At 71.0% G+C, this 57,671-nt stretch carries 54 protein-coding genes, 1 tRNA gene and 2 pseudogenes (2 of these 57 running past the window's edge); 46 read left to right on the forward strand and 11 right to left on the reverse strand.

All coding sequences use genetic code 11. The features are described 5' to 3' along the window. Window positions 1–1,825: the 5' portion of an isoleucine--tRNA ligase gene (ileS, locus tag ACWCPW_RS26095; protein ID WP_449764015.1), read on the reverse strand. 1,325 nt of this gene lie to the left of the window's left edge; 1,825 of the gene's 3,150 nt are visible here — the first part of the coding sequence; the start codon lies at window positions 1,823–1,825; its stop codon lies off the left edge, out of view. A gap of 628 nt (window positions 1,826–2,453) precedes the next feature. On the opposite strand from ileS, the gene ACWCPW_RS26100 reads away from it, so the two are divergent. The 5 genes and pseudogenes from ACWCPW_RS26100 (at window position 2,454) to ACWCPW_RS26120 (ending at window position 7,151) form a co-directional block, all read left to right on the forward strand. Continuing rightward, entirely contained in the window at window positions 2,454–2,903 is a 450-nt protein-coding gene (locus ACWCPW_RS26100; RefSeq protein ID WP_395862449.1) for a TraR/DksA family transcriptional regulator, read from the forward strand. 43 nt (window positions 2,904–2,946) lie between these two features. After that, window positions 2,947–3,552 (forward strand): annotated as a pseudogene (gene lspA, locus ACWCPW_RS26105) (signal peptidase II); the annotation flags it as partial. Between the two features lie 266 nt (window positions 3,553–3,818). Next, window positions 3,819–4,763, forward strand: coding sequence for an RluA family pseudouridine synthase (locus ACWCPW_RS26110; RefSeq protein WP_449764016.1), 945 nt, complete (start codon window positions 3,819–3,821; stop codon window positions 4,761–4,763). A 119-nt stretch (window positions 4,764–4,882) separates the two neighbouring features. Then, complete coding sequence (locus tag ACWCPW_RS26115; RefSeq protein WP_449764017.1) at window positions 4,883–6,472, forward strand: Na+/H+ antiporter; 1,590 nt, start codon at window positions 4,883–4,885, stop codon at window positions 6,470–6,472. A gap of 79 nt (window positions 6,473–6,551) precedes the next feature. Next, window positions 6,552–7,151, forward strand: a complete 600-nt coding sequence (locus tag ACWCPW_RS26120; protein ID WP_449764018.1) for a dienelactone hydrolase family protein — start codon at window positions 6,552–6,554, stop codon at window positions 7,149–7,151. Here ACWCPW_RS26120 and ACWCPW_RS26125 read toward each other — a convergent pair. Next, window positions 7,055–8,299, reverse strand: coding sequence for a mechanosensitive ion channel family protein (locus tag ACWCPW_RS26125; protein ID WP_449764062.1), 1,245 nt, complete (start codon window positions 8,297–8,299; stop codon window positions 7,055–7,057). The genes ACWCPW_RS26120 and ACWCPW_RS26125 overlap by 97 nt on opposite strands. Before the next feature lie 159 nt (window positions 8,300–8,458). On the opposite strand from ACWCPW_RS26125, the gene ACWCPW_RS26130 reads away from it, so the two are divergent. From ACWCPW_RS26130 to ACWCPW_RS26145, 4 genes are all read left to right on the forward strand, one after another. Then, on the forward strand, window positions 8,459–9,097 hold the full coding sequence (locus tag ACWCPW_RS26130) for a hypothetical protein (protein ID WP_449764019.1): 639 nt from the start codon (window positions 8,459–8,461) through the stop codon (window positions 9,095–9,097). Window positions 9,098–9,184: 87 nt separating this feature from the next. Beyond that, entirely contained in the window at window positions 9,185–10,213 is a 1,029-nt protein-coding gene (locus ACWCPW_RS26135; protein WP_395862458.1) for an ABC transporter ATP-binding protein, read from the forward strand. Window positions 10,214–10,227: 14 nt separating this feature from the next. Beyond that, on the forward strand, window positions 10,228–11,031 hold the full coding sequence (locus tag ACWCPW_RS26140; protein ID WP_449764020.1) for an ABC transporter permease: 804 nt from the start codon (window positions 10,228–10,230) through the stop codon (window positions 11,029–11,031). Window positions 11,032–11,118: 87 nt separating this feature from the next. Next, window positions 11,119–11,886: a hypothetical protein gene (locus ACWCPW_RS26145; RefSeq protein WP_449764021.1), complete on the forward strand. Its 768-nt coding sequence runs from the start codon at window positions 11,119–11,121 to the stop codon at window positions 11,884–11,886. Between the two features lie 70 nt (window positions 11,887–11,956). Here the strand turns inward: ACWCPW_RS26145 and ybaK are convergent, their stop codons facing one another. Genes ybaK through ACWCPW_RS26160 form a run of 3 tightly spaced genes read right to left on the reverse strand, consistent with a single transcriptional unit; the run spans window position 11,957 to window position 14,691 of the window. Beyond that, window positions 11,957–12,454, reverse strand: a complete 498-nt coding sequence (gene ybaK / locus ACWCPW_RS26150) for a Cys-tRNA(Pro) deacylase (protein WP_449764022.1) — start codon at window positions 12,452–12,454, stop codon at window positions 11,957–11,959. 20 nt (window positions 12,455–12,474) lie between these two features. Continuing rightward, window positions 12,475–13,161 carry an LON peptidase substrate-binding domain-containing protein gene (locus ACWCPW_RS26155; protein ID WP_449764023.1) on the reverse strand — a complete coding sequence of 229 codons (687 nt, stop codon included), beginning with the start codon at window positions 13,159–13,161 and terminating at the stop codon, window positions 12,475–12,477. A gap of 39 nt (window positions 13,162–13,200) precedes the next feature. Beyond that, window positions 13,201–14,691, reverse strand: coding sequence for an oxidoreductase (locus ACWCPW_RS26160; protein WP_449764024.1), 1,491 nt, complete (start codon window positions 14,689–14,691; stop codon window positions 13,201–13,203). Window positions 14,692–14,798: 107 nt separating this feature from the next. Here ACWCPW_RS26160 and hisD point away from each other — a divergent pair, with 107 nt between their 5' ends. The 12 genes from hisD to ACWCPW_RS26220 all read left to right on the forward strand — a co-directional run bounded on the left by hisD (window position 14,799) and on the right by ACWCPW_RS26220 (window position 24,566). After that, window positions 14,799–16,154: a histidinol dehydrogenase gene (gene hisD / locus ACWCPW_RS26165; protein WP_449764025.1), complete on the forward strand. Its 1,356-nt coding sequence runs from the start codon at window positions 14,799–14,801 to the stop codon at window positions 16,152–16,154. Continuing rightward, window positions 16,151–17,248 carry a histidinol-phosphate transaminase gene (locus ACWCPW_RS26170; protein ID WP_449764026.1) on the forward strand — a complete coding sequence of 366 codons (1,098 nt, stop codon included), beginning with the start codon at window positions 16,151–16,153 and terminating at the stop codon, window positions 17,246–17,248. The genes hisD and ACWCPW_RS26170 overlap by 4 nt, the downstream gene beginning before the upstream one ends. Window positions 17,249–17,269: 21 nt before the next feature. After that, window positions 17,270–17,866 (forward strand): imidazoleglycerol-phosphate dehydratase HisB, encoded by a 597-nt coding sequence (gene hisB / locus ACWCPW_RS26175; RefSeq protein ID WP_406295720.1) that lies wholly within the window; start codon window positions 17,270–17,272, stop codon window positions 17,864–17,866. After that, a complete protein-coding gene (locus tag ACWCPW_RS26180; protein ID WP_395862810.1) occupies window positions 17,863–18,018 on the forward strand; it encodes a hypothetical protein in 156 nt (51 codons plus the stop codon). The genes hisB and ACWCPW_RS26180 overlap by 4 nt, the downstream gene beginning before the upstream one ends. A gap of 4 nt (window positions 18,019–18,022) precedes the next feature. Beyond that, window positions 18,023–18,661 carry an imidazole glycerol phosphate synthase subunit HisH gene (hisH, locus tag ACWCPW_RS26185; protein ID WP_449764027.1) on the forward strand — a complete coding sequence of 213 codons (639 nt, stop codon included), beginning with the start codon at window positions 18,023–18,025 and terminating at the stop codon, window positions 18,659–18,661. An 89-nt stretch (window positions 18,662–18,750) separates the two neighbouring features. Next, the gene (gene priA / locus ACWCPW_RS26190; protein ID WP_449764028.1) at window positions 18,751–19,485 is read left to right on the forward strand and encodes a bifunctional 1-(5-phosphoribosyl)-5-((5-phosphoribosylamino)methylideneamino)imidazole-4-carboxamide isomerase/phosphoribosylanthranilate isomerase PriA; all 735 of its coding nucleotides are present in this window, start codon (window positions 18,751–18,753) and stop codon (window positions 19,483–19,485) included. Beyond that, entirely contained in the window at window positions 19,482–19,910 is a 429-nt protein-coding gene (locus tag ACWCPW_RS26195) for a RidA family protein (protein WP_449764029.1), read from the forward strand. The genes priA and ACWCPW_RS26195 overlap by 4 nt, the downstream gene beginning before the upstream one ends. Further along, window positions 19,907–20,668 (forward strand): imidazole glycerol phosphate synthase subunit HisF, encoded by a 762-nt coding sequence (gene hisF, locus ACWCPW_RS26200; protein WP_449764030.1) that lies wholly within the window; start codon window positions 19,907–19,909, stop codon window positions 20,666–20,668. The genes ACWCPW_RS26195 and hisF overlap by 4 nt, the downstream gene beginning before the upstream one ends. Before the next feature lie 120 nt (window positions 20,669–20,788). Continuing rightward, window positions 20,789–21,355: a helix-turn-helix domain-containing protein gene (locus ACWCPW_RS26205; RefSeq protein ID WP_449764031.1), complete on the forward strand. Its 567-nt coding sequence runs from the start codon at window positions 20,789–20,791 to the stop codon at window positions 21,353–21,355. A gap of 97 nt (window positions 21,356–21,452) precedes the next feature. Continuing rightward, complete coding sequence (locus tag ACWCPW_RS26210; RefSeq protein WP_449764032.1) at window positions 21,453–22,682, forward strand: MFS transporter; 1,230 nt, start codon at window positions 21,453–21,455, stop codon at window positions 22,680–22,682. 142 nt (window positions 22,683–22,824) lie between these two features. Continuing rightward, on the forward strand, window positions 22,825–23,679 hold the full coding sequence (locus tag ACWCPW_RS26215) for a septum formation family protein (RefSeq protein WP_449764033.1): 855 nt from the start codon (window positions 22,825–22,827) through the stop codon (window positions 23,677–23,679). A gap of 35 nt (window positions 23,680–23,714) precedes the next feature. Then, on the forward strand, window positions 23,715–24,566 hold the full coding sequence (locus ACWCPW_RS26220) for a septum formation family protein (RefSeq protein ID WP_449764034.1): 852 nt from the start codon (window positions 23,715–23,717) through the stop codon (window positions 24,564–24,566). An 88-nt stretch (window positions 24,567–24,654) separates the two neighbouring features. Here ACWCPW_RS26220 and ACWCPW_RS26225 read toward each other — a convergent pair whose 3' ends face one another. Together ACWCPW_RS26225 and ACWCPW_RS26230 are read right to left on the reverse strand one after the other, a co-directional pair. Continuing rightward, entirely contained in the window at window positions 24,655–26,511 is a 1,857-nt protein-coding gene (locus tag ACWCPW_RS26225) for an ABC transporter ATP-binding protein (RefSeq protein WP_449764035.1), read from the reverse strand. Then, the gene (locus ACWCPW_RS26230) at window positions 26,508–28,325 is read right to left on the reverse strand and encodes an ABC transporter ATP-binding protein (protein WP_449764036.1); all 1,818 of its coding nucleotides are present in this window, start codon (window positions 28,323–28,325) and stop codon (window positions 26,508–26,510) included. Before ACWCPW_RS26230 ends, ACWCPW_RS26225 begins: the two co-directional genes overlap by 4 nt. Before the next feature lie 266 nt (window positions 28,326–28,591). Here ACWCPW_RS26230 and ACWCPW_RS26235 point away from each other — a divergent pair, with 266 nt between their 5' ends. The 20 genes from ACWCPW_RS26235 (at window position 28,592) to pyk (ending at window position 50,574) form a co-directional block, all read left to right on the forward strand. Beyond that, window positions 28,592–29,776 (forward strand): alpha/beta hydrolase, encoded by a 1,185-nt coding sequence (locus ACWCPW_RS26235; protein WP_449764037.1) that lies wholly within the window; start codon window positions 28,592–28,594, stop codon window positions 29,774–29,776. A gap of 138 nt (window positions 29,777–29,914) precedes the next feature. Continuing rightward, window positions 29,915–30,565 (forward strand): TIGR03085 family metal-binding protein, encoded by a 651-nt coding sequence (locus ACWCPW_RS26240; RefSeq protein WP_449764038.1) that lies wholly within the window; start codon window positions 29,915–29,917, stop codon window positions 30,563–30,565. Window positions 30,566–30,608: 43 nt separating this feature from the next. Then, the gene (gene hisI / locus ACWCPW_RS26245) at window positions 30,609–30,986 is read left to right on the forward strand and encodes a phosphoribosyl-AMP cyclohydrolase (protein WP_355537328.1); all 378 of its coding nucleotides are present in this window, start codon (window positions 30,609–30,611) and stop codon (window positions 30,984–30,986) included. 70 nt (window positions 30,987–31,056) lie between these two features. Next, window positions 31,057–32,601: an anthranilate synthase component I gene (locus ACWCPW_RS26250; RefSeq protein ID WP_449764039.1), complete on the forward strand. Its 1,545-nt coding sequence runs from the start codon at window positions 31,057–31,059 to the stop codon at window positions 32,599–32,601. A gap of 42 nt (window positions 32,602–32,643) precedes the next feature. Beyond that, window positions 32,644–33,348: a TIGR02234 family membrane protein gene (locus ACWCPW_RS26255; RefSeq protein ID WP_449764040.1), complete on the forward strand. Its 705-nt coding sequence runs from the start codon at window positions 32,644–32,646 to the stop codon at window positions 33,346–33,348. Between the two features lie 114 nt (window positions 33,349–33,462). Further along, window positions 33,463–33,672, forward strand: coding sequence for an HGxxPAAW family protein (locus ACWCPW_RS26260; RefSeq protein WP_395862501.1), 210 nt, complete (start codon window positions 33,463–33,465; stop codon window positions 33,670–33,672). Between the two features lie 313 nt (window positions 33,673–33,985). After that, on the forward strand, window positions 33,986–34,291 hold the full coding sequence (locus tag ACWCPW_RS26265; protein ID WP_406295695.1) for a CD225/dispanin family protein: 306 nt from the start codon (window positions 33,986–33,988) through the stop codon (window positions 34,289–34,291). Between the two features lie 28 nt (window positions 34,292–34,319). After that, window positions 34,320–34,751: a DUF2752 domain-containing protein gene (locus ACWCPW_RS26270; RefSeq protein WP_449764041.1), complete on the forward strand. Its 432-nt coding sequence runs from the start codon at window positions 34,320–34,322 to the stop codon at window positions 34,749–34,751. 177 nt (window positions 34,752–34,928) lie between these two features. Next, window positions 34,929–35,738 carry an indole-3-glycerol phosphate synthase TrpC gene (gene trpC, locus ACWCPW_RS26275; RefSeq protein WP_449764042.1) on the forward strand — a complete coding sequence of 270 codons (810 nt, stop codon included), beginning with the start codon at window positions 34,929–34,931 and terminating at the stop codon, window positions 35,736–35,738. Then, window positions 35,735–35,902, forward strand: a complete 168-nt coding sequence (gene trpM / locus ACWCPW_RS26280; RefSeq protein ID WP_402231989.1) for a tryptophan biosynthesis modulator TrpM — start codon at window positions 35,735–35,737, stop codon at window positions 35,900–35,902. The genes trpC and trpM overlap by 4 nt, the downstream gene beginning before the upstream one ends. Window positions 35,903–35,957: 55 nt before the next feature. Further along, a complete protein-coding gene (trpB, locus tag ACWCPW_RS26285; protein ID WP_449764043.1) occupies window positions 35,958–37,178 on the forward strand; it encodes a tryptophan synthase subunit beta in 1,221 nt (406 codons plus the stop codon). Next, window positions 37,175–37,990 carry a tryptophan synthase subunit alpha gene (gene trpA / locus ACWCPW_RS26290; RefSeq protein ID WP_449764044.1) on the forward strand — a complete coding sequence of 272 codons (816 nt, stop codon included), beginning with the start codon at window positions 37,175–37,177 and terminating at the stop codon, window positions 37,988–37,990. The genes trpB and trpA overlap by 4 nt, the downstream gene beginning before the upstream one ends. A 43-nt stretch (window positions 37,991–38,033) precedes the next feature. After that, complete coding sequence (locus tag ACWCPW_RS26295) at window positions 38,034–38,939, forward strand: DsbA family protein (protein ID WP_449764045.1); 906 nt, start codon at window positions 38,034–38,036, stop codon at window positions 38,937–38,939. 114 nt (window positions 38,940–39,053) lie between these two features. Next, complete coding sequence (locus tag ACWCPW_RS26300; protein WP_449764046.1) at window positions 39,054–39,731, forward strand: MauE/DoxX family redox-associated membrane protein; 678 nt, start codon at window positions 39,054–39,056, stop codon at window positions 39,729–39,731. Next, window positions 39,728–40,540, forward strand: coding sequence for a DsbA family protein (locus ACWCPW_RS26305; protein WP_449764047.1), 813 nt, complete (start codon window positions 39,728–39,730; stop codon window positions 40,538–40,540). The genes ACWCPW_RS26300 and ACWCPW_RS26305 overlap by 4 nt, the downstream gene beginning before the upstream one ends. Window positions 40,541–40,654: 114 nt before the next feature. Next, window positions 40,655–41,749 carry a prolipoprotein diacylglyceryl transferase gene (gene lgt, locus ACWCPW_RS26310; RefSeq protein WP_449764048.1) on the forward strand — a complete coding sequence of 365 codons (1,095 nt, stop codon included), beginning with the start codon at window positions 40,655–40,657 and terminating at the stop codon, window positions 41,747–41,749. A 147-nt stretch (window positions 41,750–41,896) separates the two neighbouring features. Continuing rightward, window positions 41,897–42,643 (forward strand): VIT1/CCC1 transporter family protein, encoded by a 747-nt coding sequence (locus tag ACWCPW_RS26315; RefSeq protein WP_449764049.1) that lies wholly within the window; start codon window positions 41,897–41,899, stop codon window positions 42,641–42,643. A gap of 314 nt (window positions 42,644–42,957) precedes the next feature. Further along, window positions 42,958–47,508, forward strand: coding sequence for a glutamate synthase large subunit (gene gltB, locus ACWCPW_RS26320; protein WP_449764050.1), 4,551 nt, complete (start codon window positions 42,958–42,960; stop codon window positions 47,506–47,508). Next, entirely contained in the window at window positions 47,501–48,961 is a 1,461-nt protein-coding gene (locus ACWCPW_RS26325; protein WP_449764051.1) for a glutamate synthase subunit beta, read from the forward strand. Before gltB ends, ACWCPW_RS26325 begins: the two co-directional genes overlap by 8 nt. Before the next feature lie 188 nt (window positions 48,962–49,149). Then, on the forward strand, window positions 49,150–50,574 hold the full coding sequence (pyk, locus tag ACWCPW_RS26330; protein WP_449764052.1) for a pyruvate kinase: 1,425 nt from the start codon (window positions 49,150–49,152) through the stop codon (window positions 50,572–50,574). 63 nt (window positions 50,575–50,637) lie between these two features. Here the strand turns inward: pyk and ACWCPW_RS26335 are convergent, their stop codons facing one another. From ACWCPW_RS26335 to ACWCPW_RS26350, 4 genes and pseudogenes are all read right to left on the reverse strand, one after another. Continuing rightward, window positions 50,638–51,393: a transcriptional regulator gene (locus ACWCPW_RS26335; RefSeq protein WP_449764053.1), complete on the reverse strand. Its 756-nt coding sequence runs from the start codon at window positions 51,391–51,393 to the stop codon at window positions 50,638–50,640. Between the two features lie 106 nt (window positions 51,394–51,499). Next, the gene (locus ACWCPW_RS26340; protein WP_449764065.1) at window positions 51,500–51,877 is read right to left on the reverse strand and encodes a hypothetical protein; all 378 of its coding nucleotides are present in this window, start codon (window positions 51,875–51,877) and stop codon (window positions 51,500–51,502) included. Between the two features lie 282 nt (window positions 51,878–52,159). Beyond that, window positions 52,160–52,261 (reverse strand): annotated as a pseudogene (locus ACWCPW_RS26345) (helix-turn-helix domain-containing protein); the annotation flags it as partial. Window positions 52,262–52,333: 72 nt separating this feature from the next. Then, a tRNA-Leu gene (locus ACWCPW_RS26350) sits at window positions 52,334–52,406 on the reverse strand. A 111-nt stretch (window positions 52,407–52,517) separates the two neighbouring features. Between ACWCPW_RS26350 and ACWCPW_RS26355 the strand changes: the two genes are divergently transcribed. The 5 genes from ACWCPW_RS26355 to ACWCPW_RS26375 all read left to right on the forward strand — a co-directional run. Continuing rightward, window positions 52,518–53,138 carry an ANTAR domain-containing response regulator gene (locus ACWCPW_RS26355; RefSeq protein ID WP_395862527.1) on the forward strand — a complete coding sequence of 207 codons (621 nt, stop codon included), beginning with the start codon at window positions 52,518–52,520 and terminating at the stop codon, window positions 53,136–53,138. Window positions 53,139–53,422: 284 nt separating this feature from the next. Beyond that, window positions 53,423–54,628: a branched-chain amino acid ABC transporter substrate-binding protein gene (locus ACWCPW_RS26360; RefSeq protein WP_449764054.1), complete on the forward strand. Its 1,206-nt coding sequence runs from the start codon at window positions 53,423–53,425 to the stop codon at window positions 54,626–54,628. 102 nt (window positions 54,629–54,730) lie between these two features. Further along, window positions 54,731–55,654, forward strand: a complete 924-nt coding sequence (locus ACWCPW_RS26365) for a branched-chain amino acid ABC transporter permease (RefSeq protein WP_391582582.1) — start codon at window positions 54,731–54,733, stop codon at window positions 55,652–55,654. Beyond that, on the forward strand, window positions 55,651–57,075 hold the full coding sequence (locus tag ACWCPW_RS26370) for a branched-chain amino acid ABC transporter permease (protein WP_449764055.1): 1,425 nt from the start codon (window positions 55,651–55,653) through the stop codon (window positions 57,073–57,075). Before ACWCPW_RS26365 ends, ACWCPW_RS26370 begins: the two co-directional genes overlap by 4 nt. Further along, on the forward strand, window positions 57,072–57,671 hold the 5' portion of the coding sequence (locus ACWCPW_RS26375) for an ABC transporter ATP-binding protein (RefSeq protein ID WP_449764056.1). 330 nt of this gene lie beyond the right edge of the window; only the first 600 of its 930 coding nucleotides appear in the window; it begins with the start codon at window positions 57,072–57,074; its stop codon lies beyond the right edge, outside the window. The genes ACWCPW_RS26370 and ACWCPW_RS26375 overlap by 4 nt, the downstream gene beginning before the upstream one ends.

Consider the following 57,671-nt stretch of genomic DNA (forward strand, 5'->3'; position numbering starts at 1 on the left):
GCGTGTTGCCCAGGTGCTTGGACATCTTCCGGCCGTCCTCGGCCAGGATGTGCCCCAGGCACGCGACGTTCTCGTAGGAGGACCTGTCGAACACGAGCGTGCCGACCGCCATCAGCGTGTAGAACCAGCCGCGGGTCTGGTCGATCGCCTCGGAGATGAACTGCGCCGGGTAGGACTGCTCGAACAACTCGCGGTTGCGGTACGGGTAGCCGAACTGGGCGAACGGCATCGAGCCCGAGTCGTACCAGGCGTCGATCACCTCGGGCACCCGGACGGCCCGCCCGCCGCACGTCGCGCCGTCGCCGCCCTTGGCCCGGCAGTCGAAGACCACCTCGTCGATGAACGGCCGGTGCGGGTCCAGGCCGGACAGGTCGCGCCCGGTCAATTCGGATAGTTCGCCCAGTGAGCCGACGCAGGTGAGGTGATCCTCGTCGCACCGCCAGATCGGCAGCGGCGTGCCCCAGTAGCGGTTCCGGGACAGCGCCCAGTCGATGTTGTTGTTCAACCAGTCGCCGTAGCGGCCCCACTTGACCGTGTCCGGGTGCCAGTTGGTGCGCTCGTTCTCGCGCAGCAGCGCGTCCTTGACCGCGGTGGTGCGGATGTACCAGGACGGCTGCGCGTAGTACAGCAGCGCGGTGTGGCAGCGCCAGCAGTGCGGGTAGCTGTGTTCGTACTCCAGGTGCCGGAACAGCAGCCCGCGCTCGCGCAGGTCGGCGACCAGCGCCTCGTCGGCCTTCTTGAAGAACTGCCCGCCCACCAGCGGCAGGTCCGGCTCGAAGGTGCCGTCCGGGCGGACCGGGTTGACCACCGGCAGGCCGTACGCCCGGCAGGTCCTGAGGTCGTCCTCGCCGAAGGCGGGCGCCTGGTGCACGACACCCGAGCCGTCCTCGGTGGTGACGTAGTCGGCGAGCACGACGAAGTTCGCGTCCTCCAGCGGCAGCAGGTCGAACGGACGCCGGTAGGCCCAGCGTTCCATCTCCCGGCCGGTGAAGCGCTCGCCGGTGGCCACCCAACCCTCGCCGAGCGCCTTCGCCACCAGCGGCTCGGCGACCACCAGGCGCTCCTCGCCGTCGGTGGCCACCACGTAGGTCACGTCCGGGTGCACCGCGGCGGCGGTGTTGGACACCAGCGTCCACGGCGTGGTGGTCCACACCAGCAGCGCGGCCTGCCCGGCCAGCGGCCCGGAGGTGAGCGGGAAGCGTACGTAGACCGAGGGGTCCACGACCGTCTCGTAGCCCTGGGCGAGCTCGTGGTCGGACAGCCCGGTGCCGCAGCGCGGACACCACGGCGCGACCCGGTAGTCCTGGGTCAGCAGGCCCTTGTCGAAGATCTGCTTGAGCGACCACCAGATGGACTCGACGTACTCGGGATCCATCGTCCGATACGCCTTGGACAGGTCGACCCAGTAGCCCATCCGGGTGGTCAGGTCCTCGAAGGCGTCCACGTGGGTCATCACCGACTCGCGGCACTTCGCGTTGAACTCGGCGATCCCGTACCGCTCGATGTCCGGCTTGCCGGAGAAGCCGAGCTGCTTCTCCACGGCCAGTTCGACCGGCAGGCCGTGGCAGTCCCACCCGGCCTTGCGCGGCACGTTGTAGCCGCGCATGGTGCGGTAGCGCGGGAACACGTCCTTGAACACGCGCGCCTCGATGTGGTGCGCGCCCGGCATGCCGTTGGCCGTCGGCGGGCCCTCGTAGAAGACCCAGCGCGGGCCGTCGGCGTTCTGTTCGAGGGAGCGCTCGAAGATGTCGTTGTCCCGCCAGAACGCGAGGACCTCGTGCTCCATGGCGGGCAGGTCGACCTGCGCCGGTACCGGGCGGTACATGTGGCTTCCTTCCGCGGGCTGTGATACGTGCCTACCGAAGGGACGAGACCGCCGTGCGCCGGTCCCGCGGTACCACCCTTCTTGGCCGCGCGCCGCGAGGGCGGGCACAACCCACTCGTGTGTGCGAGGGCCGGTTCTACGGGCCGATCCGGGATCGCATCGACCTTTCCTCCGACAGCTCCGGGGTGATCTTCACGTCGCGCACACCCCCGGGCTCACACCGTCCCCGGATCGCTGATGGCTGCGTGCGGCGCTACTCGTCCCCATCGACACCGTCTCGCTCTGCGGATTGTACGACCCGAACGGGTCCTCGTGCCTCCGACTTCACCCGCCCCCAGGTGCATAACGATCCGCTCGGGAACCGGTAACGAACGGGACACGTAGAAGAGGGATAAGCGTGGTTGCGTCTGGGCACAACCGATTTACGTCGCCGCCCCGGCGCAATCAGTGACGGGACGGCGCGTCCGGTTGTCCGGGGCGACCCATCCCTAAGCGAAACGAGGGGGCCGTGACCATGACGGATACAGAGAAGGCGACTGGCGGGCGGACGCGTCGTGCGACCACGACGGCGACGCCGCGAGCCTCGGTACGGGGAGGAACGGGACGCACCGTGAAGGCACCTGCACACGTGACTGCAACGGCCACGACCACGCTGGCGACGCCGCCCGACGGGTTCCATGAACCGACGGTCTACGTGGTGCGACCCGGCGAGGACCCGTGGGAGCACGCGGAACTGCGCGAGGTGCGCGAGGGGCTGATCGAGACCGCGCACGAGCTTCGGGCCGAGATCGCGGTCTCCGAGAACGGCATCGCCGATCTGTTGCGAGACTCGGGCGAGGGCGCGGGCGACGATCAGGCGGACACCGGGACCAAGAACTTCGAGCGCGAGCACGAGATGTCCCTGACCAACAACGCGCGTGGCATGCTGCTCCAGTCGGAGAAGGCGTTGCGCCGCCTGGCCGACGGCACGTACGGGGCCTGCGAGTCGTGTGGTTCGGCCATCGGCAAGGCACGCCTGCAGGCGTTCCCGCGTGCGACCCTGTGTGTGACCTGCAAACAGCGCGAAGAACGCCGGTAACCGCCCACGCGGCCGGCGGCGCGCCGAAGGACTGGAGCGAGCCATCGGCACCGGAGCGGAACGACGGGATGACGCGGAGTCGCAGGCCCTCGCGAAGGAGCCGGACACCGGGGCGACCGAGAGCGGGGCGGGCGGCGAGGAGCCGACCGCGCCCGCCGGTTCGCGCACCCGTCGATACATCCTCGTCCTGCTCGGCGTGGCGAGCTTCGCGTACGCCCTGGACCTGATCACCAAGCTGATCGTGGTGGCGAAGCTCGAGTACCACGCGCCGATCGACATCTTCGGCGACTGGCTCCAGTTCCGGGCCACCCGCAACGCGGGCGCGGCGTTCGGCATGGGTCAGGGCCTGACCATCGTGTTGACGGTGATCGCCGGCGCCGTGGTCGTGGTGATCCTGCGGCTCGCGCGCAAGCTGAACAGCCTCCCCTGGGCGATCGCGCTCGGCCTGCTGCTCGGCGGCGCGTTCGGCAACCTCACCGACCGGATCTTCCGGGCGCCCAGCGTGTTCGAGGGCCACGTCGTGGACTTCATCGCGCCCAAGCACTTCGCGATCTTCAACCTGGCCGACTCGGCGATCGTGGTCGGCGGCTGCCTGATCGTGCTGCTGTCCTTCCTGGGCCTGCAGCCGGACGGCACCCGGGAGGGCGACGAGAGGGACGAGGCGGGGGAGGAAGCGGCGGACGGAGCGGCGGGCGAGGACGACGCCGCGGCCGAGACCGAGGCCGCGACCGAGCGCGGGACCGACGCGTCGGCCGAGAGTGTGAACGGCGCGAGTCGGGGCGCCGCCGCCGCGCCGTCCGGTGCCACCAGGGCCGTCGTCGAGCCGGCCGAGGCGAAGTCCGCGCGGCCCGTCGACCCGGCCGGCGCCGACCACGCCGTCGAGTCCGGCCCGGATGCCGGGCATACTCGTATCTCGTGACTGTCAATCCCGGCTCGCCCGAAATCCGCACTCTTCCCGTTCCCGATGGCCTCGAAGGCGAGCGGGTCGATGCCGCGCTCTCGCGGATGTTCGGCTTCTCGCGCACCAAGGCGGCCGAGCTGGCCGCCGCCGGGAAGGTACAGCTCGACGGCCGGGCGGCGGGGAAGTCCGACCGCGTGAACGGCGGGGCCTGGATCGAGGTCGAGATGCCCGGGGCGCCCAGGCCCGTGCAGCTCGTCGCCGAACCCGTGCCCGGCATGCGGATCGTGCACGACGACGACCACATCGTGGTGATCGACAAGCCGATCGGCGTCGCCGCGCACCCCAGCCCCGGCTGGACCGGCACCACCGTGGTCGGCGGCCTCGCCGCGGCCGGCTACCGGATCTCCACGTCCGGCGCGGCCGAGCGCCAGGGCGTCGTACACCGCCTGGACGTGGGCACCTCCGGCCTGATGGTGGTCGCCAAGTCCGAGCGCGCCTACACGCTGCTCAAGCAGCAGTTCCGCGACCGCACCGTGGACAAGCGCTACCACGCGCTGGTCCAGGGCCACCCGGACCCGCACACCGGCACCATCGACGCGCCGATCGACCGGCACCCGACCCACGACTACAAGTGGGCCGTGGTGATGGGCGGCAAGCCCAGCGTCACGCACTACGACACGATCGAGGCGTTCCGCGCCGCGAGCCTGCTGTCGATCAAGCTGGAGACCGGCCGCACCCACCAGATCCGGGTGCACATGGCGGCGCTGCGGCACCCGTGCGTGGGCGACCTGACCTACGGCGCGGACCCGACGCTGTCCAAGCGGCTGGGCCTGGAGCGGCAGTGGCTGCACGCGGTGAGCCTGGCCTTCGAGCACCCCGGCGACGGCACGTGGGTGCGGTACGAGAGCGGCTACCCCGCCGACCTGACCGCGACCCTGGAGCGGGTCACCGACCGCTGACCCTCCCCCCGCGTCCCCCCGCCGACTCCCCGTGACACCGATGCCCGCGGATCGGTGCATCGGCGCGGATTCGGGGAACGCTCCAAGATCGAATCGCGGTCGATCGGTCTGGGGGCGGAGTGGGTCAGCTCACACTGCTGTTCCTGTTGATGTTCGGCACGGTCGTGGTCGTGCCGCTCGCGGGGCGATTGCGGCTGCCCTTCCCGGTACTGCTCACCCTGTACGGCGTGCTGCTGGGCTGGCTGCCGTTCGTGCCGACCCTGCGGATCGATCCCGACCTGCTGTTGCCGCTGTTGCTGCCGCCGCTGCTCTACGCGGCGGCGCAGCGCTCCAGTTGGCGCGAGTTCGCCGCCAACGCCCGCCCGATCCTGCTGCTCGCGGTCGCGCTCGTCCTGGTCACCACGGCCGCGGTGGCGGCGGTGGCGAACGCGATGGTGCCGGGACTGCCGTTCGCGGCCGCGGTCGCGCTGGGCGCGCTGGTCGCCCCGCCGGACCCGGTGGCCGCCACGGCGGTGGCCGGGAGCCTGCGGCTGCCCCGGCGCCTGGTGTCCATCCTGGAGGGCGAGGGGCTCTTCAACGACGTCACCTCGCTCGTGCTCTACCAGGTCGCGGTCGCGGCCGTGGTCGGCGGCACGTTCTCGCCGGCCGAGGCGGTGGGGATGTTCGCGCTGTCCGCGGTGGTCGGCGTCGGGATCGGCTTCGCGGTCGGCCTGGCCGGTCGGCTGCTGCTCGGCCGGCTCGACGAGCCCACCCTGCAGACCCTGCTCACCCTGCTGGTGCCGTTCCTGGCCTACGTGGTCGCCGACGAACTGCACGGCTCCGGCGTGCTCGCGGTCCTGACCACCGCGTTCTACCTGGGCTCGGTCGCCGAGGACGCGGACAACGTGGTCGGCCGGCTCACCGGGCGCTCGTTCTGGGAGGTCGTCGACCTGGTGGTCACCGGCGTCGCGTTCGGCGTGATCGGCCTGGAGATGTGGGAGATCTTCCACGACCTGCGCGGCGACCGGGTCCGGCTGTTCTGGGAGGCCGGCGCGGTGGTCCTGGTCCTGATTGTGGTCCGCGGCCTGTGGCTGTTCCCGGTCGCGGCGCTGGCCCGACGGCTGCACAACCGGCTGCCGACCAGCGGCGAGACGCAGACCCCGGACCCGCGCGAGACCGTCGTGGTGTGGTGGGCCGGCATGCGCGGCGTGGTGACCATCGCGCTGGCCCTCGCGCTGCCGCTGACCACCGACGCCGACGAGGCGTTCCCCGAGCGGCAGCGGCTGATCGCGATCGCCTTCTGCGTGATCGTGGTGACCCTGCTGCTCCAGGGGGTCAGCCTGCCCTGGCTGGTGCGCCGGCTCGGGGTCTCGCAGGAGGACGAGGCGGAGGGCCGCGAGGAACGCGCCATCGTGGCCGCCGCGACCAAAGCGGCGCTGAGCCGGTTGCGCGAGCTGGACGAGGAGCGCGACCTCCCGGACGAGATGGTGCAGCGGCTGCGCGCCCGGCAGCGGGCGATGCTCGCCGAGCTGAGTCCGGAGGGCGGGACCGAGGAGTTGGCCGACGCGGTCGTCGAACGCTCCCGGCGGATCAAGCTGCTGCACGATGTCGAGGCGGAGATGACCGCCGCCGCGCGCCGCGAGGTGATCGCGGCCCGGGGCCGGCGCGGAGTGGACCCGGCCGCCGCCGACCGGGTGCTGCGCCGCCTGGACCTGCGCAGCATGCGCTGAACCCGGCGCCGGTGCCCGGTACCGTTGACCCTTTGTTGTGCGATCGTTCCCCGCATCCCGTCCTCGGAAGGACCCCCACGTGGCCCGCATCGTGCTGTTCCACTCGGCCTACGGGCTGCGCCCCGCCGTACACGCCGCGGCCGAGCGGCTGCGCGCGGACGGGCACGAGGTGACCGTGCCCGACCTGTACGACGGGCGCCGCACCGAGTCGGTCGAGGAGGGCATGGAGATCAAGGACGAGATCGGCGCGGACGAGTTGATCCGCCGTGCCGTGAAGGTGGCCGCCGGGCTCGGTCCCGGGCTGGTCTACGCGGGCTTCTCGCTCGGCGCCTCGATCGCCCAGAACGCCGCGTTCGCGGACTCCTCGGCGGCCGGGCTGCTGATGTTCCACGGCACCTCCGACCTGCGCGAGGACGCCGCGACCGAGGTTCCCGTGCAGTTGCACGTGGCCGAGCCGGACCCGTTCGAGACCGAGGACTGGCTCGGCACGTGGTACCTGGGCATGCGCCGGGCCGGCGCGGACGTGGAGATCCACCGCTACCGCGGCGCCGGCCACCTGTTCACCGATCCGGACCTGCCGGACTACGACCGCGAGGCCGCCTCGCGCGCCTGGGCGATCGCCTCGGACTTCCTCAGCGAGATCGACTCCGCCGCGGCCGCCGCGGCGGCCGGCGACTGAGGCTTCTTGGCCAGGTCCACGTACTTGCGCGGACCGGTCTGCGCGGGCACCTGCACGGCCGGCTGGACCTTGGCGAAGCGCCCGTTGCCGCTGTACGGGCCGACCGCCTCGTTGCCCAGCGGCGCGGGCGCGGTGGCGATCCGGGGCAAAGCGTACGGGTGCTCGCAGCGCAGGTAGTCGAGCAGCTTCTCGCGCACCTCGCAGCGCAGCGTCCACAGGTCGTCGGAGTCGCGCGCGGTCACCACGGCGCGGACCAGGATCGTGGTCGGCGTGGTGTCGGTGACGTACAGGCTCCAGCCCTGGCCGTCCCACAGACCGGTGTCCTTGAGGATGCGGTGCAGTTCCTCGCGCAGCTCGGCGACCGGCGCGGAGTGGTCCAGGTGCAGGAAGACGGTGCCGGTCATCCGGATGTCGGTGCGCGACCAGTTCTCGAACGGCCGGGAGGTGAAGTAGGAGACCGGCATGACGATCCGGCGCTGGTCCCACGTGTTCACCACCAGGTAGGTCAGGGTGATCTCCTCGATCGTGCCCATCTCCTGGTTGACCACGACCGAGTCGCCGATCCGGACCATGTCGCTGAAGGCGATCTGCAGTCCCGCGAACAGGTTGGCCAGCGCGCTCTGCGCGGCCAGACCGGCCACCACGCCGAGCAGACCTGCGGAGGCCAGCAGGCTGGTGCCGATGGTCTTCATGCCCGGGAAGGTCATGATCATCGCCGCGAAGGTGATGATGCCCACGATCGCCACGGCGGTCCGGCGGATCAACGCGATCTGGGTCTGGATCCGGCGTACCCGGCCGGTGTCCGTCGCGTTCGCCGCGTAGCGCTCGAACGAGGTGTTCACCAGCAGGGTGACCGCGTGCACGATCAGCCACGCGCACGCGGCTATCACGGTGAGGACCAGGATGTGCCGGATCATCCCGCGACTCTTGTCGGGCAGGCCCGCCGCGGGTTCGGCGAGCAGCAGGACCGAGGTGCCGAGCGTCGCCACGATCGACGCGCGGCCGCGCCGCATCATCGACCAGAGGGGTCCTGTCAGCGGCTTGCGGGTCTGTACTTCGCGGGCCAGGCGAGCCATTCCCCAGGTCACCAGACCCGTGAAGGCGATCACCGAGACGAGCACGATCAAGGGGCGAAGTATGTGCCACACGTCCACGTCGAGAGCCTCCTAGGGGGCTTGTGGTCAAACCCGTACGGTACCCGAGCGAGCCGGGCTCACCCACGCGTCCGCCACGCGCGCACCGGCCACCGCAGCCCGCGCGGGGCGCTAACGTGCGGGTCAGGCAGTGGACCGTACGGAGGACCCGCGATGTCCAAGTGGACCAGGATCGGCAAGGCCGGATTCGGCGCGGTGCGGCGCGGACAACGCTTTCGCGGCGCGTCCCGGGCGGCGGCGGAACGTTCCGCCGCCGGTGGTGCGACCGCGTTCGACCCGAATGTGGACACCCGATTGACCCCGCGACAGGCCGCGCTGCTGATCCGCTATCTGGCGGGCAAGGTGGTGCTGGGCCGGCTGGAGTTCGTGTTCCTGCTCAAGTACCTGCTGCTCGTGACGGGCCTGCCGCTGCTGTTCCTGTTCCCGCCGGCGGGGATCGTGCTGCTGGTGCTGTTCGGCCTCGCCGCGCTGGTGCAGTGGGTGATCGCGCGCGGGATCGGCCGGCTCGCCGCCTTCCACCGCCTGGGTGCGGCGGAGAACGAGATGACCGACGCGGCGACGGTGTGGTGGCCCAACCTCAAACGGGAGGCCGAACGGGTGGGCCTGCCCAGCCGGCCGCTCGCGCTGCTCAAGGTGGCGGCCGCCCGGGTCGGCCGCCGCCTGGACCCGGAGCGCGAGGCCGCGTTCGCGGCGATCGACTGGCGTGCGGTGATCCCGCGCGAGCAGTGGCAGCGGGCCCGGGTGCTGCTCGCCAAGGAGGCGGGCGGCCGGGCGGGCGAGGGGACCGCGTAGAGTCGTCTCGTCGTGTGTCACCCGGCCGCGCACTCGACGCGGGTCGCACGCCATCTCCACCACCTTCAGGACGACGCGCGGGGTCGGATGTACAAGCTGCCCGGAACGGACGAGCGGAGCGTGACCATCCCCGGCGAGCGCGCGAGGGCCGAACCGTGCTTCACGGTGCGCGGGCTGACCAGGACATATCGCACCGGGCGTCGCAAGAGCCGGCACGTGCTGACCGCGAACGACGCGATCGACCTGGACGTGCGCCGCGGCGAGATCTTCGGCCTGCTCGGCCCCAACGGCGCGGGCAAGTCCACCCTGGTCCGCCAACTCACCGGCCTGCTCCGACCGGACACCGGCACGATCGACCTGCTCGGCCACGACCTGGTGCGCCGTCCCGAGATCGCCGCCCGGCTGGTCGCCTACCTCGGTCAGGAGTCCGGCGCGCTGGACGAGTTGACCGTCGCGCTCGCCATCGAGACCACCGCGCGGCTGCGCGCCCTGGACGCCGCGCGGGCCCGGGCCGAGCGGGACGCGGTGCTCGAGGAACTCGACCTGGGCGCGATCGCGGACCGACCGCTCAAGAAGCTCTCCGGCGGCCAGCGCCGACTCGCCTGCGTCGCCACCGCGCTGGTCGGCGCCCGCCCGGTGCTGGTCCTGGACGAGCCGACCACCGGCATGGACCCGGTCGCGCGCCGCGCGGTGTGGGCCGCGGTGGATCGCCGCCGGGCCGAACAGGGCGCCACGGTGCTCCTGGTGACGCACAACGTGATCGAGGCGGAGACCGTGCTGGACCGGGTCGCGGTGCTCGACGAGGGTCGGGTGATCGCGTGCGACACGCCCGGCGGACTCAAGGCCATGGTCGGCGACGAGGTCCGGCTCGACCTGGTCTGGCGGGCCGACCCGCCGATGGACGACCCGGCGGTGAGCATGCTCGCGCAGACCGCGGTGCGCACCGGCCGGCGCTGGAGCACCCGGATGGAACCGGGGGTGGCCCGCGAACTGCTCGCCGGCGTCACCTCCGGGCCCGCGTTCGAGGCGCTCGACGACTTCACGCTGTCCACGCCGAGCCTGGAGGACGTCTACCTCGCGCTCGGCGGGCGCCACCAGGGACTGGTCAAGGGATGAGAGTGTCGACACCGGTGAGTGCAGCGAGCATCGAGGCCGTGCCGGCGAATCCGGCCGAGGCGGTGGTACCCGCCCCGGCCACGTCGCTCGGCGCGGGGCTGCTGACCGTCTACCGCGCGCAGTTGTCCCGGGTGCGGGTCTCCCGGGTCCCGCTGCTGTTCGTCGCGGTGTTCCAGTCGGTCGGCATCATGATCCTGATGCGCGGCGTGGTGGACACCGGCAGCGACAGCGCGCGCCAGGCGGTGGTGGCCGGCTCCAGCGTGCTCGTGGTCGCCTTCGTCGCGCTCAACCTGCTCGCCCAGCACTTCGGCAACCTGCGCGCGGCCAACGCGCTCGACTACTACCTGACCCTGCCGGTACGCCCCGCCGCGGTGGTGCTGGGCATCGCCGCCGCGTACGCGTCCTTCACGCTGCCCGGCACCGTGGCCACCGCCGTCATCGGCGCGCTGATGTTCCAACTGCCGCTGGCCAACCTGTGGGTGCTGCTCCTGGTCGTGCCGCTGTCCGGCGCGGCGCTGGCGGGCATCGGCGCGGTGCTCGGCCTGCTCGCGCCGCGTCCCGAACTGGCCACGCTGCTCGGCCAACTGGGCATGTCCGCCGCGCTCCTGCTCGGCGTGCTGCCCGAGGACCGGATGCCGGACGTGATTGCGCTGGCCCGCGATGTGCTGCCGTCCTCCTACGGCGTGGACGCGTTCATCGCCAGTTACGGCGACCCGGACTGGGCGGCGGTGGCGGGCAACCTCGCGGTGTGCGCGGCGGTCGGCGTGGTGATGCTCTCGTTGGCCACGTGGTCCTTCCGGCGCAGTACCCGCGCGTAGCGCCCCGGCCTCCTCGCCCCGACCACCAGACACACCGCCGCGCGGGATCGTCCCGCCGGCTCGATCCGCACATGGGACGCTGACCAGATGACGTCTGCCGGGGATTTCGCCCCCTACCCCTCGCCCGAGGGCGCGCACGTGGGCTTCGCGCCCGGGCCCGAGGCGCCCCCCACGTTGTGGCGGCGCCACCGCGCCGACGCGGTGGCGTTCGCCGTCGTGGTCGCGGCGTGCCTGGTCGTGGGTGCGATCGTGGGCCTGATCTGGGAGCAGATCACACCGCGTGTACCGCTGCTCGCGACGCAGGAGGGGGTCTTCCAGACCTCACCCGAGACCGAGACCTCGATCGCGCTGGACGGCTGGTTCGCGGTGTGCGGCGTGATCGCGGGCATCGTGCTGGCGCCGCTCGCGTTCTGGCGCTTTCGCCGGCAGGGCGTGGCCACCGCGCTCGCGCTGACCGTCGGCGGGCTGGCCGGGTCCTATCTGGCGTTCAAGGTCGGCGTGCGGCTGGGTCCGGACGGGATCATGGAGCAGGTGCGGCGGATCGGGCTGGGCAAGCGGTTCGACCAGCCGCTGGATCTCAAGGCCAAGGGCGTGCTGCTGCTGTGGCCGATCGCGTCGATGGTGATCTTTCTGGGGTTGTCCGCGGGGTTCGCGCCGGCGGATCGGGAGGAACCGGTGGCGGGTCCGTACGGGTGGCCGCCCGCTCGACCGGGAGGCCAGGGTTTTCCTTGGGAGCAACAGCAACAGCAACCGCAACAGCAACCGCAGCAACAGCAACCGCAGCAACAGCCGCCGCCGCAGCAGCCGGCTGCGCCGTCGGTGGACCTGACCAAGCGGGACTCGGACGCGGATTGAGGCCGGTCGGGGTCGGCCGGCCCGCGGCCCGCTCGAGCGCAACAGCCCGGCGGGTGTCCGAGGCCGCCGGTCAGGTTCGGCCCACGCTCGCGGTGATCGCGGTGGTGAGGCGGATCAGGTCGGTGGGGGCGAGTTCGATTTCCAGGCCGCGGCGGCCGGCGGATACGTAGATCGTGGGCAGGGTGAGGGCGGAGTCGTCCAGGACGGTGGGGTGGCGGCGCTTTTGGCCCAGGGGGCTGATGCCGCCCAGCACGTATCCGGTGGCCCGTTCGGCCGCGGCGGGGTCCGCCATCGCCGCGCGTTTGCCGCCGACCGCCGCCGCGAGGGCCTTGAGATCGAGCCGGCCCGCCACCGGGACCACCGCGACCGTCAGCGCGCCGTCCACGTCCGCCAACAGCGTCTTGAACACCCGCTCGGCCGGGACACCGAGCACGGACGCGGCCTCCTCGCCGTAGGACGCCGCGTCCGGGTCGTGCTCGTACGCGTGCACCGTGAACGCGACGCCCTCGCGGGTCAGCGCCACCGTCGCCGGCGTGCCCTGTCCGCCCTTGGTCCTGCCCTTCGCCATGTCGGCGACCCCTCGATCGGTCAGTTGGGTTCGATGCTCTGCCGCAACAACTCGACCGCCGGCAACGACGGCAGCCGGTCCAGCAGCGCCGCCTCCCGACGCAGCAGTTCCACCTCGGCGGTCAGCCGGGTGGTCGCGTCCTCGGCCTCCAGGAGCCGCTGCTTGTCGTGCGGGTCGAGCACCACCGCGGCGGCCACCAGGTAGGACAGCACCACCGGGTCGTCGGGCAACTCCGGCAGGCTCATCGGGGTGCGCTGCTGGGCCGAGAGCAACCGACGCTGGTACTCGGCGAACGCCCGGGTCGCGGCCAGACCGAGCACGTCGGCCCGCTCGCCGACCGGGTCCTCCAGGTACTCCACCTCGGCGTACAGGTACGGACCCGAGTCGTCCACGGACACCAGCCGGAACCGGGTCGCCCCGGTGGCCACCAGGTCGTAGCGGCCGTCCTCGTGCGTCTTGATCGTGGCGATCTCCGCCGTACAGCCCACCGGGTGCAGGACCTCCAGCGGATCGCCCTGGATGTCGCCCACCTCGCGCCCGGTACGCAGCGCGACCACCCCGAAGCGCTGCTCCGCCTGGGGCAGCACCTCCAGGTCCCGGACCAGCGTGCGGTACCGCTCCTCGAAGATGTGCAGGGGCAGCACCAGACCCGGATAGAGCACCGAGTTGAGCGGGAAGAGCGGAAGCCGGTCGGTCACGGTGACCAAGAGTAGGGCCTGACCGCCGGACCGCGTCGATCATTGATCTCAGGCGCGATTGAGCACCCGTGTGGCGCCCGCCGCGGCGGCCCCGGCGAGCACCCAACCGAGCAGGATGAGCGTGTACGCGAGCCACTGTCCGGCGCCGGTCGGCTTCCACGCGGCGTCCTGACCCAGGGTGACCACCGGCAGGAGCAGGTCCAGGGTGTACCAGAACGGGTTCCAGTGCGGCGCCTCGTCCGGCTTGAGCGGTGCGGGCCGGTCGGCCGCGAAGACCGCCGTGCCGACCGCGATCAGCGCGATCAGCCAGCCGAAGGCGCGCGCCGGCCGGTAGCCGTAGCCGATCGCGACGTCCTGCACGTGGCCCCACCACCGGCCCGCCGGGCCCAGTCCGGCGCGCCGCCGGCGCTGCTTGGCCAGCAGCACGGTCCGCGCCCGCTCGTCCTCGCCCGCCGCCCGGTACGCGCCGGCGAGCTGGTCGTAGGGCTGCGGGGTGTACTCCGGGGTGCCGCGCTCGACCCAGTCCACCCGCTGTTCCACGGTCATCGGCCGCTCGGCCCGCAGCACCGAGTACCGCGTCCCGGACAGGTCCAGGTCCCCCGGCGCCGGCCAGGTGTTCGGCGCGTCGGTCAGCGTGCCGAAGGTCGCGTTGGCCAGCACGATCCGCCCGCGCGGCGGTTGCGCGAGGGCCATGTGCAGGCCCTCCGCGGCCACCCGCCACATGGTCAACAGCTCGCCCGGGTCGGCGCACACCACCGCCCGGCTGAGCACGATGCCGCCGCCCAGGCGCGCGTCGTTCATCCGGACCGAACCGCGCACCGCGAACCCCACGCTCAGGTGCAGCGAGTGCTCCACCCTGATCCGCCCGAGATCCATCGCCAACTCGCCCGGGCGCTCGACGGTCGAGCCGTACAGCGTCACCCGGCCCCCGAAGCGACCGCCGTACAGGCTCACCTGGCCGGTGAAGACCGTGTTGTCCATCGACGCGTCCGCGCCGACCTGGAGGCCGTTGCCGTGCAGCGCGCCGCCGTGCCCATCCGGCCCGATCACGCAGTCGTCGATCCGCAGGTCGTTGTCCACCCGCGCGTCCAGTATCCGCAGGCCGCCCGCCACCTCGCAGGAGCGCAGCGACAGGTCGCCGTCCACCCGCATGTTGCGCCCGGCCAGCGCGGCGAGCACGCAGTTGCGCAGGTTGATCGTGCGGGTCGAGGCGACGTTCAGCACGATCTCCTCCTCGACCCGGCAGTCGATCAGGGAGACGTACACGTCCAGGCGCGCACCGCCCAACTCCAGCGCGCCCACGATCCGGGCCCCGCTCAGCCGCAGCGCCGCGGTGTGACCGGGCTCGGCGTCCGGCGGCTGGAGCAGCAGCCGGGCGAGCACCCGGGCCCGGACGGTGCGGTCCGCGCCCCACGTCGCGCCGGCCCGCGGGTCGTCGTCGGCCGGTACGCCCGTGCCCAGATCCAGCCGCTCGCCGTGCCGGTACGCCTCCCATACGCGCGCCTCGGTCGCGGTCAGATTCCCTGGCGGTGTGCTCATCCGTGGTCCCCCGACACTGGAAGGCTGCTGAGTGCCCCCATGATCGCGTGTCTCACTGTCCGACACGCCGGGACGTTCGATTCGGCACCGTCTCTACACTGGGGCAGGTGATCTCCCGTATCGACCTGCGCGGTCCCGCCTCGCGGGCTGTCCTGGACAGCCCCGCCGCACTGCGCGACGTGTTGCCCCGAGCCGACCTCGACGTCGAGGCGGCCCTGGAGAAGGTGCGCCCGATCTGCGAGGACGTGCGTCATCGCGGCGTCGAGGCGCTGGTGGAGATCACCGAGCGTTTCGACGGTGTGCGGCTGAGCGACATCCGGGTGCCCGCCGAGGCGATCGCCTCGGCGCTGGAGACGCTCGCGCCCAAGGTGCGCGCGGCCCTGGAGGAGTCCATCCGCCGGGCCCGGATCGTGCACCGCGAGCAGCGCCGGCGGGACGCCACCGTGCAGGTGGTGCCCGGCGGCACGGTCACCGAGCGGTGGGTCCCGGTCGAGCGGGTCGGGCTGTACGTGCCGGGCGGCAACGCCGTCTACCCGTCGTCGGTGATCATGAACGTGGTGCCCGCGCAGGAGGCCGGCGTCGCCTCCATGGCGGTCGCCTCGCCGCCGCAGGCCGACTTCGGCGGTCTGCCGCACCCCACCATCCTGGCCGCGTGCGCGCTGCTCGGGGTGGACGAGGTGTACGCGGTCGGCGGTGCCCAGGCGGTCGCGATGTTCGCCTACGGCGCGGGCTCGTGCGCGCCGGTGCGTTTGGTCACCGGCCCCGGCAACATCTACGTCGCCGCCGCCAAGCGGCTGCTCAAGGGCCGGATCGGGATCGACGCGGAGGCCGGTCCGACCGAGATCGCCGTGCTCGCCGACGACACGGCGGACGCCGGGCACGTCGCGGCCGACCTGATCAGCCAGGCCGAGCACGACACGCTGGCCGCGTCGATCCTGGTCACCGACTCCGAGTCGCTGGCCGACGCGGTGGTCGAGGAGCTCAAGGTGCGGGTGGACGCCACCAGGCACCGCGAGCGGGTCACCGAGGCGCTGGCCGGTCGGCAGTCCGGCATCGTGCTGGTCGACTCGGTGGACGACGGCCTGCGGGTGGTGGACGCGTACGGCGCCGAGCACCTGGAGATCCAGACCGCGGACGCGGCCGGCGTCGCGGCCCGGGTGCACAACGCGGGGGCGATCTTCGTCGGCGCGTTCGCGCCGGTCTCGCTCGGCGACTACTGCGCCGGGTCCAACCACGTGCTGCCCACCGGCGGCTGCGCGTGCCACTCCTCGGGCCTGTCGGTGCAGTCCTTCCTGCGCGGCATCCACGTCGTGGACTACTCGCGCGCGGCGCTGGCCGACGTCGCCGAGCACGTGAGCGTGCTCGCCGACGCCGAGGACCTGCCCGCGCACGGTGCGGCGGTGCGGGCCCGGTTCGCGGCCGGCGAGGTGGCCGGTCTCGCCGCGTGGGAGGAGGGCCGGTGACCGACCTGGACAGCCTGCCGATCCGGGACGAACTGCGCGGACAGTCGCCGTACGGCGCCCCGCAGTTGGACGTCGCGGTCCGGCTCAACACGAACGAGAACCCGTATCCGCTGTCGGACGCGCTGGTGGCCCGGATCGCCGAGCGGGTCGCGGTCGCAGCGCGCGACCTGAACCGCTACCCGGATCGGGACGCGGTCGAGCTGCGCACCGCGCTCGCGGCCTACCTGACCCGGACCGGCGGGCACCCGCTGAGCCCCGCCCAGGTGTGGGCGGCCAACGGCTCCAACGAGGTGCTCCAGCAACTGCTCCAGGCCTTCGGCGGCCCCGGTCGCACCGCGCTGGGCTTCGACCCGTCCTACTCGATGCACGCGCTGATCGCGCGCGGCACCGGCACCGGGTGGATCTCCGGCGCGCGCGACGCGGACTACCGGATCGACCTGGAGCACGCGCTGGCGCGGATCGCCGAACACCGCCCGAACGTGGTGTTCCTGTGTTCGCCGAACAACCCGACCGGCACCGCGCTGGCCGGCGAGGTGGTCGAGAAGGTGTACGACGCCGCGCAGGCCGCCCGGCCCTCGCTGGTGATCGTGGACGAGGCGTACGTCGAGTTCGCGCACACCGAGTCGCTGCTGCCGCTGTTGGCGGGCCGGCCGCACCTGGTGGTGACCCGGACCATGTCCAAGGCGTTCGGCGCGGCCGGCCTGCGACTGGGCTACCTCGCGGCGGACGCCGCCGTGGTGGACGCGGTCCAGCTCGTCCGGCTGCCGTACCACCTCTCGGCGGTCAACCAGGCCACCGCGCTGGCCTGCCTGGAGTTCGAGGACACGCTGCTGGGCTATGTCCGCGAGCTCAAGGAGCAGCGCGACCGGCTGGTCGCGGAACTGCGCGCGCTGGGCTGCGAGGTGACCGACTCGGACGCCAACTTCGTCCAGTTCGGCCGGTTCGAGGACCCGCACGCGGTCTGGGCGCGGATCCTCGAACACGGGGTCCTGGTCCGCGACAACGGAGTCCCCGGCATGCTGCGCGTGACCGCCGGCACGGACGCCGAGAACACGGCCTTCCTGGACGCGATGCGCCGCGTCCTGAAGGACTGAGAGAGAGTCGGAATCACCGCCATGGCAAGAATCGGTCGCGTCGAACGCGCCACCAAGGAAACCTCCGTCGAGGTCGGGATCGATCTGGACGGGTCGGGGAAGGTCGACGTCGCGACCGGCGTCGGCTTCTTCGACCACATGCTCGATCAGCTCGGCAAGCACGGCCTGTTCGACCTGACCGTCAAGACCCGCGGCGACCTGCACATCGACGCGCACCACACGATCGAGGACACCGCGCTCGCGCTCGGCGCCGCGTTCCGCCAGGCACTGGGCGACAAGAAGGGCATCCGCCGGTTCGCCGACGCGTCGGTGCCGCTGGACGAGGCGCTCGCGCAGGTCACCGTGGACCTCTCCGGCCGGCCGTACCTGGTGCACTCGGAGCCGGAGAACATCGCGCCGATGATCGGCCCGGACTACGACACCACGCTGACCCGGCACATCCTGGAGTCGTTCGTCGCACAGGCGCAGATCTGCCTGCACGTGCACGTGCCGTACGGGCGCAACGCGCACCACATCGTCGAGGCGCAGTTCAAGGCGCTGGCCCGGGCGCTGTCCGACGCGTGCGTGCTCGACCCGCGCCGGGCCGGCGTGATCCCCTCCACCAAGGGCGCGCTGTGAGCACCGGCGCGATGGTTTTGATCGTCTTCGGGCTGTTCCTGGTCGGCGGATGCATCTCCTTCGTCAAGCAGGGCCTGCCCAAGAGTGTGATCGCCCTGCTCGCCGTCGGCGCGTTCTTCTCGATCGTGGCCGGCGTCCTGAAGATCGGATAGACGCGTGCCCAAGAAGGTCATCGTCCTGGACTACGGCTTCGGGAACGTGCGTTCGGCCGAGCGGGCGCTCGCGCACGCGGGCGCCGACGTGGAGATCAGCGCCGACCACAAGGCGGCGCTGAACGCCGACGGACTGCTCGTGCCCGGCGTGGGCGCGTTCGCCGCGTGTATGGAGGGCCTCAAGTCGGTCCGCGGCGACACCATCGTGGACAAGCGACTCGCCGGCGGCCGGCCGGTGCTGGGCATCTGCGTCGGGATGCAGATCCTGTTCGCGCGCGGCGTCGAACACGGCGTGGCCACCGAGGGCTGCGCGCAGTGGCCCGGCACGGTCGAGCGCCTCGCCGCCCCCGTGGTGCCGCACATGGGCTGGAACACCGTCGAGGCACCCGCGGACAGCGTGCTGTTCCGCGACGCCGCGCCGGACACGCGGTACTACTTCGTGCACTCCTACGCGGTGCGCACGTGGGAGATGCCGGTGGTCCAGGACGGCCCGCACATCCCGCCGGACGTCACCTGGAGCACGCACGGCACGCCGTTCGTGGCCGCCGTCGAGAACGGTGCGCTCAGTGCCACCCAATTCCACCCGGAGAAGTCCGGCGAGGCCGGCGCGCAACTGCTGCGCAACTGGCTCGCGACCCTGTAGGCCCGCTCTTTCGCAGTCCCCGCCGTGCCGTGTTCGCGCCGCGCCCCTGAACGCATCGTCCGTACGAACTGTTGAGGATCCCCACCGTCATGACCCAGACCCACCGCCTCGAACTGCTGCCCGCCGTCGACGTCGCCGACGGCCAGGCCGTCCGCCTGGTCAAGGGCGAGGCCGGGTCGGAGACCTCCTACGGTGACCCGTTGACCGCCGCCCTGGCCTGGCAGAGCGCCGGCGCCGAGTGGATCCACCTGGTCGACCTGGACGCCGCGTTCGGCAAGGGGAGCAACCGCGAGCTGCTCGCCGACGTGGTCGGCCGGCTCGACGTCAAGGTCGAGCTGTCCGGCGGTATCCGCGACGACGCGTCGCTGGAGGCGGCGCTGTCCACCGGCTGCCGGCGGGTCAACCTGGGCACCGCCGCGCTGGAGACGCCGGACTGGGTGCGCTCGGCGATCGCCCGGCACGGGGACCGGATCGCGGTCGGCCTGGACGTGCGCGGCACCACGCTGGCCGGTCGCGGCTGGACCCGCGAGGGCGGCGAGCTGTTCGAGACGCTGGCCCGCCTGGACGCGGACGGCTGCGCGCGCTACGTGGTCACCGACGTGAACAAGGACGGCACCCTGACCGGCCCGAACCTGCAACTGCTGGCGGACGTGTGCGCGGCCACGGACCGCCCGGTGGTGGCCTCGGGCGGGGTGTCCTCGCTGGCGGATCTGCGCGCCATCGCCGAACTGGTGCCGCTGGGTGTGGAAGGCTCGATCGTCGGCAAGGCGCTGTACGCCCAGGCGTTCACCCTCGAAGAGGCGTTGGAGGCGGTGTCCCGGTGACGGGCAGTGACAATTTGGGCAGTGGCAACTCGGGCAATATCGGGCGGTATTCGTCCGGCGGGCGGTGGGAGGAGGCCTTCGGGTACTCGCGCGCCGTCGCGGTCGGCGACTACGTGCACGTGTCGGGCTGCACCGCGGTCGTCGAGGGCAACCTCGCGCACGAGGGCGACCCGCATCACCAGACGCTCGCGGCGTTCGCGATCGCGCTGGACGCGCTGGCGCACTTCGGGCTCGGCGCCGCGGACGTGGTGCGCACCCGGATGTTCATCACCCACGCCCGCGACTCGGACGACGTGGGCCGCGCGCACGGCGAGCTGTTCGGCGAGACCCGGCCCGCCGCGACGATGGTCGTGGTGGCCGGGCTGATCGACTCGCGGATGCTGGTCGAGGTCGAGGTGGACGCGTACCGGGGGAGGGCCTCGTGACGTTGGCCGTACGGGTGATCCCGTGTCTGGACGTGGACGCCGGCCGGGTGGTCAAGGGCGTCAACTTCCAAAACCTGCGGGACGCGGGCGACCCGGTCGAGATGGCCCGGGTGTACGACGCCGAGGGCGCGGACGAACTGGTCTTCCTCGACATCACCGCGTCCTCGGGCAACCGGGAGACCACGTACGACGTGGTCCGGCGCACCGCCGAGCAGGTGTTCATCCCGCTCACCGTCGGCGGCGGGGTGCGCGCGGTCGAGGACGTGGACAAGCTGCTGCGGGCGGGCGCGGACAAGGTGGGCGTGAACACCGCGGCCATCCAACGGCCCGAGCTGATCGCCGAGATCGCGGACCGGTTCGGTTCGCAGGTGCTGGTGCTCTCGGTGGACGCGCGGCGGCGCCGGGACGGTGCGCCGGGCTTCGAGGTGACCACGCACGGCGGGCGCACCGGCACCGGCATCGACGCGGTGGGGTGGGCCGCGAAGGCGGCCGAACTCGGCGCGGGCGAGATCCTGCTCAACTCGATGGACGCGGACGGCACCAAGGACGGCTACGACCTGGAGCTGACTCGGCTGGTCCGGGCCGAGGTGGGCATCCCGGTGATCGCCTCCGGCGGCGCGGGCGCGTTGGAGCACTTCGCGCCGGCGGTGGACGCGGGCGCGGACGCGGTGCTCGCGGCGAGCGTGTTCCACTTCGGCCTGTTGCGGATTCCGCAGGTCAAGGACGTGCTGCGGGCGACGGGCCACCGGGTCCGCTGAGCGCGCGCACGCCACGAGGAAGCCGACCGCACGCGCGGTCGGCTTTTTCGTGACCGGATGCGAAGGGATTCTTTCGAAAGATTCATTGCGAAAAGATTCCTTCGGATCTACGATGGGCCCATGAGCGAGCAGCCGCCGGCGCGCCGGATGATCAAGGACGTACAGACCCTCAAGGTGTTCACCCACCCGCTGCGGATCAGCCTGCTGCGGATGTTGCACGCCGGCGGTCCGGCCACCGCGTCGATGCTGGCCAAGCGGGTGGACGCGACGCCGGCGCTGGTCAGCTACCACGTGCGCACGCTGGCCGGGCACGGCTTCGTGGTCGAGGACCCCGAGCACGCCGAGGACGGGCGCGAGCGCTGGTGGAAGGTGGTCGAGGACCTCACCTTCTCGTTCGGCGACTTCGCCGAGGACCGGGTCGGCCGGGACCTGTCCGCGAGCATCGCCCGGGTGCTGGGCTCGCAGTCCGAGGACCGCTACCGGCGCTTCCTGGACGAGATGCAGGTGTGGGGGGCGGAGTGGGCCGGCGCGGCCTTCAGCGGCGCCCCCACGCTCCGGCTGACCGCGGCCGAACTGCGCGAACTCGCGGGCGCCATCCAGGACCTGGTGGACGGCTACCGCGACCGCGAGTCACCCGGCGCGGAGCACGTGGAGATCTACTACCGGGGCTTCCCCTACCGGCTGTGAGCCGGGGCCGGGCGAAAGGCCGCGGACGCCGCCCGCGACGCACCCCCTCGGCGCCGCACACACCGCACACACCGCACACACCGGAACGGGGACGACCATGGCCATCACCGGGACACCCGCCGGCGCGACACCGCGGCTCGCCCATCGCGACCCGCGCGTGCTGGCCTGGCTCGGTGCCTACACCGCGTCGCTGATCGGCGATCAGATCTGGTTCCTGGCGCTGTCCTGGACGGCGGTGCGCAGCGGCGACGCGACGCAGACCGGGTGGGTGCTGGCCGCCGGGTCGCTGCCCCGAGCACTGCTGATGTTGCCCGGCGGGGCGATCGCGGACCGCTACGGACCGCGCCGGGTGCTCCTCGGCAGCGACCTGGTGCGCTGCGCGGTGATGCCGGCCGCCGCGCTCGCGGTGCTCGCGGGCAGCCCCGGGATCGGGCTGCTGGTGGTGATCGCGCTGCTGTTCGGCGCGGTGGACGCGGTGTTCATGCCCGCCGTCGGCGCGCTGCCGGCGCGGTTGACCACGCGTACGCAACTGGTCCGGGTGCAGGGCATGCGCTCGTTGTCCCAGCGGGTGGCCACCGTGGTGTCCGCGCCGATCGGCGGCGCGACGCTGGCCTGGGGCGACGCCGAGGCGGCCTTCACGCTGAACGCGGCGTTGTTCGCGCTCTCCCTGACGCTGCTGTGGCGGCTTCGCCCGGGACCGGCGCCCGAGGCGGAACCGGGGCAGGAGGAGCCGGAGTCGGGCCTGCGCGCGGGCCTGCGGTATGTGGTCCGGCATCGGGTGTTGGGGCCGCTGTTGGCGGTCACCGCGCTGATGGAGCTGGGCTTCACCATCCCGATGAACATCGGCATCGTGCTGCTCGCCGACGACGCGGGCTGGGGGCCGGGCGGGATGGGCATGGTGCTGGGTGCGTGGGGGATCGGCGCGGCGATCGGCGCGCTGGCACTTGCCGTCGCGGGCCGGGTGCCGCGCCCGGCGCTCGTATTGCCGGTGGGGATGGTCGTGATGGCCGCGAGCCTGGTCGGCCTGGGCTACGCGCCCTCGCTGGGCGCGGGCGTGGCGTGCGCGGCGGCGCTGGGCCTGGGCACCGGCGTGGTCGGCGGCGCCGGGAACGCCCTGGTGCAGACCAACTGCGCGCCCGGCGCGCTCGGTCGGGTGACCGCGCTCCAGATGTTGTTCGGGGTCGGCCTGATCCCGCTGCTGTACCCGGTCGGCGGCATGCTCGCGTCGGCCCACGGCCCCTCGGTCGTGTTCGCCGCCGGCGGCGGCGCGATGCTCCTGGGGGTGCTCCTGGCGCTCGCGAGCGGAGCGTTTCGCCGCCGGCCGTGAGCCGCCGCGGGCGCGGACTCCGGCCGGCAGACGCGAAATCGGGTCACGGAAGGATTCCGGTCCCACAACGATCATCTGACCCGGAGTCAAGTAGTTGGGCCCGGCCGAGCGGTGGGTTCACCCGATCGGGCAGGCTAGGCACATGACGACGCCGCCATCACCCGGACAGGGTGGCTACCCCGGCTACGGGCAGCAGCCCGGCCAGGGTTATCCGAGCAATCAGCCGTACCCCGGGCAGCAGTACCCACAGGGTGGGCAGCAGTATCCGCCGCCGCAGAACCCGTACGGCGGCGCGCCGCAGTACCCGGGGGCCGGCGGCGGACCGCAGTACCCCGGAAACTACGGGGGCGGGGGCTACGGCGGCGGCATGCCGCCCGGCCCCAACCAGGGCGGCTCCGGCAAGGGCCCGCTGATCGCCGTGGTGATCGCCGCGATCGTCGTGGTCGGCGGCATCATCGCCACGCTGGTCGTGGTGCTGGGCGGGGACGACAAGAAGGACGACAAGGCCGGGCCCACGAACAGCGCGACCACCTCGTCCAGTTCCAAGCCGACGAGCAGCACGAGCGCGCCGACCACCCCCACCGGCCGCCCGACCACCGGCCGCCCGACCCCGCCGCGGACCACGTCCGGCACGTCCGACCCGGACCTGCCCTCGGAGGTCCGGTACGTGGACCTGTCCAAGGGCGACTGCGTCACCCTGGACGCCACGTCGGGCACCATCGACAAGACGTCCTGCAACAGCACGCACACCGGCGAGGTCTTCCTGACCTACGAGCTGACCGGCAGCACGTACCCCGGTGAGGCGGCGATCACCGACCAGACCGAGTCGAAGTGCACGCCCGCGATGAGCACGGCGCTCAGCGGCCGGTCCGACGCGTCGCAGTTCACCTTCACCTACACCTTCCCCAAGCAGCCGGGGTGGGACATCGGTCGCCGCAAGGTGACCTGCATCGCGAAGTACAAGTCGGGGCAGACACTCACCAAGCCACTGCGCTGACCCGAGCGCTCGGCCCTGGGGGAGGGATCGACGTGATGAGCACTCCCGGCGGATACCCGGGCGGCAACCACGGTTTGGGCGGCTACGGCGGGGGTGGGTACGGCGGTGGCGCGGGCGGCTATCCCGGCGGCCCCGCGGGCCCGCCGCCCGCGAACCCGCCGCCGCCCTACGACGGTCCCACGATCGGCGGCCCGCCCTACGGCGGCGGCCCTCCGTACGGTGGCGGCGGCCCACCGTACGGAGGCGGACCCCCCTACGGCCCGGCCGGCCCCGGCGGCTCCGGCGGGCGGGGCGGCGGGCGCGTGGTGGCGATCGTGGTGGTCGTCGCGCTGGTGATCGCCGGCGGCGTGATCGCCCTGGTGCTGAGCCTGGGCAAGGACGACAAGAAGGGCGACGAGGCCGGTCCGGCGGACACCGCGACCGGGCGTACGAGCGCGCCGGCGAGCACGCCGCCGCCCACGGACACCCCGGAGCCACCCTCGAGCGAGCCGCCGAGCACCCGGGCCGTCACGCCCCAGGCGACCAACTCCAACGGCAGCGTCGCGGTCAAGAAGGTCCCGCTCAGCCCGGGCGACTGCATCGCGTTCGCGGCCGTCGGCACGGACGTGGACAAGGTCGCGTGCACGGCGCCGCACGACGGGCAGCACATCCGGAACGTCGCGCTGCCGGACGGCACCTGGCCCGGCGACTCGGTGATGGACACGCAGGCGTCCGCGGTGTGCAAGCCGATCGCCGAACCCGTGATCGCCCGGCAGCCCGAGGCGGAGCAGTTGACCTGGCTCTACATCTATCCGAAGGAATCGGGCTGGAGCAGCGGCGACCGCGAGGTGCAGTGCCTGGTGTCCTACGTGGACGAGACCAAGAAGCTGACGGCGCCGCTGCGATAGCACCGCGGCGCACCGCGAGAGGACCCCGCGGCCGGACGGGGGCCGTGCGGCCCGTCCGGCCCGGGGGGCGACCGGTCGAAGACCGGGCTCAGCGCGGCGTCCTCTGCTGCGCCGTCCACGAGGCGTGCAGCCGCGAGTAGATGCCGCCGGCCCCGACCAGGCGGGTGTGCGGCCCGCGTTCGACCAGCTTGCCCGCGTCGAACACGAGCACCTCGTCGGCCGATTCGGCGGTGGACATCCGGTGCGCGATGAATACCGCGGTGCGGCCCCGGGTCAGCCCGTCCAGGGCACGCCCGATCCGTACCTCGGTGGCCGGGTCCACGGCCGACGTCGCCTCGTCCAGGACCAGCAGGTCGGGATCGGCGATGTAGGCCCGCACGAGCGCGACCAGTTGCCGCTCGCCCGCGGACAACGACTCGCCGCGCTGGCCCACCGGGGTGTCCAGGCCCGCGGCCAGCCCGGCCAGCCAATCGGCCAGCCCCAGGTCGGTGAACGCGGTGCGAATGGCCGCGTCGTCCGCGTCCGGCCGGCCGTACCGCACGTTCTCGCGCAGCGTGGCGTCGAACAGGAAGCCCTCCTGCGGCACCATCACCACCCGGGCGCGCAGCGACGAGAAGCGCACCCGGGGCAGTTCGACGCCGTCCAGCAGCACCCGGCCCTCGTCCGGGTCGACGAGGCGGGTGAGCAGCTTGGCGAACGTGGTCTTGCCCGAGCCGGTCTCGCCGACCACCGCGATCCGCGTCCTGGGCGCGAGCGTGACGTCCACGTCGTGCAGGATCCGCGGCCCGCCCGGATACCCGTACGAGACGTGGTCGAAGGCGACCTCGACCGGGCCGCGCGGGAGTTCCTCGCCCGCGTCGCCCGGGTCGGCGATGTCCGGCTCCGCGTCCAGCACCTCCAGCACCCGGCGCCAGCCCGCGAGCGCGTTCTGCGCCTCGTTGAGGATCTCCACGCCCATCTGCACCGGGCCCACGAACAGGGTGACCAGGAACAGGAAGGCGACCAGTTCGCCGACGCTGAGCTGCCCGTCGATGCCCAGCCACACACCCACCACGACCACCAGGCCGTTGGCCAGGCCGACCACGAACTCGCCCATCGGGAAGGTCAACGCGACGAACAACTGGGCGCGGGTCTGCGCGTCCCGGTGCGCGTCCACCGACGCGTCGATCCGGCGCGCGGTGCGGTCCTCGATGCCGTGCGCGCGCACGATCGCGGCGCCCACCACCGGCTCCGCGATCGCGCCGAGCATCCGGCCCATGGCCACCCGCACGTGCGAGTAGGCGGCGGCGATGCGCTTCTGCACCGCGCGCATGAAGAAGTACAGCGGCGCGAAGCACACCCACACGAGCAGCGTGAGCTGCCACGAGTAGACCAACATCAGCACCGTCACCAGCGCGATCTGCCCGACGCTGACGATCAGCAGCAGACCGCCGAACTGGATGAAGCGGCTGATCGTGTCCACGTCGCCGGTCACCCGCGAGACCAGCGAACCGCGCTTCTCGGACTGCTGGTGCAGCGTGGACAGGTCGTGGATGTGCCGGAAGGCGGCCACCCGCAGGGTGGACAGCCCGCGCTCGCTGGTGCGGTACAGGCGCACGTTCATCGCGTACGCGGACACCGCGGTGACCACCACCGCCAGCGCCGCGAGCGCGGCCATGGCGCGCACCACGGTCAGGTCCGGGCCGGCGTCGGCGCGCAGGCCCCGGTCGATGGTCTGCTGGACGGCCAGCGGCACCACGATCCGACCGGCCGTGCCCACCACGGCCAGCAACAGAGTGACGATCCAGCCCTCGGTGAACTCCGGGGTCAACCGCAGGCCCCGGCGCAGCACGCTCCATCCGGACTCGGCCGGCCGGGTCGACGCGGGGTCGGCGCCGATCCGCGACGCGGCCTTCGGCTCGGGTTCGGGTTCGGGCGCCTTGGCCGTGACGGTGGCGATACTCATGAAGCCGTGGCCTCCTCGGCCTCGCTGACGTCGATGTCGAGATCCTCGTCCGCGCCCTCGCGCGCGGCGCGCTCGTACGCGTTGACCAGTCGGCGGTAGCCCACCGAGCGGTCCAGCAACTCGTGGTGCGGGCCGCGGTCGAGCACCCGGCCGCCCTCGACGTAGATCACCTCGTCGGCGAGCGCGATGGTGGCCTTGCGGTAGGCCACCACGACCACCGTCGCGGGGCCCGCGTCGCGCAGCCCGTGCAGGATGGCAGCCTCCACCCGCGGGTCCACCGCCGAGGTGGCGTCGTCCAGGACCAGCAGGCGCGGGCGCCGCACCAGCGCCCGGGCCAGCGCGATGCGCTGGCGCTGGCCGCCGGAGAGGGTGGTCCCGCGCTCGCCCACCTGGGTGTCCAGGCCCGCGGGCAGCGCGGTCACGAAGTCGGCCTGGGCGATCCGCAGCGCCTCGTGCACCGCCGCGTCGTCCAGATCCAGGCCCAGGGTGATGTTGTCGCGCACGCTGTCGTCGAACAGGAACGCCTGCTGCGGCACCAGCGCCGCGGTGGCCGCGATCCCGCCGCGCCGGTAGTCGCGCAGATCGGTGCCGTCCAGCAGGATCGCGCCGTCGACCGGATCGACCAGGCGCACCAGGAGGGAGACCAGTGTCGACTTGCCGGACCCGGTCGGGCCGACGACCGCGATGGTGCGCCCGGGCTCGACGTCGAAGGCCACGTCGTGCAGCACGTCGGTGTCGTCGGTGTAGCCGAAGCGCACCGCGCGGGCCTGCAGGCGGGCCGGACCGGCCGAGGCGTCGCCGCCCTCGACCGCCCCGTAGGCGTGCTCGCCCTCGGCCTCCAGCACCCCCTCGACCCGGTCGAAGCCGACCACCGAGCGCGGCATGTCGCCCAGCAGCCAGCCGATCGCCCGGACCGGGAAGGCCAGCAGGGTGAACAGATAGGCCACCTGGACGAGGTCGCCGGGGGCCAGGTCCCCGTGCGAGACCCGGACCGTGCCGACCACCAGGACCAGCAGCACGCCGAAGCTGGGCAGCGCCTCCAGGATCGGGTCGAACAGCGCCCGCACCCGGCCCACCGCGATGTTCGCGTCGGCCAACTCGCGCGACGCGGCGGCGAAGCGGGTGGTCTCCTCGGTCTCGCGGCCCAGCGTCTTGACCACCAGCGCGCCGTCGAAGCTCTCGTGCGCGATCTCGGCGACGTCGGCGCGCAACTCCTGCGCGCGCATCGCCAGCGGGCCCTGCTTGCGCTGGTAGATCACATTGAGCAGGGCGATCGCCGGGAAGATCACGAAGCCGACCAGCGCGAGCGCCCAGTCGGTGAGCACCATCGAGATCGCCGCGACGAACAACATCACCACCACACCGGTGGCCATCGGCAGCGGCGCGACCGGATTCCAGGCCGCCTCGACGTCGGCGTTCGCGTTGGAGAGCAGCGTCCCGGTCGGGTGGCGGTGGTGCCACGCCAGCGGCAGCCGCAGGTACTGCCGGGTGACCCGGCGCCGGTAGGTGGCCTGGAGGCGGTACTGCATCACGCCCGCCCACAAGCGGCGCCCGATCACGCCGAACGCCTTGAGCAGCGCGACGCCGAAGATCGCCGCGAACGCGCCGATCAGCGCACCGGCCGTGGTCCGCCCGTCCCGGAACGCGGGAATGATCACCTCGTCGGTGACCCGGCCCAGCACCAGGGCCGAGCCGACCGTCATCACGCCGTACACCGCGCTCGCGCCCACCGCGGCGGCGAAGATCCGCGGTTCCTCGCGGATCGCCACGCCGATGACGCGCAGTCCTTGTCGCAGCACGACCTTGTCCGCCACGGGGCTCACTTTCACGGGGATCCGGCCGCCGCGAACGGGGCTCTCGAAGGATGGGTGTCCAATGAAAGTACAAGGCACGTCGGACGGCCCGGATTCCCCGTCGCGGACCTCGATTCGATCGGGATCGACACACCCGGTCCGGCTTGGATCGGACCTTTCCCGCATGTCACCCTGTTTCGGGCTTTCCCCGTCGGCCGTGCCGGAGCGTCGCCGGTACCCGCAACCAAACCCCGGGTCGGTCTCGTCTCCACGGGCGTGCCCTGACCATGATCCATAGGACCGAGGACGCCGCTGTGGGCCTGACCAGCCTCAAACTGATAATCCTGCTCGGCGTCGTCGCCTTCGCGGCGGCCGCGGCCGCCGTGTACTTCTGGCCCAAGTTGTCCCGCCAGGGGGTGCTGCCGATCCTGGGACGGGTCGGCATCCTGCTGAGCACGCAGGTGCTGCTGATGGCCACCGTCGCGGTGATCGGCAACCGCTACTTCGTCTTCTACACGACCTGGGACGACCTGCTCGGGCACACGGGCAAGCCCGTGGTGAACTTCGGCACCAACGGTCCCGGTGACGTGCCCAAGCTGGTCAAGGAGAACGGGACCGAGACGATAGACGTCCCGCAGGGCAAGAACCCGCAGGCCGCGGGCCAGATCATGCAGGTGGACGTGGCAGGGCGACGCAGCGGGCTGGGCACAGCCGCGCTGGTCTACCTGCCGCCGCAGTACTTCCAGGCCCAATACAAGGACCGGCGCTTCCCGGTCGTGGTCGTGCTCACCGGCTACCCCGGCAACGAGCGCAACCTGGTCACCCGCCTGGAACTGCCCAAGTTCGCCGCCAACGAGATCGCCGCCGGCCGGGTCCAGCCGACCATCTACGTGATGATGAAGCCGAGCGTCGGCGTCGCCCGCGACACCGAGTGCACCGACGTGCCCGGCGGGCCGCAGGTGGGCATGTTCTTCAGCCAGGACCTGCCGGAGGCGATCAGCCAGGCCTACCGGGTCGCCCCCGGACCGCGCGGCTGGGGCATGCTCGGCGACTCCACCGGCGGCTACTGCGCGGCCAAGCTCCCGATGCTGCACTCGGACCGGATCGGCGCGGGCGTCGCGCTGTCCGCCGACTACGGCGCGCCGATGGACGGCGACACCGGCGACCTGTACGGCGGAAGCAAGGCGTACCGCAACCAGCACGACCTGATGTGGCGGCTGAAGAACATGCCGATGCCACCCGTCAGCCTGCTGCTCACCAGCAGCGAGAGCGGTGAGCCGAACCTGGCCGACACCAAGGAGTTCCAGCGGCTGGCCAAACCGCCGCTGAAGGTGGACACGCTGCTCCTGCCCACCGGCGGGCACAACTTCAAGACCTGGCAGGCGCTCCTGCCGGACGCGCTGCGCTGGATGAGCGCGCAGCAGAACACCGATCAGCCCAAGGACTCCGCGCCGATCGCCGCGTCGCCGTGACCGCACCGCCGCCCGTACGCCCCCGACCGCGTGCCACCGACCGGACGCCCCCGACCGCGTGCCCCGACCGGACGCGTGACCGCACACCCGTGACCGCGCCCCCTTGACCGCGCCCGGTGCGGGCCGAAGGATCGGCACATGCCGACTTCCCACGCCCGCACCGAACGGGCCGCGCTCGCCGAACTCCTGCGCGTGCTCGGCCCGGACGCGCCGACCCTGTGCGAGGGCTGGACCACCCGCGACCTCGCGGCGCACCTGGTGATCCGCGAGCGGCGCCCCGACTCCGCGCCCGGCATCATGTTCCGGGCGCTCGCCGGCCACACCGAGAAGGTCCGGCTGCGGCAGGCGGCCAAGCCGTACGAACAGAGCGTGCGCCTGGTCGCCGACGGCCCGCCGCGGCTGTCCGTGTTCGGCATCCCCGGCGTGGACGCGGCCGCCAACACGATGGAGTACTTCATCCACCTGGAGGACGTGCGCCGCGCGCAGCCCGGCGGCGCCGAGCCGCGCGAACTGGACCCCGCGCTCACCGAGATCCTGTGGAAGCGGGCCGTCGGCGCCTCGCGGATCGCGCTGCGCGGCGTCCCGGTCGGCGTGGCGCTGCGCCGCACCGACACCGGACCCGACGAACAGCCCAGGACCATCCACAGGGGCACGCCCGTGGTGACCCTGAGCGGACACCCGGGCGAACTGCTGCTGTACCTGTTCGGCCGCAAGGACCGCGCCCGGGTCGACCTGGACGGCGACCCGGCCGCGATCGACACCCTGCGTACGGCCCGTACCGGCCTGTGAACACCGAACCGGTCGGCCCGCGCGGGTCTGCGACAATGCGCGCATGACCGGTGCCACCCACCCGCCCGCGCGGCCGTCCGACCTCGACCCGACCATCGCCGCACGCCTCAAGCGCGACCCCGACGGCCTGATCGCCGCCGTCGCGCAGGCCGGCGACACGGGCGAGGTGCTGATGGTCGGCTGGATGGACGACGAGGCCCTGCATCGCACGCTGACCACCGGCCGATGCACCTACTGGAGCCGCAGCCGGCAGGAGTACTGGGTCAAGGGCGACACCTCCGGCCACGTGCAGAAGGTGCTCTCGGTCGCGCTCGACTGCGACGGCGACGCCGTGCTGGTGCGGGTCGAGCAGACCGGCGCCGCGTGCCACACCGGCGACCGCACGTGCTTCGACGCGGACGTCCTGCCCGTCTCCGACTGACCGCCGCCGACCCCGGGCCCGCGTGGCCCCGGCTCCGCCCGACCTCGCTGCCCGGGAGATTGCGCACGCCATGACCACCGGAACCGTCACCCCCGACCTCGACACCTTCCGGGCGCTCGCGCGCGACCGGCGGGTCATCCCCGTCACCCGGCGCTTCCTGGCCGACGGCGACACCCCCGTCGGGCTGTACCGCAAGCTCGCCGCCGAACGGCCGGGCACCTTCCTGTTGGAGTCCGCCGAGAACGGCCGTTCGTGGTCCCGCTATTCGTTCGTGGGCGTGCGCAGCGCGGCGGTGCTCACCGAGGCTGCCGGCCGGGCCCGCTGGCTGGGCACCCCGCCGGTGGGCGTGCCGGTGGACGGCGATCCGCTGGAGGTACTGCGGGCCACCGTGGCCGCGTTGCACACCCCGCACGGCGTCCCGGGCCTGGAACTGCCGCCGCTGACCGGCGGGATGGTCGGCTACCTCGGCTACGACGTGGTGCGTCGGCTGGAGCGGCTGCCCGACGAGACCGTGGACGACCTGCGGGTGCCGGAACTGATGATGTTCCTGGCCACCGACCTCGCGGTGCTCGACCACGTGGACGGCAGCGTGTTGTTGATCGCCAACGCGATCAACCACGACAACCGCGAGTCCGGCGTCGACGAGGCCTACCGCGCGGCGGTGGCCCGGCTGGACGCGATGACCGCCGACCTGGCCCGGCCGACCGGACTGGCCGCCGCCTCGTTCGAGCGCACCGCGCCGGCGGAGGCGGTCGGCCCGTGGGGCTCGCCCGCCTATCGCAAGGCGGTGGAGGCGGCCAAGGAGGAGATCCGGGCCGGCGAGGCGTTCCAGATCGTGCTGTCCCAGCGCTTCGAGATGCCCACCGAGGCCGGCGCGCTGGACGTGTACCGGATCCTGCGCGCGACCAACCCCAGCCCGTACATGTACCTGTTCCGGCTGCCGGGCCCGGACGGCGGCGCCGAGGGCGGCTTCGACGTGGTCGGCTCCAGCCCCGAGGCGCTGGTCAAGGTCGAGAACGGGCGCGCGATGCTGCACCCGATCGCGGGCACCCGCCCGCGCGGCGCCACCCCCCAGCAGGACGCCGACCTGGCCGAGGAGTTGCTCGCCGACCCGAAGGAGCGCGCCGAGCACCTGATGCTGGTCGACCTGGGCCGCAACGACCTGGGCCGGGTCTGCGCGCCCGGCACGGTCGAGGTGATCGACTTCATGTCGGTCGAGCGGTACAGCCACGTGATGCACATCGTGTCCACCGTGGTGGGCGAGTTGGCCCCGGACCGCACCGCGCTGGACGTGTTCGCCGCGTGCTTCCCGGCGGGCACCCTCTCCGGCGCGCCCAAGCCGCGCGCGATGGAGATCATCGAGAACTTCGAGCCGACCCGGCGCGGGCTGTACGGCGGTTGCGTGGGCTACGTCGACTTCGCCGGCGACCTGGACACCGCGATCGCGATCCGCACCGCGCTCATCCGCGACGGCGTGGCGTACGTCCAGGCCGGTGCGGGCGTGGTGGCCGACTCCTCGCCCGAGGCCGAGGACATCGAGTGCCGCAACAAGGCGGCGGCGGTGCTGCGCGCGATCGCCATCGCGGGGACGCTGGCGCCGGCGCACGAGGTGTAGGGCGGGTCTTCGCCGTTCGGCGGCGTGGGTCATGCTGGTGGCATGACCGACGCGAGGACCGAGGCCGGCGCAGCGCGCAGGGGCACCGAGACGCACGACCGAGCGATCGCGGAGCCCGCGAACGCGGCAGACGCGGCCGATACGGCGGACGCGGCGGCCGCGCGGGAGCGCAGGGCGGCCCGCCGGGAGTTGACCGTCGCGGTGCTGCTGGCCCTGGTCGGCGCGGCCGTGGTGCTCTCGGTGGCGGGGCGTACGTGGGCGGAGGGCACCGCGCCGGTGCACGGCTCGCGGATCGCGGTGCACGCGAGCGGCAACACGATCAACAAGGCCACCTCCGCGCTCGCGCTGCTCGGCCTCGCGGGCGGCCTCGCGGTGCTCGCCACCCGCACGATCGGGCGCACCGTGATCGGCGTGCTGGTGGCGCTGGCCGGGCTCGGGGTCGCGGTGCTGGCCGTGCGAGGTGCCGGCGACACGTCGGCGGTGAACTCCGAGGCGGCGGGCAAGGCGGCCGTCGAGGGGGTTCGCGCGGTGGACGTCGGCCACACGATCTGGCCGTGGTTCGCGGCCGTGGGCGGCGTGCTGATCCTGCTGGCCGGTCTGTTCGTGGTGCTCCGGGGCCGGCGCTGGCCCGGGATGTCCAACCGCTACGAGGCCCCCGCGGGCAAGGCGGCCGCCGTCGGGCGCGGCCCGGTCGGCAACGCCGATCTGTGGAACGCGCTCGACCGCGGCGAGGACCCCACGCGCTGAGCACTGCTCTCGACGGGTGACAATAAGACTCGCGCGGTTGTGATCGCGGCGCCCAGGACGGTGTCGCGGCAGCCGCGCACAAGCGTGTGAATGTGAAGCCGAAGGAGTTGAGCGATGTCCTCGCAAGCCGGAAACCACGGCAGTACCCCCGCCGCCTGGACCGTGACCATACTGGCGCTGATCGGCTGCACGATCTCCGGCGTCGCGATGATCGCGGCCAACGTGATGTTGTTCTGGGTCGGTGCGGTCGTGGTTTTGGTGGGGTGCGTGGCCGGCGCGGGCATGCGGATGGGTGGTCTCGGCACGGCTCCCGCGCGGCGCTGACGGTTGGCCTCACGCGCGGCCGGCCGGGCCGGTCTTCGGCTGACCTTGGCGTTCGCTCGGTTTGGGTCGGCCTCGAGCGCCGGGCCGGTCGATGGGGTTCCCGGCCGGATCGGTCTCGGGTGCCGGTCGGGTCGGGCGGCGGCGGGGTTTGGTGTGGCGGGCCCCGGGCTGTTCTAGGGTGGGCTCGCCGGTGCGGCGCTTGTGCCTAGGGGGGAATGTGGCCTACGGCTATCCGGGGGCTCCCGGAGGCGGTGAGGAGCGGCCGGATCGGACGCGGGAGTGGAACGCGCCGGCTCGACCGTTCGGGCATGCCATGCCCTATGGGCCGCCGACCACGCCGCCGCCCGCCGGACCGCCGCCCGGGCCGCCGGAGAACTACCTCGCGTGGGCGGTCGTGGCGACGATCTTCTGCTGCTTCCTCGCGGGCGTGCCCGCGCTGCTCGCGGCCACCAGCGTCAACGAGCGTTGGCAGCGCGGCGACGTGGCGGGTGCCCGGCTCGCGTCGTTGCGGGCCCGCAACTGGACCATCGGCACGGTGCTGCTCGGCGTGATCTTCTGGACCACCTGGATGGTGGGCGTGTTCCTGCTCGGCTGGAAAGACACGCTGGGTGACCTCTGACGGTGCGTCCGGACCGCACAATGGGTCGGTGAGCACCCCCGCCCCGCCCGCGCCGAGCACCGGCTTCCGACTGCGCAACCTCGGACTGCCGGCCGTGAGCCTGGCCCTGCTGGGCGCCGCGACCGCCTACGTGGGGCTGGTCGATCCGCGCGAGAGCGGCCACTATCCGCCGTGCCCCTACCTGCTGCTCACCGGCCTGCCCTGCCCCGGCTGCGGCGGCCTGCGCTGTGTGCACGCGCTGACCCACCTCGACCTGCCCGCCGCGCTGGGCTACAACGCGCTCGCGGTCGCGCTGTTCCCGCTGATCGGCGTGTTGTGGCTGCGCTGGGCGGTGCGCACCGCCCGCGCGCGGCCGCGTCGGGGGCTTGCCGACCCCCGCCCGCTGCGGGCTCTGCTGGTGGTCGTGGTGCTCTTCTGGATCGTCCGCGACCTGCCGTTCGGCGCGGCGCTCGCGCCCTGACGCACAGTGATCGCCGGCGATTCCACCGGCCGGACCGTGCGCACGGACCCACCGTGCGACGCCGTATGCTGCCCCCACCTCTTCGGCGGTGCGGCGTGGACGGGTCTGTTCGAATCGGCCTATACCATCGGAGAGCCGGGGGAGCAGGTTCTCCGGACAAACGAGGGGATGTAGGGCGTGAGCGTTCTCGACGAGATCATCGACGGTGTCAACGCCGACCTCGCCGAACGACAGGCCCGCGTATCCCTTGACGAGATCAAGGAACTCGCGGCCCAGGCGCCGGCGCCCCGCGACGCGGAAAGCATCCTGCGCGGCGACGGCATCGCCGTCATCGCCGAGGTCAAGCGCTCCAGCCCCTCCAAGGGCGCGCTCGCCGCGATCGCCGACCCGGCCGGCCTGGCCGCCGACTACGAGTCCGGCGGCGCCTCGGTGATCAGCGTGCTCACCGAGCAGCGCCGATTCGGCGGCTCGCTCGACGACCTCGACGCGGTTCGCGCCGCGGTCGACATCCCGGTCCTGCGCAAGGACTTCATGGTCACCAGCTATCAGCTCTGGGAGGCCCGCGCACACGGCGCGGACGTCGCCCTGCTGATCGTCGCGGCCCTGGAGCAGAACGCGCTGATCTCGCTGATCGAGCGGTCCCGCTCGATCGGTCTCACCACGATCGTGGAGGTCCACGACGAGGAGGAGACCGCCCGCGCGCTCGACGCCGGCGCCACCGTGATCGGGGTCAACGCGCGCAACCTCAAGACCCTCGAGGTGGACCGCAACAACTTCGCCCGGATCGCCCCGCTGATCCCGGACTCGTGCGTGCGCATCGCCGAGTCCGGCGTCCGCGGCCCGCACGACCTGATCGCGTACGCCAACAACGGCGCCGACGCCGTCCTGGTGGGCGAGTCCCTGGTCACCGGTCGCGACCCGCGCAGCTCGGTCGCCGACCTGGTCGCCGCGGGCGCCCACCCGGCGATCCGGCACGGGCGCGGCTGAGAGCGCGTGCGGCGATGAGCATGGACCCGCGACTGGCCAGGGGCTGCAAGCCCCGTGGCTGCCGCGCGCCCGCCCGGCGGGTCCGCGGCCGCCGGGTGCGCTATGTGATCGGTTGCGAGCCCGGCCAGGTGCCGGGCAGCCGATGGCGCCGACACGTTTCCTGACCCACCGTCAGCAACGTGCCGTCTCCACGGCATGCCACACCGACAAGGACCTCGCATGTCCAGCACTGCCCAACAGCCGGACCCCTCCGGCCACTTCGGCGTCTTCGGCGGGCGCTTCCTGCCCGAGGCACTGATCGCCGCCCTCGACGAACTGACCGCCGCCTACGAGAAGGCCAAGGACGACCCGGAGTTCCAGGCCGAGTTCGCCGGCCTGCTGCGCGACTACGCCGGGCGCCCGAGCATCATCACCGAGGCGCCCCGCTTCGCCGAACACGCCGGCGGCGCGCGGATCATCCTCAAGCGCGAAGACCTCAACCACACCGGCTCGCACAAGATCAACAACGTGCTCGGCCAGGCCATCCTGACCAAGCGCATGGGCAAGCCCCGGGTGATCGCCGAGACCGGCGCCGGCCAGCACGGCGTGGCCACCGCGACCGCGTGCGCGCTGCTCGGCCTCGACTGCGTCGTCTACATGGGCGAACTCGACACGCAGCGCCAAGCGCTGAACGTGGCCCGGATGCGCGTGCTCGGCGCCGAGGTGATCCCGGTGTCGATCGGCTCGCGCACCCTCAAGGACGCGATCAACGAGGCGCTGCGCGACTGGGTCGCCAACGTCGACAACACCCACTACCTGCTCGGCACCGCCGCCGGCGCGCACCCCTTCCCGGCGATGGTCCGCGACTTCGTCAAGGTCATCTCGGTGGAGGCCCGACAGCAGGTGCTCGACCTGACCGGCACACTGCCCGACGCGGTCTGCGCGTGCGTGGGCGGCGGCTCCAACGCGATCGGCGCCTTCCACGCGTTCATCCCCGACGAGGGCGTGCGCCTGTACGGCTTCGAGGCGGGCGGCGACGGCGTGGAGACCGGCCGGCACGCCGCCTCGATCACCGGCGGCTCGATCGGCGTCCTGCACGGCGCGCGCACCTACCTGCTCCAGGACGAGTACGGGCAGACCATGGAATCGCACTCGATCTCGGCCGGCCTGGACTACCCGGCGGTCGGACCCGAGCACGCGTGGCTGCACCAGACCGGCCGGGCGACCTACCGGCCGATCGACGACGCCCCCGCGATGGAGGCGTTCCGGCTGCTGTGCCGCACCGAGGGCATCATCCCGGCGATCGAGTCTGCGCACGCCCTGGCCGGCGCGATCGAGGTCGGGCGCGAGCTCGGCCCGGACGCCACCATCCTGGTCAACCTCTCCGGGCGCGGCGACAAGGACATGCACACCGCCGCCAAGTACTTCGATCTCCTCGACGCGGAAGCGGAGCAGTCGTGACCGGCACCGACACCACCACCAGGCTCACGAAGGTGCTGGCCGCCGCCCGCGCCGAGAACCGCGCCGCCCTCGTCGGCTACCTCCCGGCGGGCTACCCCTCCGTCGAGGGCTCGGCCGCCGCGATGCGCGCGATGGTCGAGGGCGGGTGCGACATCATCGAGGTCGGCCTGCCCTACAGCGACCCGCAGATGGACGGCCCCGTCATCCAACGCGCCGTCGAACACGCGCTCGCACACGGCACCAACACCCATCACGTGATCGACAACGTGCGCGCCGTCGCCGAGACCGGCGCCGCGACACTGGTGATGTCGTACTGGAACCCGATCGAACGCTACGGCGTCGAGCGGTTCGCGAGCGAACTCGCCGCGGCCGGCGGCAGCGGGGTGATCACCCCCGACCTGATCCCGGACGAGGCGCACGACTGGATCGCCGCCACCGACCGGCACCACCTCGACCGGATCTTCCTGGTGGCGCTGTCCTCCTCGGACGAACGCGTCGCCTACACCACCCGGCACTGCGGCGGCTTCGTCTACGCCGCGTCCGTCATGGGCGTCACCGGCACCCGGACCTCGGTGAGTTCCGCGGCCGGCGACCTGGTCGCGCGCACCCGCAAGAGCACCGACCTGCCGGTCTGCGTCGGCCTGGGCGTCTCCACCGCCGCCCAGGCGGCCGAGGTCGCCGCCTACGCCGACGGCGTCATCGTCGGCTCCGCGTTCGTGCGCGCCCTGCTGGACGCGCCCGACGAACAGGCCGGCCTGGACGCCGTCCGCGCCCTCGCCGCCGACCTCGCCGAGGGCGTACGCAAGCGCTGACATCCTCGTAAATCATCCATCCCGTGTAAAAACACACCAAAATGTGAACCGGCTGGACGACGGCCGCCGCAGCACTCCCGCGGCGGCCGTTGCCATGCCCGGCGTCACCCCGCCCCCACCCGCATCGGAGGAACCCGCGTTGAGCGCCAACCCCAGGACCAACCGAACATCCGTCATCCTGGCCGTCGTCGGCGTGCTCGTGGCCGCCGTCCTGGCCGCCGTCCTGGGCGTCGTGCTCACCACCGGCGACGACGACAAGGACGACGCCGGCGAGAGCGGTTCGACGACCGGCCCCAAGTCGGCGATCCGCGCCGTCGACCCGGCCACGCTGCCCGCGGCCGTGCAACCCGACGGCGTCATCCGGGTCGGCCGCGCCTCCGCGCCGGTGACGGTCACCGTGTTCGAGGACTTCCGCTGCCCCTTCTGCAAGCGCTTCGAGACCGGCTTCGGCCCACTGCTCGCCGACTACGCCGAGGCCGGGAAGATCAAGGTCGACTACCACATCGCCTCCTTCCTGGACGGCAAACTCGGCGGCACCGGCTCCGTCAAGGCCGCCAACGCCGCACGCTGCTCGGTGGACGCGGGCAAGTTCGCCGCCTACCACGCGGTGCTGTTCACCCACCAGCCCGAGGAATCCGAGGACGGCTACACCGCCGCGCGACTGCTCGAACTCGCCGACCAGGTCCCGGGCCTGCGCGGCGAGGCGTTCGACGCGTGCGTGAACACCGACGCCAACGCCGCGTGGGTGAGCGCCGCCGAAACCGCGTTCGAAAGCTCCGGCGTCTCCGCCACGCCCGCCGTCGCGGTGGACGGAAAAATTCTCGACAGCGGGAACTCGGCCATGCGTTCGCCCGACAACCTCCGTGAACTGCTCGACCAACGCCTGGAGAACCCCGGTAGTGGTAAGGCGGCGCTCGGAGAGGAACCTCAAGCACCTTCCGCCGGTTAGACAGGACATGTGCCGGTCCGGGGTGCGGGGGAGAACCGGACCGGGGTCCCCGCACCTCACCTGTCGTGACGGAGGTCAGACCTTGGGAAGCAAGACGATCGAGCCGGTGGCCCTGTGACGACCACGACGGCCGGCGCGAACGGCACCGCCGCAGGCGGCCCCCTCGCGAAGCTGCGCGCGATCGCGCCCTGGATCGGCCTCGCCGCCAGACTGGGACTGGCCTTCGTCTGGGCCTACGCCGGCTGGGAGAAGGCGCTCGACCCCGACCAGGCCGCCTACGCGGTCCGGGGCTACGACGTACTGCCCGACGACCTCGTCGAGCCGGTCGGCTACGCCCTGCCCTACCTGGAACTGGGCCTTGCCCTGCTCCTGGTGATCGGACTCGGCACCCGACTGGTCGCGTCCTTGTCCGCGCTGCTCCTGCTCGTGTTCATCGCGGGCATCGCGCAGGCCTGGGCCCGCGGCCTGGCGATCGACTGCGGCTGCTTCGGCGGCGGCGGCCCGGTCGAGCCGGACAAGACCGCGTACCTCGAGGAGATCCTGCGGGACTGCGGCTTCATGCTGCTCGCGATCTGGCTGATCGTCTTCCCTCGAACCCGCCTGTCCGCGGACGCCTGGCTGTTCCCCGAGGAACAGCCCTACGTCGACGACCACGCGGACGACGAGGACGAGGACCCGGACCAGGACCAGGACCAGGACCAGGACGAGCGGAACACCGACGCGGACGAGTACCGCGGGGACGCGAACCGGAACCCCGGAACCCGGGAACTGAAAGGCCCTGAGATCACGTGAGCTCGAAGAATTCCGAAGGCAAGCGCACCGCGCGCGAGCGCATGGCCCAGGAGCGCGCACGCCAACAGGCGATCGACAAGCGCAAGCGCGTCATCGTCATCGCCGGCGCCGTGGTGGCCGTCCTCGCGGTCGTCGCCATCATCGGCGTGGTCGTGGGCATGTCCAAGACCAACAAGAAGAAGGGCCCCTGGAAGGACGCGCTCGCCAAGCCGTTCAGCGCCCCCGCCAACCTGTCCGCGGACGGCCTGGGCATCTCGGTGGGCAGCAACCCCAACGCCCCCTCGCTGATCATGTACGAGGACTTCCGCTGTCCGATCTGCCACGAGGTGGAGAAGGCCCTCGGCCCCACCCTGCGACAGATGGCCGACGCCGGCACCATCAAGATCGACTACCACATCGCGTCGTTCCTGGACGGCAAACTCGGCGGCAACGGCTCCAAGTACGCGGCCAACGCCGCCGGCTGCGCGCAGACCGCGGGCAAGTTCGCGCCGTACCACGACACGCTCTTCGCGAACCAGCCCGACGAACTGGACGACAAGTTCGGCAGCCGCTCCTACCTGCTCGACCTCGCCGGCAAGGTCGAGGGCCTGCGCTCGCCGACCTTCGACGCTTGCGTCAACGACCTGAGCGTCGCGGGTTGGGTCAACAAGGTCAATGAGGCGTTCCAGAACGCCAAGATCGGCGACACCCCGGTCACCGGCACCCCGACCGCGGGCATCAACGGCAAGACCATCGACCTGATCGTCAAGGGCCGCGGCCTGGCCACCCCCGACGAGGTGCGCGCCCAGATCCTGGCAGCGATCAAGTAGTCACCGTCCGTCGCACATCGACCGGGCGCGACACCACATTCACCGGTGTCGCGCCCGTTCGCGTGTGCCCGCCCGCACACGTTCGCCCCCACACCCGGTAGCGTCGTACCCGCCATGGACCTCGCATTCATTCCCAGCCCCTCCCGCGGCCAGATCGACCTCGGTCCGATCCCGCTGCGCGGCTACGCGCTGTGCATCATCCTCGGTGTCGTCCTCGCGATCTGGCTCGGCGAGCGACGCTGGGTCGCCCGCGGCGGTCGCCCCGGCACGGTCGGCGACATCGCCGTGTGGATGGTGCCCTTCGGCCTCGTCGGCGGCCGCATCTACCACGTCATCACCACGCCGGGGCCGTACTTCGGCGACGGCGGCGACCCCATGCAGGCGTTCGCCGTGTGGAAGGGCGGCCTCGGCATCTGGGGCGCGATCGCCCTCGGCGCGGTGGGCGCCTGGATCGGCTGCCGCCGCCGGGGCATCCCGCTGCCCGCGCTGGCCGACGCGCTCGCCCCCGGCATCGTGCTCGCCCAGGCCGTGGGCCGCTGGGGCAACTGGTTCAACCAGGAGCTCTACGGCCGCGAGACCGACGTGCCGTGGGCGGTGAAGATCGACGGCGACCACAACGTGATCGACCCCGGCCAGGCCGGCACCTTCCACCCGACCTTCCTGTACGAGTCGCTGTGGTGCGTCGGCGTCGCGGCGCTGGTGATCTGGGCCGACCGCCGGTTCAAGCTGGGCCACGGCCGCGCCTTCGCGCTCTACGTCGCGGGCTACACCGTGGGCCGGTTCTGGATCGAGTACATGCGCGTGGACGACGCCGAACAGGTGCTGGGCATGCGCCTGAACAACTGGACCTCGATCGTCGTCTTCGCCGGCGCGCTCGCCTACATCTGGATCTCGGCGCGCAAGCACCCCGGCCGCGAGGACCCGGCCACGCTGCTCGGGCACGACCGCGGGACGGGCGAAGACGCCGAGGACGAGGACGCCGAGGACACCGGCAAGGCCGAGAAGACCGAGAAGGCGAAGGCGACCGAGGACGTGGCGGACCCGGCGGACGCGAAAGCCGTGAAGGCCGTGAAGTTCGTGAAGGACGCCGAGGGCGCCGGCGACGAACCCGGCGAGGTGGACGAGCCCGCGACCGACGCCGACGCCGGCACGGGCACCGATACCGAGCCCGCCGCCTCGGCCGCGCGCAAGCCCGCCGACAAGGGCTGACCCCGCTCGACCCGAGGCTGCCCCGACCCGCTTTCACCTGCGGGTTCGGGCAGCCTCTCCGGGTTCGGACAGCCTTTCCTGGCCGGCGGCGGGTCCGGCCGAAACGGTAGCGTCGTCGTCCCAGCGTGACGAGAGGGCCGAACGACCTTGAAGACCACCGATACAGCCGCCGACGCCCCGGGCGCCCCGGTCCTGGGACACCAGGACGGCATAGACCACACCCACCGCGACATCGGCGGCGGCTGGCTGCGCCCGGCCGTATTCGGCGCGATGGACGGCCTGGTCTCCAACTTCGCGCTGATCGCCGGCGTCGTCGGCAGCGACGCCACGCCCAAGACCGTCGTGATCACCGGCCTGGCCGGCCTGGCCGGCGGAGCCTTCTCGATGGCGGCGGGGGAGTACACCTCGGTCGCCTCGCAGGGCGAACTCGCCCGCGCCGAGGTCGAGGTGGAACGCCGCGAACTGTGCCGCAGCCCCGAGGCCGAACAACGCGAACTCGCCGAGTTGTACATCGCCCGGGGCCTGGACGAGGACCTCGCCCTCGAGGTCGCCCGCCAACTCTCCCGCGACCCCGAGCTGGCCCTGGAGATCCACGCCCGCGAGGAACTCGGCGTGGACCCGCACGACCTGCCCTCGCCGTGGCTCGCGGCCGGCTCCTCGTTCGCCTTCTTCGCGATCGGCGCACTGCTGCCCCTGCTGCCGTACCTGCTCGGCGCGACCACGCTCACCCCCGCCCTGCTGCTCACCGCGCTCGGCCTGTTCGGCGCGGGCGCCGCGGTCTCCCGGGTCACCGCCCGGCCGTGGTGGTTCGGCGGGACCCGCCAGTTGGTACTGGGCGCCGCCGCGGGCGGACTGACCTACCTGCTCGGCCTGCTGATCGGCCGACAGGTGTGACGGGTGAGGCATACGTAACACGGCGGTAGCGCGGCGACCTCATCCGGAAACGAACGATTCCCACGGGTCGGACACCCAGTTTCGGTGTCGGGATGGTCGGGAATGAGCCAGCTGACATGCCAAGGCGACCGGCGCGGCGCAGCGCTCGAAAGCCCGGCCGGATCACCCTGGAGACCGCATGGTGAGACGGGTTTGTCCCGGGTTCCGGATACACGTACCGATCGTGTAACCTGCACGAAATCGCAGAGGGCCAACGTCGTCCCTGTTGCGCACCACACGCCACGACGACGACGGGAGCGCCCATGCCTCCTGCCATGCCCGCAACTCCGGGCCCCCTCTTCTCCGCGATGCCCGCGGCACAGGGGTTGTACGACCCCCGTAACGAGCACGACGCCTGTGGTGTCGGATTCGTGGCCACGCTCACCGGCGAGCCCAGCCACGACATCGTCGACCAGGCCCTGACCGTCCTGCGGAACATGGAGCACCGCGGCGCCACCGGCGCCGAGGCCGACACCGGCGACGGCGCGGGCATCCTGATCCAGGTTCCGGACGCCTTCCTGCGCGAGAGCGCGGGCTTCGAACTGCCCGCCGCCGGCGGCTACGCGGTCGGCATCGCCTTCCTGCCCGACGACGACGTGCACGCCGGCCGCGCCAAGTCCTCCATCGAGCGCATCGCCGCCGAGGAGAACCTGCGCGTGCTCGGCTGGCGCGAGGTGCCCACCACGCCCGGCCTGGTCGGCACCATGGCCGCCGAGACCATGCCGCGGTTCGCCCAACTGTTCGTGGCCGGCGTCGACGACACCGTCACCGGGATCGCCCTGGACCGGCTCGCGTTCGCACTGCGCAAGCGCGCCGAGCGCGAGGTCGACGTCTACTTCGCCTCGCTCTCCGCGCGCACCCTCGTCTACAAGGGCATGCTCACCACCGGGCAACTGGAGCCGTTCTTCCCCGACCTGTCCGACCGGCGCCTGGCGTCCGCGATCGGCCTCGTGCACTCGCGGTTCTCCACCAACACCTTCCCGGCCTGGCCGCTCGCCCACCCGTACCGCTTCATCGCGCACAACGGCGAGATCAACACCGTCAAGGGCAACCGCAACTGGATGGCCGCGCGCGAGTCGATGCTCGCCACCGACCTGATCCCCGGCGACCTGAGCCGGCTGTACCCGATCTGCACCCCCGAGGCGTCCGACTCCGCGTCCTTCGACGAGGTCCTGGAACTGCTCCACCTGGGCGGTCGGCCGCTCCCGCACGCCGTGCTGATGATGATCCCCGAGGCGTGGGAGAACCACGCCACGATGGACGCCGCCCGGCGCGCCTTCTACAAGTTCCACGCCACCGTGATGGAGCCCTGGGACGGCCCCGCCTGCGTCACCTTCACCGACGGCACCCGGATCGGCGCGGTCCTGGACCGCAACGGCCTGCGGCCCTCGCGCTACTGGGTCACCGACGACGGCCTGGTCGTGCTCTCCTCCGAGGTCGGCGTCCTGGACATCGACCCGGCGCGGATCGTGCGCAAGGGCCGGCTCCAGCCCGGCCGGATGTTCCTCGTGGACACCCACGCCCGGCGGATCGTCGAGGACGACGAGATCAAGACCGCGCTCGCCGCCGAACACCCCTACCAGGAGTGGCTGCACGCGGGCCTGATCAACCTCGAGGACCTGCCCGAGCGCGAACACGTCGTGCACACGCACGCCTCCGTCTCGCGCCGCCAGCAGACCTTCGGCTACACCGAGGAAGAACTGCGCGTCATCCTGGCGCCGATGGCCCGCGCCGGCGGCGAACCGCTCGGCTCGATGGGCACCGACAGCCCCATCGCCGCGCTGTCCGCCAAGCCGCGGCTGCTCTTCGACTACTTCGTCCAGCTCTTCGCGCAGGTCACCAACCCGCCGCTGGACGCCATCCGCGAGGAACTGGTCACCTCGCTGGGCAGCTTCGTCGGCCCCGAGGGCAACCTGCTCCACCCCCAGCCCGCCGACTGCCGCAACGTCGTCCTGCCCTTCCCGGTGCTGGACAACGACGAACTCGCCAAGCTGATCCACATCAACCTCGACGGCGACCAGCCCGGCCTCAAGGCCGTCACCATCTCCGGGCTCTACCCGGTCGACGGCGGCGGCGCGGCACTGGCCAAGCGACTCGAGGAGATCCGCACCGAGACCACCGGCGCGATCGCCGACGGTGCCCGCATCGTGGTCCTCTCCGACCGCCATTCGGACGCCGAGCACGCGCCGATCCCCTCGCTGCTGCTCACCTCCGCCGTGCACCACCACCTGATCCGCACCAAGACCCGCACCCAGGTCGGCCTGATCGTCGAAGCCGGCGACGTGCGCGAGGTGCACCACATCGCGCTGCTCATCGGCTACGGCGCCGCCGCGGTCAACCCCTACCTCGCCATGGAATCCGTCGAGGACCTGGTCCGCGAAGGCGTCTTCCTCAGCGACATCGCCCCCGAGCAGGCGATCCGCAACCTGATCAAGGCACTCGGCAAGGGCGTGCTGAAGGTGATGTCCAAGATGGGCATCTCCACCGTCGCCTCCTACCGCGGCGCCCAGGTGTTCGAAGCCGTCGGCCTCGCCGCCGACTTCGTCGCCGAATACTTCACCGGCACCACCAGCAAGCTCGGCGGCATCGGCCTGGACGTCGTCGCCGAAGAAGTCGCCCGCCGGCACGCCAAGGCCTACCCGCCCACCGGCATCGCCCCCTCGCACCGCCGACTGGAGATCGGCGGCGAGTACCAGTGGCGCCGCGAAGGCGAACCGCACCTGTTCGACCCCGAGACGGTCTTCCGCCTCCAGCACTCCACCCGCACCCGCCGCTACGACATCTTCAAGAAGTACACCGAGCGCGTGGACGAGCAGTCCAAGCGGCTGATGACGCTGCGCGGCCTGTTCGCGTTCAAGACCGGCACCCGCGAGTCCATCCCGATCGACGAGGTCGAGCCGATCTCCGAGATCGTCAAGCGCTTCTCCACCGGCGCCATGTCCTACGGCTCCATCTCGATGGAGGCGCACCAGACACTGGCCATCGCGATGAACCGCCTCGGCGGCAAGTCCAACACCGGTGAAGGCGGCGAGGACCCCGAGCGGCTGTACGACCCCCAGCGGCGCTCGGCGATCAAGCAGGTCGCCTCCGGCCGCTTCGGCGTCACCAGCGAATACCTGGTCAACGCCGACGACATCCAGATCAAGATGGCCCAGGGCGCCAAGCCCGGCGAAGGCGGCCAACTCCCCGGCCACAAGGTCTACCCGTGGGTCGCCCGCACCCGACACTCCACCCCCGGCGTCGGCCTCATCTCGCCGCCGCCGCACCACGACATCTACTCGATCGAAGACCTCGCCCAGCTCATCCACGACCTCAAGAACGCCAACCCGGCGGCCCGGGTCCACGTGAAGCTGGTCGCCGAGGTCGGCGTCGGCACGGTCGCGGCGGGCGTGTCCAAGGCACACGCCGACGTGGTCCTCATCTCCGGCCACGACGGCGGCACCGGCGCGTCCCCGCTCACCTCGCTCAAGCACGCCGGCGGCCCCTGGGAACTCGGCCTCGCCGAAACCCAGCAGACACTGCTGCTCAACGGCCTGCGCGACCGCATCGTCGTGCAGACCGACGGCCAGCTCAAGACCGGCCGCGACGTCCTGATCGCCGCCCTCCTCGGCGCCGAGGAATACGGCTTCGCCACCGCACCCCTGGTCGTCTCCGGCTGCGTGATGATGCGCGTCTGCCACCTCGACACCTGCCCCGTGGGCGTCGCCACACAAAACCCCGTACTGCGCGAGCGGTACAACGGCCAGGCCGACCACGTCGTCAACTTCTTCGAATTCATCGCCGAAGAAGTCCGCGAACTGCTCGCCGAACTCGGCTTCCGCACCCTGGAAGAGGCCGTCGGCCACGCCGAACTCCTCGACACCAGCGCGGCCATCAGGCACTGGAAGACCGAAGGCCTCGACCTCGCACCGCTCTTCCACGTGCCCGCGCTCGCCGAGGGCACGGCCCTGCACCACACCAGCCCGCAGGACCACGGACTGGCCAAGGCCCTGGACAACCAGCTCATCCAACTCAGCGCCGACGCGCTGGAGAACGGCGAGCGGGTCGTCATCAACCTCCCGGTGCAAAACACCAACCGCACCGTCGGCACGATGCTCGGCCACGAGGTCACCAAGCGCTACCGCGGCGCCGGCCTGCCCGACGACACCATCGACATCACCCTCACCGGCTCCGCCGGCCAATCCTTCGGCGCGTTCCTCCCCAAGGGCATCACCCTGCGCCTGGAAGGCGACGGCAACGACTACGTCGGCAAGGGCCTGTCCGGCGGCCGGATCACCGTCCGCCCGCACCGCGCCGCGACCTTCGCCGCCGAGGACAACATCATCGCCGGCAACGTCATCGGCTACGGCGCCACCGGCGGCGAGATCTACCTGCGCGGCGTCGTCGGCGAACGCTTCTGCGTCCGCAACTCCGGCGCCACCGCCGTCGTCGAAGGCGTCGGCGACCACGGCTGCGAATACATGACCGGAGGCCGCGCCGTCGTACTCGGCCGCACCGGCCGCAACTTCGCCGCCGGCATGTCCGGAGGCGTCGCCTACCTGCTCGACGCCGACCCGAACAACATCAACACCGAACTCGTCGGCGTCGAGGAACTCGACGCCCTCGACAGCGCCGAACTGCACGACGTTGTGCGCCGGCACCACGAGGAGACCGGCTCGGCCGTCGCCGAGACCCTGCTCTCCGACTGGGACGCCGCCTCCCGGCGCTTCACCAAGATCCTGCCCAGGGACTACAAGGCAGTGCTCGCCGCCAAGGACGCCGCCGAGCGAGCCGGTCTCACCGAGACCGAGATCGTCCAGAAGATGATGGAGGCGGTTCATGGCTGACCCGAAGGGCTTTTTGACCACGCCCCAAGAGCTCGGCAAGCGTCGCCCCGTCGACGTGCGCATCCGGGACTGGAAGGAGGTGTACGAGGAGCGCACACTGCTCCCGATCATCACCGAACAGGCCGGCCGCTGCATGGACTGCGGCATCCCGTTCTGCCACAACGGCTGCCCGCTGGGGAACATCATCCCCGAGTGGAACGACCTGGTCTGGCGCGACGACTGGCAGGCCGCGAGCGAACGACTGCACGCGACGAACAACTTCCCCGAGTTCACCGGCCGACTGTGCCCAGCCCCGTGCGAGGCCGCCTGCGTACTCGGCATCAACCAGGCCCCGGTCACCATCAAGAACGTCGAGGTCTCGATCATCGACCGGGCCTGGGACGACAACAACGTCGCCCCGCAACCGCCCGACCGGCTCTCCGGTAAGACCGTCGCGGTGATCGGCTCCGGCCCGGCCGGCCTCGCCGTCGCCCAGCAACTCACCCGGGCCGGCCACACCGTCGCCGTGTACGAACGGGCCGACCGGATCGGCGGACTGCTGCGCTACGGCATCCCCGAGTTCAAGATGGAGAAGCGGCACATCAACCGGCGCATCGAGCAGATGCGCGCGGAAGGCACCAAGTTCTACACCGGCATGCAGATCGGCACCGACCTGGACGCGGCCAAGCTGCGCCGGCGCTACGACTCGGTGGTGATCGCCGCCGGCGCCACCGCCGCGCGTGACCTGCCCATCCCCGGGCGCGAACTCGGCGGTGTGCACCAGGCGATGGAATACCTGCCGTTCGCCAACAAGGTGCAGGAGGGCGACCTGGTCGCCTCGCCGATCGACGTGGCCGGCAAGCACGTGGTGATCATCGGCGGCGGCGACACCGGCGCCGACTGCCTGGGTACCGCGCACCGCCAGGGCGCGGCCTCGGTCACCCAGCTCGAGATCATGCCCCGGCCCTCGGAGGAGCGGCCCACCGCGCAGCCGTGGCCGACGTACCCGATGACCTACCGGGTGGCCAGCGCGCACGAGGAGGGTGGCGAGCGTGTGTACGCGGTCAACACCCAGGAGTTCGTGGCCGGCGAGGACGGCCGGGTCAAGGCGCTCAAGCTGGTCGAGGTCGAGTTCAAGGACGGCCGCTTCGTGCCGGTGTCCGGCAGCGAGCGGGAGATCCCGGCGGACTTCGTGTTCCTGGCGATGGGCTTCACCGGGACCGACCGCTCCAACGGGCTGGTCGAACAGCTCGGACTCGCCCTCGACGAGCGCGGCAACGTCGCGCGCGACGAGAGCTTCGCGACCAACGTGGACGGCGTGTTCGTGGCCGGCGACGCCGGGCGCGGACAGTCGCTGATCGTCTGGGCGATCGCCGAGGGCCGCTCGTGCGCGGCCGCGGTGGACGCGTGGCTCACCGGCGGCACCAACCTGCCGACGCCGATCCGGCCCACCGATCGGCCGCTCACGGTGTGATCCGGCGCGGGTCCGGCGTGGATCCGGCGTGACCCGGTGTGATCGCGCGGTACGAGTTTGAATATGTGACGAAAGTCGCGTGAACGGGAAAGGGCGTCGCCGTTGCGGCGCCCTTTCCGCATGCTGGAAAAGCGCCATATACCGGACGCGGGTACGGCTTACCGGGCGGTAGGAACTAGGCTCTGACCATGCGTCGAGCCAAAATTGTCTGCACCCTGGGCCCTGCCACCAATTCATATGAACAGATCCGCACGCTGGTCGACGCAGGCATGGATGTAGCCCGCTTCAACCTCAGCCACGGCGCGTACGCCGAGCACGAGGAGCGATATCACCGCGTCCGTCGGGCATCCGACGAATCCGGTCGCAGCGTCGGCATCCTCGTCGACCTCCAAGGCCCCAAGATCCGCCTGGAGACCTTCGCCGAAGGCCCCGTGCTCCTGGAGCGCGGCGACGAGTTCACGATCACGACCGAGGACGTCCCCGGCGACAAGCACGAGGTCGGCACCACCTACAAGGGGCTGACCGCCGACGTCACCAAGGGCGAGCGGATCCTCATCGACGACGGCCGGGTCACCCTGGAGGTCGTCGACGTCGAGGGCCCCCGCGTGCACACGATCGTCATCGAAGGCGGCATGGTCTCCGACCACAAGGGGCTCAACCTCCCCGGTGTGGCCGTGAGCGTGCCCGCGCTGTCCGAGAAGGACATCGACGACCTCAAGTGGGGCCTCGCCCTCGGTGCGGACATGATCGCGCTGTCCTTCGTGCGCGCCGCGAAGGACATCGAGGACGTCCACAAGATCATGGACGAGGTCGGCGTCCGACTCCCGGTGATCGCGAAGATCGAGAAGCCGCAGGCGGTGGACAACCTCGAGGAGATCGTCCACGCCTTCGACGCCATCATGGTCGCCCGCGGCGACCTCGGCGTCGAAATGCCGCTGGAGGCCGTGCCGATCGTGCAGAAGCGCGCGATCACGCTGGCCCGGGCCAACGCCAAGCCCGTCATCGTCGCCACCCAGATGCTCGACTCGATGATCAGCGCCTCGCGCCCCACCCGGGCGGAGGCGTCCGACGTCGCCAACGCCGTCCTGGACGGCACGGACGCGGTCATGCTGTCGGGCGAGACCTCGGTCGGCAAGTATCCGATCGAGACCGTCAAGACCATGGCGCGGATCGTGGTCGCGGCCGAGGACTCCTCCGCGATGCAGGAGGAGATCCGCGGCCTGGCCGGTCCGCGCACCCAGGGCGGCGTGATCGCGAAGGCCGCGATCGAGATCGCCGAACGACTGGACGCCAAGTACCTGGTGGCGTTCACCCAGAGCGGTGACACGGGCCGCCGGTTGTCCCGGTATCGCTCGATGATCCCGATGCTGGCCTTCACCCCGGAGCCGGCGGTGCGCAGCCGCCTGGCGCTCACGTGGGGCCTGGAGACCTTCCTCGGGCCGCTGTGCAGCCACACCGACGAGATGGTTCGTCAGGTGGACGCGGCACTGCTCGCGATCGGCCGCTGCAAGAAGGGCGACCTGGTCGTGATCACGGCCGGCTCCCCGCCCGGCGTCCCCGGATCGACCAACCTGATCCGCCTGCACCACATAGGGGATCTGCCGAGCGAGTGACACCTCGCTGTAGTGCTGTGTAGTACCGACGGTCCGTCACCCGCCCCGGTGGGTGACGGGCCGTCAGTATTTCGGGCCGATGTGCTGATCCATGAGCGCGACGGAGACCCGACGGGTGACGGAGAGGTTGTTGCGACGGGCGAACTTCCACTCCACACCGAGTTCGTCCAGCGTGCTCGTGAGGATGCGCATGATGTCCATGGACTCGTTCGTGAACAGGTAGCGCGGGTATTCATAGCGCTTGCGCTCACCGGCGACCATGCGCGTGGTCCAGTTCATGTTCCGACATCCGTCGGAGTGAATGAGGCCGCGCACGAGAGCCCAAGGCTCGGCGCGGACGATGTCCTGTTGCCAGGATTCGAGGACGATCGGCCGCTCGTGCTTGCGGCCGGGGCCGTGCTGGGGCAACAGGCACGGCCAGTGTTTCCAGAGCGACGTGACCATGTGGCAGCCCTGCCGAGGCGCGCGAAAGACGTTGCTCTGAGGGCGAATTGCGCGCATGGCGGCTTCGCATTCGTCCATCGGGCCGGGCCATGCATCCGCGCAGGCGATGCGTAGTCCGTAGACGCCCTTGGCGTAGCTGCCGAGGCAGCCGTCACCGAGGTAGAGGCCGAGTAGATAGGCGTAGTCCCGGCCGGGTTCCGGATGGGAGGGGACTCCGGTACATCGAGCGCAGTCGGTGGAGCGCACCGGTTCGATGCGGGCGCGCCATGAGCGTATGGCCGCGCGAGAGATCCCGGTCTCCTTGCTCACCGAATTCAGACTGCGCCCGTCACCGATGAGCCGGAGCGCCCCGAGGCGCGTCGCCGTGTCGTACATGTGATCGACGATGCCGAGACCCCGATCACAGCGAGTGGAAAGCCCGGGGGATTCACACGAATGGATGTCTTGGCGGACTCGTCGTCTTCTGCGCGGTGGTGGGCCGTCAGTACTTGGGACCGATGTGCTGATCCATGAGCGCGACGGAGGGACGACGGGCCACCGAGAGGAGGTTCGGCCGGGCGAACTTCCACTCGACACCGAGTCGGTCCAGCGTGGTCGTGAGGATGCGCATGATGTCCGCGGACTCGTTGGCGAAGAGGTAGCGCGGGTACTCGTAGCGTTTGCGCTCACCGGCGACCATACGCGTGGTCCAGTTCACGTTCCGGCAACCGTCGGAGTGGATGAGGCCGCGCACGAGCGCCCAGGGCTCGGCCCGGACGATCCTGGTTTGCCAGGGCTCCAGCACGATCGGCCGCTCGTGTTTGCGGCCGGGGCCGTGTTGGGGGAACAGGCACGTCCAGTGCCTGGAGTAGGACTTCACGTCCGTACAACCGGACCTCTGTACGAATCCGACAGCGGCGCAGGGCAGGACGTTCCGCATCGCCTTCGTCGTTTCGTCGATGAGGCCTGGCCAGGTGTCGCAACACGAGACGGTCAAAGTGTGTTGGCGAGACTTGCTGATGATGTGCCCGTCACCGAGATAGAGGCCCAGCAAGTAGGAGTACGTTCTCGGAACGACGACGGGGTGCACTTCTTCGCATGTCGGCTGCGGCTTGCCACGTACGGCTTCCGGCGCTCGCCGTGTTCCCCAGCGCCAGTGGCGCACCGTCCGCACCGAGACCCCGCAAGCCTGGGCGACGGTCGCGTCTGTCATTCCTTGCTTGTGGAGGCGAAGCGCCAAGTCCACGGTCTCTTGTGGGTACATACGTACGAGAATTCACACAAGAGTGCGGATGATCGGCTGAATCCGTTCGAATCACTCGAACGGATGAGCTAGTGCCCCGGGTCGGTTTCGAACCGACACTGGATGGGTTTTGAATCCATGGCCTCTACCGTTGGGCTACCGGGGCGGCAAAGTCGGGCACATCGTCATCTGCGCGAGACCCAACCCCTGCACGAGGAACACCATACCGCCTCTCGGTACCCTCGTGTCCGCACCATTTCCCTGATCGAGGAGCGACGTGACCGCCGCCACGCAGCCGCCCGCCGCATCGCAGGACAGCCACCGCGCCCGTGTCGTCATTGCCGAGGACGAGGCGCTGATCCGGCTCGATCTGAAAGAGATGTTGGAGGAAGAGGGATACCACGTCGTAGGTGAGGCCGGAGACGGGCAGCGCGCCGTGGAATTGGTCCACGAGTGTCGGCCCGACCTGGTCATCCTGGACGTGAAGATGCCGATACTCGATGGCATCTCGGCTGCCGAGCAGATCGCGAAGGCCCGCCTCGCCCCCGTGCTGATGTTGACCGCCTTCTCCCAGCGCGAGCTGGTGGAGCGGGCCCGGGACGCCGGTGCGATGGCGTATCTGGTCAAGCCGTTCACCAAGGGCGATCTCGTCCCGGCGATCGAGATGGCCGTCTCGCGCTATACCGAACTGGCCGCCCTGGAGCGTGAGGTCGGCGACCTCACCCAGCGGCTGGAGACGCGCAAGCTGGTCGATCGTGCCAAGAGTGTGTTGCAGGAGAAGTACGGGATGTCCGAGCCCGAGGCGTTCCGCTGGATCCAGAAGGCCTCGATGGACCGTCGGATGTCGATGCGCACGGTGGCCGAGGTCGTGGTGTCCGGAGGCGACGTCGCCGACTGACCCAGCCCCCCTCAATCTCCCACGAACCCGCCCGGATGCGGTCAAACCGGGCGGGTTCGGTGTTTTTCCGGCATCCGATGATCATATTTGATCACTTTGGATCGAAAGCATTCGTTCACGGTTTCTTTTGGATTACTTCTGGTTACGGGCGCATCACATCTCAGTCGGCGGACTGCCGCTGCCCTTCCCGCCGGACTACATTCCGGGCACCGCATGTTCATCGCGGTTTGTGAAGGCGCCCCGATGCGGGCTCCGAACTTTTTCTACAAGGGTTGGGGTTTGCTGTGCTCAAGCGACGCGTGATCAAAATCGCGCTGCCCATCGCGGCAGCGGCACTCGTGCTTTCCGCGTGCGGCAGTGACGATGACGACAAGAAGAAGGAAGGCGGCAGCACCGCCCCCGGTGGCGGTAACAAGCCGACCTGGACGATAGGTTTCCAAGCGGGGCTCTCGGGGGAGAATGCCCAGCTTGGCATCAACGAAGAGAACGGCGCGCGTCTCGCCGTCGAGCAGGCCAACGCGAAGGGCGATCTTCCCTTCACGCTCAAGTTCAAGACCTCGGACGACGAGGCATCGGAGACGAAGTCGGTCTCCGCGGCGCAGAAGCTGATCGACGACAACAACGTTGTTGCCGTTATCGGCCCCGCCTTCTCCGGCCCCACCAAGGCCGCGTCGCCGAACTACGCCAAGGCGAAGCTCGCCACGGTGTCCCCGTCGGCGACCAACCCGTCCCTGACGAACGCGGAGAACAATTTCACCGCGTTCCTGCGCGGGGCGCCGAACGACAACGCCCAGGGCGGCGGGATGGCGAAGTACCTGTCGAAGAAGCTCCAGGTCAAAAAGGTCTTCGTCGTCGACGACAAGACCGAGTACGGCGTGGGTCTGTCGAAGGTCGCCAAGGACGAGCTGACCAAGGCCGGCGTCCAGGTCGTCTCGGACAGCGTGCCGAAGGCGACCCCGGACTACGGTCCGATCTCCACGAAGATCAAGAACTCCGGCGCGGACGCCATGATCTACGCGGGCTACTACCAGGACGGCGCGCCGTTCGCCAAGAAGCTCAAGGAGGCCGGGTTCACCGGCCCCAAGTTCTCCGGTGACGGCACCAACGACTCGCAGTTCGTCTCGCTCGCCGGGGACGCCGCGAACGACTGGTACCTGACCTGCCCGTGCGCCGACGCGAACGTCGAGGCGGCCACGAAGCAGTTCACGGACGACTACAAGAAGCGCTTCAACACGAACCCGAGCACCTACTCGGCGGAGTCGTTCGACATCGCCAACCTGGTGATCGACCAGATGAAGTCCTTCGGCGCGGAGAAGATCACCCGCGAGGCGATGCTGACCAAGCTCAAGGGTGCCTCGTACAAGGGTCTGACCAAGAACTTCAAGTTCCTGCCGAACGGTGAATTCGACGGCGCGACGACCTTCATCTACCAGGTGAAGGGCGGCAAGATCGGCTACATGGGCGACATCGACCAGCTCGTGGGCGGCTGACCCGAAAGATCGGGGCAGCGCTACCTGACGATCGGGCCCGGGTCTTCCCGGAGTTTTCGGGAAGACCCGGGCCCGTCCGGTTTTCTTGAGGAAGCTTTCCTTATGCAACCTGATGAAATCCTGGATTACCTTATTCCAGGGATCATGCTCGGTGCGTTGTACGCGGTGATCGCCATCGGCTATACCCTGGTCTATGGCGTTCTGCAACTCATCAACTTCGCACACAGTGAAGTGTTCATGGTGGGCGCCTATTCGGCGCTTCTCGCCTTGACCTGGATCGACCCGAGCAGCAATCCGACGACGTTCATGTCGGTGTTGTTGGTCGCGGCCGGTCTGGCCGTTTCCGGTACCGCCGGTGCGGCCACGGCCTTTACGTTGGAAAAAGTCGCGTACAGACCGCTCAGACGCAGGAACGCGCCCCGATTGGCGTTCCTGATCAGCGCGATCGGGGCCTCCTACTTCCTGCAGAACCTTGCCGGGAAGTTGTTCGGTCGCGACTCGCGCGCACTGCCGACGGTGTTCGAGAACAAGAAGGTCTTCTCGGTCTTCGGCACCCAGGTCACCATCCTGCAGCTGCTCATCGTTTGTGCGGCGGTGCTGATGATGGTCGGTCTGGACTACCTGGTGAACCGCACCAAGCTGGGCTCGGGTATCCGGGCGGTGGCGCAGGACGCCGAGACGGCGGGCCTGATGGGTGTGGACATCGACAAGGTGATCTCGCGGACGTTCATCATCGGCGGGTTCATGGGCGGTATCGCCGGCTTCCTGTTCGGCCTGCATCTGCAGTTGTCGTTCACGATGGGCTTCCTGCCGGGTATCACCGCGTTCGCCGCGGCGGTCGTGGGCGGGGTCGGCAACATTCGCGGCGCGATGATGGGCGGCATGCTGCTCGGCATCGTGGAGAGCTTCTCCTCGCCGATCTTCGGTGAGTCGTGGCGGTACGTCAGTGCCTTCGCGGTGCTGGTCCTGGTGCTGATGTTCCGGCCGACCGGCATCCTGGGCGAGCGGTTGGGGAGGTCGGCGTGACCACGACGACGACTAAGGACAGGGATCTCGCGCCGACGGGGTCGGCGCTGGCCAAGTTGCGGCGCAAGCGCTGGTATCAGCAGCCGATGGTCGGTCGCCTGGTGGGCACCGTCTCGGCGGCGGTGCTGCTGGACGTGATGAGTGGTCCGCAGGGCAGCCGCGAGGACGTGTTCTTCTCGCTGGACAAGACCCTCGGGTCGATGCGCCTGGTGTGGTGGGTCCTGGGCGCGGTGGCGCTGTGGGCGGTCCTGGAGTTCGCCAAGCCGCTGTACAACCGCTATCTGGCCGCGAGTGTCGGTCCGCTGGACCGGTTCCACGCGCCGGTGACCGGCCCGGTCAAGGGCCTGGTCGCGCAGACCCGGGCGACGTCGGCGAATCTGCGCCGGATCGTGTGGGTGCGGATCGGCTTCTCGGCCGTGGTGATCGGCCTGCTGATCCTGCTGCCGAACGTGTTGTCCACCTTCTGGAACCAGGTGCTGGTCAACGAGGTGGCGATCTACGTCCTGCTGGCGATCGGCCTGAACGTGGTGATCGGCTGGGCGGGTCTGCTCGACCTGGGCTTCATCGCGTTCTTCGCGATCGGCGCGTACAGCACGGCGTACTGGACCGGCGCGATGCCGGTGGATCCGCCGTTCACGCTGAACGCGTTCCTGGTGATCCCGGTGGCGGTGGCCACGTGTCTGCTGGCCGGGCTGCTGCTCGGCGCGCCGACGCTGCGGCTGCGCGGTGACTACCTCGCGATCGTGACGCTGGGGTTCCACGAGATCATCTATCTGATCGCCAAGAACGCGGACGACTTCACCAACGGTCCGCGCGGCGTTCAGGGCATCTCGAACTTCGGGGTGCACATCGGTCCGATCGACTACGACTGGGAACTGGACCCGGTGCCCTACTGGTACCTGCTGATCGGCATCGCCACGATCCTGATCATCGCGTTCCTGCGGTTGGAGCACTCCCGGGTCGGTCGGGCCTGGACCGCGATCCGCGAGGACGAGGTGGCGGCGTCGGCGACCGGGGTGCCGACGGTGAAGTTCAAGTTGATGGCGTTCGCGATCGGCGCGTCCACCTCCGGCATCGCCGGTGTCGCGTACGCGAGCAAGGCCCGGTTCATCAGCCCGGAGAGCTTCCTGCTGCTGTTCTCGGTGCTGGTGGTGGCCTACGTCATCTTCGGCGGCATGGGCTCGCTGTGGGGCGTGATCATCGGGACGGCGTTCCTGGCCTGGCTGCCGCAGTACATGAAGGACTGGGTCAACCCGAACGACCGATTCATGTACCTGGGCGCGCTGTTGATCATCATGATGATCTACCGCCCGCAGGGCCTGATTCCCTCGGTTCGGCGCAAGCGCGAGTTGAGCATGGCCAAGGCGGGTCTCGGCGACGCGGACGCGATGTCGGAGCCGGCCGGCGGGAGGATGACGTGAGCATCACCACGACGAAGGCGGACGACCGGCCGCGGGTGGATCCCGCCGATCAGGTCATGCGGGTGCGCGGTGTGACGCTGCGCTTCGGTGGTCTGGTGGGTCTGTCCGATGTGGCGTTGGACCTGCACCGCGGCGAGATCCTCGCGGTGATCGGTCCCAACGGGGCGGGCAAGACGTCGTTGTTCAACTCGCTCACCGGGATGTACGTCCCGCAGGAAGGCAGCATCGTGCTGCGCGACCGGGCGGGTGCCGAGCATTCGCTCAAGGGCCGCAAGCCGCACCTGGTGAACCGGCTCGGGGTGGCCCGCACGTTCCAGAACATTCGCCTGTTCGGCGCGCTGACGGCGCTGGAGAACGTGAAGATCGCGGCGGAGACCCGGCAGAAGGCCGGTCCGGTGTCGATCATGCTGGGGTTGCCGAACGCGCGGCGCGAGGATCGCGAGAGCGACAAGCGGGCGCTGGAGCTGCTGCACTTCGTGGGTCTGGACGGGCTGCTCAACGAGTTGGCCGCGTCGTTGTCCTACGGGCAGCAGCGCAGCCTGGAGATCGCCCGCGCGTTGGCCACCGATCCGCAGGTGTTGCTCCTGGACGAGCCG

This window comes from Embleya sp. NPDC001921 (assembly GCF_053594475.1).

Coding starts and splice junctions, on each gene's coding strand:
- ACWCPW_RS26130 (WP_449764019.1), top strand. CDS start 8,459: ATGTCCAAGTGGACCAGGATCGGCAAGGCCGGATTCGGCGCGGTGCGG.
- ACWCPW_RS26135 (WP_395862458.1), top strand. CDS start 9,185: ATGTACAAGCTGCCCGGAACGGACGAGCGGAGCGTGACCATCCCCGGC.
- ACWCPW_RS26145 (WP_449764021.1), top strand. CDS start 11,119: ATGACGTCTGCCGGGGATTTCGCCCCCTACCCCTCGCCCGAGGGCGCG.
- ybaK (WP_449764022.1), bottom strand. CDS start 12,454: ATGGCGAAGGGCAGGACCAAGGGCGGACAGGGCACGCCGGCGACGGTG.
- ACWCPW_RS26160 (WP_449764024.1), bottom strand. CDS start 14,691: ATGAGCACACCGCCAGGGAATCTGACCGCGACCGAGGCGCGCGTATGG.
- hisB (WP_406295720.1), top strand. CDS start 17,270: ATGGCAAGAATCGGTCGCGTCGAACGCGCCACCAAGGAAACCTCCGTC.
- priA (WP_449764028.1), top strand. CDS start 18,751: ATGACCCAGACCCACCGCCTCGAACTGCTGCCCGCCGTCGACGTCGCC.
- ACWCPW_RS26205 (WP_449764031.1), top strand. CDS start 20,789: ATGAGCGAGCAGCCGCCGGCGCGCCGGATGATCAAGGACGTACAGACC.
- ACWCPW_RS26210 (WP_449764032.1), top strand. CDS start 21,453: ATGGCCATCACCGGGACACCCGCCGGCGCGACACCGCGGCTCGCCCAT.
- ACWCPW_RS26215 (WP_449764033.1), top strand. CDS start 22,825: ATGACGACGCCGCCATCACCCGGACAGGGTGGCTACCCCGGCTACGGG.
- ACWCPW_RS26220 (WP_449764034.1), top strand. CDS start 23,715: ATGAGCACTCCCGGCGGATACCCGGGCGGCAACCACGGTTTGGGCGGC.
- ACWCPW_RS26225 (WP_449764035.1), bottom strand. CDS start 26,511: ATGAGTATCGCCACCGTCACGGCCAAGGCGCCCGAACCCGAACCCGAG.
- ACWCPW_RS26235 (WP_449764037.1), top strand. CDS start 28,592: ATGATCCATAGGACCGAGGACGCCGCTGTGGGCCTGACCAGCCTCAAA.
- ACWCPW_RS26240 (WP_449764038.1), top strand. CDS start 29,915: ATGCCGACTTCCCACGCCCGCACCGAACGGGCCGCGCTCGCCGAACTC.
- hisI (WP_355537328.1), top strand. CDS start 30,609: ATGACCGGTGCCACCCACCCGCCCGCGCGGCCGTCCGACCTCGACCCG.
- ACWCPW_RS26250 (WP_449764039.1), top strand. CDS start 31,057: ATGACCACCGGAACCGTCACCCCCGACCTCGACACCTTCCGGGCGCTC.
- ACWCPW_RS26255 (WP_449764040.1), top strand. CDS start 32,644: ATGACCGACGCGAGGACCGAGGCCGGCGCAGCGCGCAGGGGCACCGAG.
- ACWCPW_RS26260 (WP_395862501.1), top strand. CDS start 33,463: ATGTCCTCGCAAGCCGGAAACCACGGCAGTACCCCCGCCGCCTGGACC.
- ACWCPW_RS26265 (WP_406295695.1), top strand. CDS start 33,986: ATGCCCTATGGGCCGCCGACCACGCCGCCGCCCGCCGGACCGCCGCCC.
- trpB (WP_449764043.1), top strand. CDS start 35,958: ATGTCCAGCACTGCCCAACAGCCGGACCCCTCCGGCCACTTCGGCGTC.
- lgt (WP_449764048.1), top strand. CDS start 40,655: ATGGACCTCGCATTCATTCCCAGCCCCTCCCGCGGCCAGATCGACCTC.
- gltB (WP_449764050.1), top strand. CDS start 42,958: ATGCCCGCAACTCCGGGCCCCCTCTTCTCCGCGATGCCCGCGGCACAG.
- ACWCPW_RS26325 (WP_449764051.1), top strand. CDS start 47,501: ATGGCTGACCCGAAGGGCTTTTTGACCACGCCCCAAGAGCTCGGCAAG.
- pyk (WP_449764052.1), top strand. CDS start 49,150: ATGCGTCGAGCCAAAATTGTCTGCACCCTGGGCCCTGCCACCAATTCA.
- ACWCPW_RS26335 (WP_449764053.1), bottom strand. CDS start 51,393: ATGTACGACACGGCGACGCGCCTCGGGGCGCTCCGGCTCATCGGTGAC.
- ACWCPW_RS26365 (WP_391582582.1), top strand. CDS start 54,731: ATGCAACCTGATGAAATCCTGGATTACCTTATTCCAGGGATCATGCTC.